This window comes from Amycolatopsis pithecellobii (assembly GCF_009707865.1).
Taxonomy (GTDB): domain Bacteria; phylum Actinomycetota; class Actinomycetes; order Mycobacteriales; family Pseudonocardiaceae; genus Amycolatopsis_E; species Amycolatopsis_E pithecellobii.
Map to the genome: position 1 here is coordinate 57,520 of NZ_WMBA01000003.1, position 55,804 is coordinate 113,323.

General features: G+C 68.6%; 59 protein-coding genes (2 of these 59 running past the window's edge). 42 read left to right on the forward strand and 17 right to left on the reverse strand.

Annotated elements, in window-relative coordinates; genetic code table 11:
* From GKO32_RS02905 to GKO32_RS02930, 6 genes are all read left to right on the forward strand, one after another.
* A protein-coding gene (locus tag GKO32_RS02905) for a maleate cis-trans isomerase family protein (protein ID WP_154755190.1) crosses the window boundary here: on the forward strand, positions 1-47 show its end. 730 nt of this gene lie to the left of the window's left edge; only the last 47 of its 777 coding nucleotides appear in the window; its start codon lies off the left edge, out of view; the stop codon is at positions 45-47.
* Positions 44-682, forward strand: a complete 639-nt coding sequence (locus tag GKO32_RS02910) for a VOC family protein (RefSeq protein ID WP_154755191.1) — start codon at positions 44-46, stop codon at positions 680-682. Before GKO32_RS02905 ends, GKO32_RS02910 begins: the two co-directional genes overlap by 4 nt.
* Entirely contained in the window at positions 682-927 is a 246-nt protein-coding gene (locus GKO32_RS02915; protein WP_154755192.1) for a hypothetical protein, read from the forward strand. The genes GKO32_RS02910 and GKO32_RS02915 overlap by 1 nt, the downstream gene beginning before the upstream one ends.
* Positions 927-2,111, forward strand: a complete 1,185-nt coding sequence (locus GKO32_RS02920) for an alpha/beta fold hydrolase (protein WP_154755193.1) — start codon at positions 927-929, stop codon at positions 2,109-2,111. Before GKO32_RS02915 ends, GKO32_RS02920 begins: the two co-directional genes overlap by 1 nt.
* A gap of 88 nt (positions 2,112-2,199) precedes the next feature.
* On the forward strand, positions 2,200-2,805 hold the full coding sequence (locus tag GKO32_RS38675; RefSeq protein ID WP_246243095.1) for an SRPBCC family protein: 606 nt from the start codon (positions 2,200-2,202) through the stop codon (positions 2,803-2,805).
* Between the two features lie 48 nt (positions 2,806-2,853).
* Positions 2,854-3,006, forward strand: a complete 153-nt coding sequence (locus GKO32_RS02930) for a hypothetical protein (RefSeq protein WP_208024250.1) — start codon at positions 2,854-2,856, stop codon at positions 3,004-3,006.
* A gap of 155 nt (positions 3,007-3,161) precedes the next feature.
* Here the strand turns inward: GKO32_RS02930 and GKO32_RS02935 are convergent, their stop codons facing one another.
* Entirely contained in the window at positions 3,162-6,041 is a 2,880-nt protein-coding gene (locus GKO32_RS02935) for an FAD-binding and (Fe-S)-binding domain-containing protein (RefSeq protein WP_166459344.1), read from the reverse strand.
* Positions 6,042-6,108: 67 nt separating this feature from the next.
* Here GKO32_RS02935 and GKO32_RS02940 point away from each other — a divergent pair, with 67 nt between their 5' ends.
* Both GKO32_RS02940 and GKO32_RS02945 read left to right on the forward strand, forming a co-directional pair.
* Positions 6,109-7,896 carry a thiamine pyrophosphate-dependent enzyme gene (locus tag GKO32_RS02940; RefSeq protein ID WP_154755195.1) on the forward strand — a complete coding sequence of 596 codons (1,788 nt, stop codon included), beginning with the start codon at positions 6,109-6,111 and terminating at the stop codon, positions 7,894-7,896.
* Between the two features lie 9 nt (positions 7,897-7,905).
* Positions 7,906-8,766 carry a Rieske (2Fe-2S) protein gene (locus GKO32_RS02945; RefSeq protein WP_154755196.1) on the forward strand — a complete coding sequence of 287 codons (861 nt, stop codon included), beginning with the start codon at positions 7,906-7,908 and terminating at the stop codon, positions 8,764-8,766.
* Positions 8,767-8,775: 9 nt separating this feature from the next.
* On the opposite strand, the gene GKO32_RS02950 is transcribed toward GKO32_RS02945, so the two are convergent.
* Positions 8,776-9,357, reverse strand: coding sequence for a TetR/AcrR family transcriptional regulator (locus GKO32_RS02950; protein WP_154755197.1), 582 nt, complete (start codon positions 9,355-9,357; stop codon positions 8,776-8,778).
* A gap of 90 nt (positions 9,358-9,447) precedes the next feature.
* On the opposite strand from GKO32_RS02950, the gene GKO32_RS02955 reads away from it, so the two are divergent.
* Positions 9,448-10,407, forward strand: coding sequence for a ketopantoate reductase family protein (locus GKO32_RS02955; RefSeq protein WP_312867453.1), 960 nt, complete (start codon positions 9,448-9,450; stop codon positions 10,405-10,407).
* A 17-nt stretch (positions 10,408-10,424) separates the two neighbouring features.
* On the opposite strand, the gene GKO32_RS02960 is transcribed toward GKO32_RS02955, so the two are convergent.
* Positions 10,425-11,012 carry a TetR/AcrR family transcriptional regulator gene (locus tag GKO32_RS02960; protein WP_312867454.1) on the reverse strand — a complete coding sequence of 196 codons (588 nt, stop codon included), beginning with the start codon at positions 11,010-11,012 and terminating at the stop codon, positions 10,425-10,427.
* 51 nt (positions 11,013-11,063) lie between these two features.
* Between GKO32_RS02960 and GKO32_RS02965 the strand changes: the two genes are divergently transcribed.
* From GKO32_RS02965 to GKO32_RS02980, 4 genes are read left to right on the forward strand one after another with little or no spacing between them, the layout of a single operon-like run.
* On the forward strand, positions 11,064-11,573 hold the full coding sequence (locus tag GKO32_RS02965) for a nuclear transport factor 2 family protein (protein ID WP_154755199.1): 510 nt from the start codon (positions 11,064-11,066) through the stop codon (positions 11,571-11,573).
* 18 nt (positions 11,574-11,591) lie between these two features.
* Positions 11,592-12,527: an SDR family NAD(P)-dependent oxidoreductase gene (locus GKO32_RS02970; protein WP_154755200.1), complete on the forward strand. Its 936-nt coding sequence runs from the start codon at positions 11,592-11,594 to the stop codon at positions 12,525-12,527.
* Positions 12,528-12,562: 35 nt separating this feature from the next.
* Positions 12,563-13,003, forward strand: a complete 441-nt coding sequence (locus tag GKO32_RS02975; RefSeq protein ID WP_154755201.1) for a MarR family winged helix-turn-helix transcriptional regulator — start codon at positions 12,563-12,565, stop codon at positions 13,001-13,003.
* 25 nt (positions 13,004-13,028) lie between these two features.
* Positions 13,029-13,724 carry an SDR family NAD(P)-dependent oxidoreductase gene (locus GKO32_RS02980; RefSeq protein ID WP_154755202.1) on the forward strand — a complete coding sequence of 232 codons (696 nt, stop codon included), beginning with the start codon at positions 13,029-13,031 and terminating at the stop codon, positions 13,722-13,724.
* Positions 13,725-13,743: 19 nt separating this feature from the next.
* Here the strand turns inward: GKO32_RS02980 and GKO32_RS02985 are convergent, their stop codons facing one another.
* A complete protein-coding gene (locus GKO32_RS02985; RefSeq protein ID WP_154755203.1) occupies positions 13,744-14,439 on the reverse strand; it encodes a dienelactone hydrolase family protein in 696 nt (231 codons plus the stop codon).
* Between the two features lie 12 nt (positions 14,440-14,451).
* On the reverse strand, positions 14,452-15,702 hold the full coding sequence (locus tag GKO32_RS02990) for a M24 family metallopeptidase (protein ID WP_154755204.1): 1,251 nt from the start codon (positions 15,700-15,702) through the stop codon (positions 14,452-14,454).
* A gap of 226 nt (positions 15,703-15,928) precedes the next feature.
* Between GKO32_RS02990 and GKO32_RS02995 the strand changes: the two genes are divergently transcribed.
* From GKO32_RS02995 to GKO32_RS03005, 3 genes are all read left to right on the forward strand, one after another.
* On the forward strand, positions 15,929-17,293 hold the full coding sequence (locus GKO32_RS02995) for an MFS transporter (protein WP_312867455.1): 1,365 nt from the start codon (positions 15,929-15,931) through the stop codon (positions 17,291-17,293).
* A gap of 25 nt (positions 17,294-17,318) precedes the next feature.
* A complete protein-coding gene (locus GKO32_RS03000) occupies positions 17,319-17,777 on the forward strand; it encodes a nitroreductase/quinone reductase family protein (protein ID WP_154755206.1) in 459 nt (152 codons plus the stop codon).
* Between the two features lie 69 nt (positions 17,778-17,846).
* Complete coding sequence (locus GKO32_RS03005; protein WP_154755207.1) at positions 17,847-18,773, forward strand: MarR family winged helix-turn-helix transcriptional regulator; 927 nt, start codon at positions 17,847-17,849, stop codon at positions 18,771-18,773.
* A gap of 2 nt (positions 18,774-18,775) precedes the next feature.
* Here the strand turns inward: GKO32_RS03005 and GKO32_RS03010 are convergent, their stop codons facing one another.
* From GKO32_RS03010 to GKO32_RS03030, 5 genes are read right to left on the reverse strand one after another with little or no spacing between them, the layout of a single operon-like run.
* Positions 18,776-20,116 (reverse strand): CapA family protein, encoded by a 1,341-nt coding sequence (locus GKO32_RS03010; protein ID WP_154755208.1) that lies wholly within the window; start codon positions 20,114-20,116, stop codon positions 18,776-18,778.
* 13 nt (positions 20,117-20,129) lie between these two features.
* Positions 20,130-20,765, reverse strand: coding sequence for a nuclear transport factor 2 family protein (locus GKO32_RS03015; protein WP_166459345.1), 636 nt, complete (start codon positions 20,763-20,765; stop codon positions 20,130-20,132).
* Between the two features lie 4 nt (positions 20,766-20,769).
* Positions 20,770-21,675 (reverse strand): fumarylacetoacetate hydrolase family protein, encoded by a 906-nt coding sequence (locus tag GKO32_RS03020; protein WP_154755210.1) that lies wholly within the window; start codon positions 21,673-21,675, stop codon positions 20,770-20,772.
* A 16-nt stretch (positions 21,676-21,691) separates the two neighbouring features.
* Positions 21,692-22,921 carry an FAD-dependent monooxygenase gene (locus GKO32_RS03025; protein ID WP_154755211.1) on the reverse strand — a complete coding sequence of 410 codons (1,230 nt, stop codon included), beginning with the start codon at positions 22,919-22,921 and terminating at the stop codon, positions 21,692-21,694.
* Positions 22,918-23,973: a cupin domain-containing protein gene (locus GKO32_RS03030; RefSeq protein WP_154755212.1), complete on the reverse strand. Its 1,056-nt coding sequence runs from the start codon at positions 23,971-23,973 to the stop codon at positions 22,918-22,920. Before GKO32_RS03030 ends, GKO32_RS03025 begins: the two co-directional genes overlap by 4 nt.
* A gap of 166 nt (positions 23,974-24,139) precedes the next feature.
* On the opposite strand from GKO32_RS03030, the gene GKO32_RS03035 reads away from it, so the two are divergent.
* On the forward strand, positions 24,140-24,862 hold the full coding sequence (locus tag GKO32_RS03035) for an alpha/beta hydrolase (protein ID WP_154755213.1): 723 nt from the start codon (positions 24,140-24,142) through the stop codon (positions 24,860-24,862).
* A 22-nt stretch (positions 24,863-24,884) separates the two neighbouring features.
* Here GKO32_RS03035 and GKO32_RS03040 read toward each other — a convergent pair whose 3' ends face one another.
* Entirely contained in the window at positions 24,885-25,901 is a 1,017-nt protein-coding gene (locus GKO32_RS03040; RefSeq protein ID WP_154755214.1) for an amidohydrolase family protein, read from the reverse strand.
* Positions 25,891-26,703 (reverse strand): alpha/beta fold hydrolase, encoded by an 813-nt coding sequence (locus GKO32_RS03045; RefSeq protein WP_154755215.1) that lies wholly within the window; start codon positions 26,701-26,703, stop codon positions 25,891-25,893. Before GKO32_RS03045 ends, GKO32_RS03040 begins: the two co-directional genes overlap by 11 nt.
* A gap of 97 nt (positions 26,704-26,800) precedes the next feature.
* Between GKO32_RS03045 and GKO32_RS03050 the strand changes: the two genes are divergently transcribed.
* Together GKO32_RS03050 and GKO32_RS03055 are read left to right on the forward strand one after the other, a co-directional pair.
* Entirely contained in the window at positions 26,801-28,099 is a 1,299-nt protein-coding gene (locus tag GKO32_RS03050) for an acyl-CoA dehydrogenase family protein (protein WP_246243097.1), read from the forward strand.
* An 18-nt stretch (positions 28,100-28,117) separates the two neighbouring features.
* On the forward strand, positions 28,118-29,260 hold the full coding sequence (locus GKO32_RS03055) for a flavin reductase (protein ID WP_154755216.1): 1,143 nt from the start codon (positions 28,118-28,120) through the stop codon (positions 29,258-29,260).
* Positions 29,261-29,267: 7 nt separating this feature from the next.
* Here the strand turns inward: GKO32_RS03055 and GKO32_RS40035 are convergent, their stop codons facing one another.
* From GKO32_RS40035 to GKO32_RS03080, 5 genes are all read right to left on the reverse strand, one after another.
* Positions 29,268-29,795 (reverse strand): MarR family winged helix-turn-helix transcriptional regulator, encoded by a 528-nt coding sequence (locus tag GKO32_RS40035; protein WP_154755217.1) that lies wholly within the window; start codon positions 29,793-29,795, stop codon positions 29,268-29,270.
* 134 nt (positions 29,796-29,929) lie between these two features.
* On the reverse strand, positions 29,930-31,039 hold the full coding sequence (locus GKO32_RS03065) for a flotillin family protein (RefSeq protein WP_154755218.1): 1,110 nt from the start codon (positions 31,037-31,039) through the stop codon (positions 29,930-29,932).
* Between the two features lie 11 nt (positions 31,040-31,050).
* Positions 31,051-31,278: an NfeD family protein gene (locus tag GKO32_RS03070; RefSeq protein WP_166459346.1), complete on the reverse strand. Its 228-nt coding sequence runs from the start codon at positions 31,276-31,278 to the stop codon at positions 31,051-31,053.
* Positions 31,279-31,288: 10 nt separating this feature from the next.
* On the reverse strand, positions 31,289-31,738 hold the full coding sequence (locus GKO32_RS03075; RefSeq protein WP_154755219.1) for a copper-binding protein: 450 nt from the start codon (positions 31,736-31,738) through the stop codon (positions 31,289-31,291).
* Between the two features lie 51 nt (positions 31,739-31,789).
* A complete protein-coding gene (locus GKO32_RS03080; RefSeq protein ID WP_154755220.1) occupies positions 31,790-32,095 on the reverse strand; it encodes a hypothetical protein in 306 nt (101 codons plus the stop codon).
* Positions 32,096-32,196: 101 nt separating this feature from the next.
* Here GKO32_RS03080 and GKO32_RS03085 point away from each other — a divergent pair, with 101 nt between their 5' ends.
* The 23 genes from GKO32_RS03085 to GKO32_RS03195 form a co-directional block, all read left to right on the forward strand.
* A complete protein-coding gene (locus GKO32_RS03085) occupies positions 32,197-32,661 on the forward strand; it encodes a MarR family winged helix-turn-helix transcriptional regulator (RefSeq protein WP_154755221.1) in 465 nt (154 codons plus the stop codon).
* The gene (locus GKO32_RS03090; protein ID WP_312867456.1) at positions 32,658-34,280 is read left to right on the forward strand and encodes a chloride channel protein; all 1,623 of its coding nucleotides are present in this window, start codon (positions 32,658-32,660) and stop codon (positions 34,278-34,280) included. Before GKO32_RS03085 ends, GKO32_RS03090 begins: the two co-directional genes overlap by 4 nt.
* Positions 34,281-34,499: 219 nt before the next feature.
* A complete protein-coding gene (locus tag GKO32_RS03095; protein ID WP_154755222.1) occupies positions 34,500-35,414 on the forward strand; it encodes an ABC transporter ATP-binding protein in 915 nt (304 codons plus the stop codon).
* Complete coding sequence (locus GKO32_RS03100; RefSeq protein ID WP_154755223.1) at positions 35,411-36,229, forward strand: ABC transporter permease subunit; 819 nt, start codon at positions 35,411-35,413, stop codon at positions 36,227-36,229. Before GKO32_RS03095 ends, GKO32_RS03100 begins: the two co-directional genes overlap by 4 nt.
* Positions 36,230-36,248: 19 nt before the next feature.
* Entirely contained in the window at positions 36,249-37,445 is a 1,197-nt protein-coding gene (locus GKO32_RS03105; RefSeq protein WP_154755224.1) for a sensor histidine kinase, read from the forward strand.
* On the forward strand, positions 37,442-38,113 hold the full coding sequence (locus GKO32_RS03110) for a response regulator (protein ID WP_312867457.1): 672 nt from the start codon (positions 37,442-37,444) through the stop codon (positions 38,111-38,113). Before GKO32_RS03105 ends, GKO32_RS03110 begins: the two co-directional genes overlap by 4 nt.
* Positions 38,114-38,323: 210 nt before the next feature.
* Positions 38,324-39,121, forward strand: coding sequence for an HpcH/HpaI aldolase family protein (locus GKO32_RS03115; protein WP_154755226.1), 798 nt, complete (start codon positions 38,324-38,326; stop codon positions 39,119-39,121).
* Positions 39,118-39,843 carry a CoA transferase subunit A gene (locus GKO32_RS03120; protein ID WP_154755227.1) on the forward strand — a complete coding sequence of 242 codons (726 nt, stop codon included), beginning with the start codon at positions 39,118-39,120 and terminating at the stop codon, positions 39,841-39,843. Before GKO32_RS03115 ends, GKO32_RS03120 begins: the two co-directional genes overlap by 4 nt.
* Positions 39,840-40,511, forward strand: coding sequence for a 3-oxoacid CoA-transferase subunit B (locus GKO32_RS03125; RefSeq protein WP_154755228.1), 672 nt, complete (start codon positions 39,840-39,842; stop codon positions 40,509-40,511). The genes GKO32_RS03120 and GKO32_RS03125 overlap by 4 nt, the downstream gene beginning before the upstream one ends.
* On the forward strand, positions 40,508-41,671 hold the full coding sequence (locus GKO32_RS03130; RefSeq protein WP_154755229.1) for a thiolase domain-containing protein: 1,164 nt from the start codon (positions 40,508-40,510) through the stop codon (positions 41,669-41,671). Before GKO32_RS03125 ends, GKO32_RS03130 begins: the two co-directional genes overlap by 4 nt.
* Before the next feature lie 144 nt (positions 41,672-41,815).
* Positions 41,816-42,217, forward strand: a complete 402-nt coding sequence (locus tag GKO32_RS03135; protein WP_166459348.1) for a Zn-ribbon domain-containing OB-fold protein — start codon at positions 41,816-41,818, stop codon at positions 42,215-42,217.
* Positions 42,214-43,137, forward strand: a complete 924-nt coding sequence (locus GKO32_RS03140; RefSeq protein ID WP_154755231.1) for a cupin domain-containing protein — start codon at positions 42,214-42,216, stop codon at positions 43,135-43,137. The genes GKO32_RS03135 and GKO32_RS03140 overlap by 4 nt, the downstream gene beginning before the upstream one ends.
* A gap of 37 nt (positions 43,138-43,174) precedes the next feature.
* A complete protein-coding gene (locus GKO32_RS03145; RefSeq protein ID WP_166459349.1) occupies positions 43,175-44,530 on the forward strand; it encodes an MFS transporter in 1,356 nt (451 codons plus the stop codon).
* Between the two features lie 21 nt (positions 44,531-44,551).
* Positions 44,552-45,763 carry an MFS transporter gene (locus GKO32_RS03150; protein ID WP_154755233.1) on the forward strand — a complete coding sequence of 404 codons (1,212 nt, stop codon included), beginning with the start codon at positions 44,552-44,554 and terminating at the stop codon, positions 45,761-45,763.
* Positions 45,729-46,727: a cyclase family protein gene (locus tag GKO32_RS03155; RefSeq protein ID WP_154755234.1), complete on the forward strand. Its 999-nt coding sequence runs from the start codon at positions 45,729-45,731 to the stop codon at positions 46,725-46,727. Before GKO32_RS03150 ends, GKO32_RS03155 begins: the two co-directional genes overlap by 35 nt.
* 32 nt (positions 46,728-46,759) lie before the next feature.
* Entirely contained in the window at positions 46,760-47,707 is a 948-nt protein-coding gene (locus GKO32_RS03160; protein WP_154755235.1) for a DUF6282 family protein, read from the forward strand.
* Between the two features lie 95 nt (positions 47,708-47,802).
* Entirely contained in the window at positions 47,803-48,585 is a 783-nt protein-coding gene (locus tag GKO32_RS03165; RefSeq protein WP_166459350.1) for a helix-turn-helix domain-containing protein, read from the forward strand.
* Between the two features lie 99 nt (positions 48,586-48,684).
* Complete coding sequence (locus GKO32_RS03170) at positions 48,685-49,104, forward strand: MarR family winged helix-turn-helix transcriptional regulator (protein ID WP_154755237.1); 420 nt, start codon at positions 48,685-48,687, stop codon at positions 49,102-49,104.
* A gap of 59 nt (positions 49,105-49,163) precedes the next feature.
* Positions 49,164-50,561 carry an MFS transporter gene (locus GKO32_RS03175; RefSeq protein ID WP_312867458.1) on the forward strand — a complete coding sequence of 466 codons (1,398 nt, stop codon included), beginning with the start codon at positions 49,164-49,166 and terminating at the stop codon, positions 50,559-50,561.
* A 597-nt stretch (positions 50,562-51,158) separates the two neighbouring features.
* On the forward strand, positions 51,159-53,150 hold the full coding sequence (locus GKO32_RS03180) for an oxidoreductase (RefSeq protein ID WP_154755238.1): 1,992 nt from the start codon (positions 51,159-51,161) through the stop codon (positions 53,148-53,150).
* 42 nt (positions 53,151-53,192) lie between these two features.
* Positions 53,193-54,128, forward strand: coding sequence for an MBL fold metallo-hydrolase (locus GKO32_RS03185; protein WP_154755239.1), 936 nt, complete (start codon positions 53,193-53,195; stop codon positions 54,126-54,128).
* Positions 54,129-54,161: 33 nt separating this feature from the next.
* A complete protein-coding gene (locus tag GKO32_RS40040; protein WP_154755240.1) occupies positions 54,162-55,574 on the forward strand; it encodes a phenylacetate--CoA ligase family protein in 1,413 nt (470 codons plus the stop codon).
* Positions 55,571-55,804: the start of an SDR family NAD(P)-dependent oxidoreductase gene (locus GKO32_RS03195; protein ID WP_154755241.1), read on the forward strand. It continues 537 nt past the right edge of the window; 234 of the gene's 771 nt are visible here — the first part of the coding sequence; its start codon is at positions 55,571-55,573; the stop codon falls past the right edge of the window. Before GKO32_RS40040 ends, GKO32_RS03195 begins: the two co-directional genes overlap by 4 nt.

The window sequence follows — 55,804 nt, forward strand, 5'->3', positions numbered from 1 at the left end:
CCGGGGACCGTCACTACACCAGCGCCGAGTTGGAGTCCGCACGATGAAGCACCTCGTCCAGGGCGTCGACCACGCCGCATTCCCGACGTTCGATCCTGCCGGGACAGTCAAGTTCTACCGGGACGTCCTGGGTTTCCCGGTTGTCCATTCGATCTGCGCCGCCGGCTGGGGACCGGAGAAGCACCCGGACTTCATCCACTTCTTCTTCGACATCGGTAACAGCGACCGCATCGCGTTCTTCTACTACTTTGGTCTGGACCAGCCTGGCCCGGACCGGCGGGGAGACGCCTACGCTCGCTTTGACGACAGCGTGCCCGGGTTCTTCATCGGTTCGAGGCACCTCGCCCTGCACGTGGGTTCTGAGGACGATCTCAACGAATACCAGCGCCGGCTCGACGCGAGCGAATGGCCGACCGAGATGCGCGTTCAGCACGAGACGATCGAGTCGATCTACACGCACGATCCGAACGGGTACATCCTGGAGATCACCCGTGCACTGCGTCCCGTCACGGTCGAGGAGGACATCGACGCCGCACTGACGATCGACGCTCTGGTCGATATCGCCGCCGGTCCGGCTCCGTCCTTGGATGCGCTCCTCACGCGCAAGGCCGAGCTCATCGTCGAGCGTGGCGACCGTTGGGACGAGCTGCTCGTCCCCGCCCCGGAGGAAGGCAGCCGCTGATGCCGTCGCTCTTCGTGCTCGCCACTCCCGAAAACCGTCCCGTGGTCGAGGTCGCCGAACGGGACGCCGACGTCTCGGTCCATCGCTCCGGGCCGTATTTCGTGCTGGCCTCTGCCGAAGGATTCTCCATCGACAGGCGGGCGACCGGCTGCCGGCACGCGGTGTGGTACAGCTGCGTGGCCGGCCTGTCCGGGTTCCGCATCGAAGGCTGGGACAAGGACTCACTACGGCTGGCGGTGCGGTGATGACTTCGTTCCAGACCGAGGCTCTGCGACTCAGGACGGCAGACGGAGCCTTCGTCGCGGGACTGCTGCGAACGCCCGAGGGCGGGGCCGGGACGGTGGTCAGCATCGTGCATCCGCGTGAGGACCCGAGCCACCATCCCTTCGCGTTCGAACTCCTCGAGCGCGGGTTCGCGGTGTGGGTCCAGGGGACGAGATCCGTCAACAACGATCTGCGGCTCCTGCACGAGCAGGCGCTGCTCGATGTGGCGGCTGGGCAAGCGATGTTGCGCGATCGGGGATTCGAAGCACACGTGACGTTAGGGCACTCTGGTGGCGCGACGCTTTACGCGTACTACCAGGAACAGGCCCGCCTGGCACCCGAAGATCGTCACACTGCGGCCCCTGACGGAACCAAGGTCGATCTCGGTTCAGCCGACATGCCGATCCCGGACGGCGCGGTTTTCGTGGCGCCCCACCCGGGTCAGGGTGTGTTGCTTCAGCGACTGATCGACCCGTCCGTCACCGACGAGTCGGATCCGTGGTCGACGGACCCGGGCCTCGACCCGTACGCCCTGGGCAACGGCTTCCGGCCGGCGCCAGAGCCGTCGTGCTATTCGCCGGACTTCGTCGAACGGTATCGCGCGGCGCAGATCGAGCGCGTGCGGCGTATCGATGCCGTCGCCGCGACGGCCGTGGCCACCGCGCGCGAGCACGGCGAGCGGTACCGGGCAACAAAGGACGATTATCACCGGCGCCACTGGCTGGCCGCCAACATCATGGTCGTGCACCGCACAGACGCCGACCTGCGTTCCGTTGACCTGTCGATGGATCCGAACGACCGGCCGTACGGTTCCTTGTTCGGCAGCCGGCCGGATCTCGGGAACTTCGGGTTCCCCGGCTTCTGCCGGGTCACGACGGCGCAAGCCTGGATGTCGACGTGGTCGGCGACGACCTCGCGGGCGAACTTCGTCCAGAATGCCGTCGGCGTCCACTCCCCGGCATTGCTCGTCGAACTCACCGGCGACCAGGGTTGCTTCCCCGCCGACGCACGGGAGATGTACAAAGCCCTCGGCGCGGACGACAAGAAACACGTCCGCGTCGCCGGCACGCATTTCGGCGGTTCGATCTCGAAAGGTGCACCGACGGGTACCAAGCTCGCCGCCCAGCAGTTCAGCCGCTGGCTCGAAGAACGCTTTGCTCTCTGAACGGTCCGGCCACAACGCGAGGGCGGCGCGATGCGCCGTCCTCGCGTTGTGCCATGTGCTAGGGGACGGCACCGTGGACAGCCCTACTGTGATCGACCATGACCTCGACGGCGTGTTCGTGCGAGAAGTGTCGCCGGCGGCCCGGCGGCGAACCGGACATCCACTCGTGTTCATCCACGGCGGATTCCATGGCTGGTGGGCGTGGGAAAGCTGGCAGTCGTACTTCGCCGGCGCAACGCCGTCGGGCAGCCGATCACCGAAAAAGATCTCGGCAATCTGCGCGGCATTCGGAATTGAGTGTGTACTCGTTGGTGGATCGACGTACTTTACTCGTGTGATTGAGATCGGTTCGCGGGCGCGCACGCTGCCGGCACCCCCGTTTGCCGTCTGGGACTCACTCGTGGAGCCTCGTCGGCCAGGAGCCCGTCCGTGGCTCCACTTGCTGGCCGACGAAGTCGATCCCGGAGTCCTGGCCGCCGAGAAGCCCAGCCAGGTGGTGTGGTCATCGTTGTGGCCAAGCCGGCCCAATGATCAGGTACGTTTCGCGCTGACGGCCTCGCGCGACGGCGGGACCTTACTGAGGTTTACCTTGCTCGCCGCCGACGAAGCCCCCGACCAGAGCAAGACCGGACACCTGCGGCGACGGCTCAACCAACTGCTGTTCGCTGATCTTCGTTTTTCCTATGGCCAGTGAGCGGCGACTTCCTCGGACCTTCTCCGACATTGACGGCTCGCTCGCCGCGTGCTGAGCTTTGTCATGCTGGGCCTGGTCGCGATCGGCGGCACCGTGGTGGTGCTCACGTCCGATCCCAGGCGGCAGGCCATCACATTGTCGGTGTACGGCGTGTTGCTCAGCGTCCTGTTCCTCATTCTGCCGCGCCCGACGTCGCGCTGATGGTCCTGCTCACCGTCCGCAGTGTACAGTCCACAAAGGACAAAAGGCGGTGAACACGACCAGCACGCCTATCACGCCGACGCGCTCGCGCAACCAGCCCAGCCCGCGCCGGTCGCGCCTGAGACGGCGTGGACTCCGGCCGGTGTTTTGCTGTGTCATGCGTCGGTGGCCGTGCCGGCGAGGACCTGCGCCAGGTGCAGGGCCTGGCGTCCGGTGCCGGCGGCGATCTGGGTGCGGCAGCTGAACCCGTCGGCGAGGATCAGGGTGTCCTCGTCGGTGGCGCGGACGTCGGGAAGCAGCACCCGTTCACCGGCGGCCATGGACACCCGGTAGCGATCGCCGGGTTCGTAGCCGAAGCTGCCGGCCATCCCGCAGCAACCGGAGTCAGGGCGCGCCAGGTCGAGCCCCATCGCCTCCATCAGCCGCAGATCGGCATCGGTACCGATGACGGCCTGCTGGTGGCAGTGCAACTGCAGCAGGGCCTTGCTGTGCACCACGGGCGGTGTGTACCCGTCGCTGGCAACCAGCACTTCCGCCAGTGAGTGGGCTTGCTGCGCCAGCCGCCGGGCGGCGGTGCTGTGCGGCAGGAGGTTGCGCAGCTCGTCGCGGAAGACGGCGAGGCAACTCGGTTCCAGCACGACGATGGGAGTACCGGCGGTGAGCGCGGGCTCCAGTTCATCGAGAATGCGCCGGAGCCAGCGTTTCGCGGTGCGAAGCATGCCGTAGTCGTAGAGCGGCCGGCCGCAGCACAGCACTTTGCCGGGAATTTCGACGGTGAAACCCGCGGCTTCGAGGACGCTGACGGCGGCGATTCCGACGCTGGGGGAGAAGTAATTGGTGAACGTGTCCGGCCACAACAGGACCGGCCGGCCGCGGGGCCGGCCCTGGTGTTCGGCGAAGGCGGCGCGGAAGGTGTGGGCGGCGAAGCGCGGCGCCTGCCGTTGCGGCGCGATCCCCGCGGCCCGGCGGGCGAGCCTGCCGAGCCCTGGCGCGGCGAGAGTCGCGTTCACCAGGTGCGGGGCTCGTGTGGCGAGGCGCGCCCAGACGGGGATGAGGCCGAGTGTGTAGGCGGATCGTGGGCGGAGCCGGCCCTGGTAGTAGTGGGCCAGGAACTCGGCCTTGTAGGTGGCTATGTCGACCCCGACAGGGCAGTCGCCCTTGCAGCCTTTGCAGGCCAGGCACAGGTCGAGGGCGTCCTTGACGTGCTCGTCGTGCCAGCCTTTGCCGTGGGCGTCGGGCGCGAGGTGGCCGCCCATCATCTCGAACAGCAGCCGGGCACGGCCGCGGGTGGAATGCTTCTCCTCGCGGGTGACCATGAAGCTGGGGCACATGGTGCCGCCGGAGGTGTGCCGGCAGATGCCGACGCCGAAGCATCGGTTGGCGGCGTCGGCGAAGCCCATTTCGTCGTCGGGGTAGGCGAAAAAGGTGCGGACCGGCCTCGGCTGGTAGGCGGGCCCGGTCGCGAGGTTCTCTTCTGGCGAGTAGGGGTGTACCACCTTGCCAGGGTTCATCCGGCCCGTCGGGTCCCAGATCCGTTTGAACTCGGCGAACGCGTCCACGAGTTCGGGCCCGAAGATCTTGATGAGCTGGTTCGCGCGCAGCTGCCCGTCGCCGTGCTCACCGGACAGCGAACCACCGTAGCGGGCGACGAGGTCGCCGGCTTCGTCGATGAACGTGCGGAAGTTGCCGACCCCGGCGGCGGTCGTCAGGTCCGGGTCGAGCCGGTTGTGCATGCAACCCTGGCCGAAGTGTCCGAAAAGGACGGTGTGGTAGCCGTGTTTCGTGACGAGGGCGCAATAGTCGCGGATATAGTCGCCGAGCCGTTCCGGCGGCACTCCGGCGTCCTCCCACAACGCCAGTCCCGCGTGCTCGCCCGGGATCCGGGTGTATTCGATGGTGGAGCGGCGGATTTCCCAGATCTCGCTCTGTCGTCTGGGGTCCTCCACGACAGCCGGGACTCCCGGTTCGGAGACCTTTGCGGCGGCGTGTCGCACCTGCTCGTCGACCTCGTGACCGGTGTCGCCGCCGTACTCGGCGAGCAGCCATGCCGCGCCTTGCGGGAGTTCGTCCATGCCGGGCAGGTGAATATTGTGTTTGTGCAGATTGTCGATGACCCCGGCATCGAAGCATTCCAGGCCGATGACGCCGGTGTCGGCGAGTTCGGGCACGTGGTCGGCCGCGGTCGCGGCGTCCGGGAATCCCGTGACCAGCAGCCGGCGGCGCGGCGGGTCGGGCAACAACCGCACGGTCGCCGCGAGCACGAGCACGCACGTCGATTCGCTGCCCACCAGGGCCCTGGCGACGTCGAAGCCCCGCTCGTCGAGCAACTCCTCCAGGTTGAACCCGGACACCCGGCGGGGGACCGTGGGGTAGCGGAGCCGGATCGCATCCTCGTGCCGCTCGGCCAGTTCCCGCAGACGACGGTAGATATCGGCCTGCCTCCCGCCCGCGGCAAGGATGCGCTGGTATTGCTCCCATGACGTCGGGCCGACGGTCATGCGAAGCCCGTCGTAGGTGATGATGTCCAGCGAGAGCACATTGTCGACGGTCTTACCCGCACGCTGGGAATGCGTGCCGCAGGAGTTGTTGCCGATCATGCCGCCGAGCGTGCAGCGTGCGTGGGTGGCCGGGTCGACGGAGAAGGTCAGCCCGTGCGCAGCCGCGGCGTCGCGCAGGTGGTCCAGGATCAGACCGGGCTGGACCCGTGCGGTGCGGGCCTGCGGGTCGATCTCCAGCACGCGGTTCATGTACTTGGAGAAGTCGAATGCCACCGCATCGTTGACGCTCTGCCCCGCCAGTCCCGTGCCGCCGCCCCTGGCCATGACCGGCGCGCCGTGCCGGTGGCATACGGCGAGCGCGGCGGCGACATCGTCGGCGTCGCGCGGAATCACCACCCCGATGGGGACCTGGCGATAGATCGAGGCATCGTTGGCGTACAGCGCACGGGAGCCCTCGTCGAAGCGCACCTCGCCGGCGACCGCCGCGGCCAGTTCCTGGGCTAGTGCGCCCCGGTTGAGCACACCTGCAGTGGGCATGTTTCCGGCTTCCCCGGGTAGCCGAACTGAAACACGTCGGCCGCCTCGGCGAGGAAACGGATATCTCATGGCAAAGACGACTTCTGATCTTATTGTGGAGCGGCTCCTCGACTGGGGAATTGACACCTGCTTCGGCCTCAACGGGGACGCGATCAACGGGTTTTTCGAAGCCCTGCGTACCCACGCCGACCGGATGCGGTTCGTGCACGTCCGGCACGAGGAGAACGCCGCGCTCGCCGCTGTCGGATACGCCAAGTTCACCGGGCGCCCTGCCGCGTGCGTCGCCACGGCCGGACCGGGGGCGGTGCACCTGCTCAACGGGCTCTACGACGCGGAGATGGACGGCGTCCCGGTCATCGCCATCACAGGCATGACCTACCACGACGTGATCGGCGCGCACCTGCTGCAGGACCTGAACTCCGATTACCTGTTCCGCGACGCCTGCGCGTTCAGCGAACGGGTCATGGGACCCGCGCACGCCGTGAACGCCACCGATCTCGCCGTCCGCAAGGCCCTGGCCGCACACGCGCCCGCACACCTCGCGATTCCCGTCGACACCCAGGCCCAGACCGAGGACACGCACTCACCGAAGAACCCGCCCGGTCACACGTCCACCGCGATGCCGGAGCGGGCTCCGGCACCCTCGCGCGGTGATCTCGAGCAGGCCGCCGAGACCCTCAACTCCTGCGGCAAAGTGGTGATCGTGGCCGGCGCCGGGGCGCGCGGGTGTGGGGACGAGCTGGAGCGCGTCGCCGATCTGCTGGCGGCTCCCATCGTCAAGGCCGGGCTGGGTAAGGACGTCGTCCCGGACGACAGCCCGTACACCACCGGTGGGATGGGCATCATCGGCACCCGGCCCTCGCATGAGGCGATGGAGCAGTGCGATGGGCTGCTGATCGTCGGCAGCGCAACGGCTTTCCACGAATTCTGGCCGAAACCGGATCAGGCGCGCGGCGTGCAGATCGACCGCAACCCGGCCCGCATCGGCCTGCGTTACCCCGTCGAGAGCGGGCTGGTCGGCGACGCGCGCACCGCCCTGATCGACCTGATGCCGTTATTGCGGCGCAAGAGTGACCGCGCTTTCCTCGAACATGCGCAAGCCGGCATGCGCCGGTGGTGGGACGTGCTGCGCGAGGAGGCCCGCGACCACAGCACACCCATGCGACCGCAGACGATCACGTGGGAGCTGTCGGAGTTGTTGCCCGACAACGCCATCGTCACCGGGGATGCCGGCACCGTCACCGCATGGGCCGGCCGGCTGCGACTGCGGCGCGGCATGAACTATTCGTTCTCCGGGACGCATTGCACGATGGGTTCGGCGGTGCCTTATGCGATCGGGGCGAAGATCGCCCATCCTGAGCGCCCGGTCATCGCGTTCAACGGCGACGGTGCGATGTCGATGGGCCTGGGCGAACTCGCCACCCTCGCGCAATACGCGCTGCCCGTCACCGTGATCGTGCTGCACAACAACTCCCTGGCCCTCGAGGTGTGGGAGCAGAACGCGCTGCTGGGAAACCCGCAATACGGCTGCGACCTGCACTCGATCGACTTCGCCAAGGTCGCCGAGGGGTGCGGCCTGCGTGCGTTCCGGATCGAAAAAACCGAGGAAGCGCACCAGATGCTCGCCGAGGCGATCGACCACAATGGACCGTCGCTTGTGGAGTGTGTCGTCGACCCCTATGCGGCCCCCTACACCGACACCATCAAGGATTCCCACGCGGACAAGATCTTGGCCGCGTACGAGAAGGGCGAACCGGAAGCGCCCAGGATGGCACGGAGCCTCCTCGAACCCGCCCGGCTTCCGATGGCGCCCGCCGTGCAACACGCCGAACACGAACTACGCCGCTACACGTGAGGGGGCGCGATGAGGCAGATCGAGGTGGCCGACCGGATCGCGGCGGCGAGGTGGCTGGATGGCGTAGCGAGCGCGGTGCGGGGCGTAACGAGGAAACTGATCCGGCCGGGGCGGGTCAAGGATGCCCTGCACGGCGTCTGGCTCGGCCATCCCGTCCATCCCGCGCTGGCCCAGGTCGCGGTCGGCTGTTTCACGGGCGCGGCGGTACTGGACCTGACGGGCGACCAGGATGGGGCTGTGCGGCTGATCCGGTTCGGGCTGCTCGGCAGCCTGCCCACCGCGGCGGCGGGACTCGCCGACAACGCCGAGGGACTTGCCGACCAACAGCGAATCGGCGTGGTGCACGGCACCGTGAATGTGGCGGCCCTCGGTTCCTACCTTCTCTCGTTGCGGCTGCGGGCATCGGGACGGCGTGGAGGTGTCGCGACGGGGCTCGCGGCGTATGCATTGGTTGCCGCAGGTGCGGCCCTCGGCGGTGACCTGGCGTTCCGGTGGGCGATGGGGCCCAACCACGCCGCGGGGCTCCCGCAGGCCGGTCCGCGGGACTGGACCGATCTGGGCGCGGTCGGTGATTTCACCGAGGGCACCCCGGCCCGCGTGACGGCGGGGCAGGTTCCCGCCCTGGTTCTGGTGGCGGACGGGGAAATCTTCGTTGTCTACGACCGGTGCGGTCACCTGGCCGGCCCGTTGCATCAAGGCAACGTGGTCCGCGAGGACGGACAGTGGTGCGTGGCGTGTCCGTGGCACGGGAGCACCTTCCGGGTGTCCGACGGTGCCATCGTGCGTGGCCCGGCCACGGTTCCGCAACCGGTGCTCGACAGCCGGGTCGAGAATGGCCGGCTGCAGGCCCGCGTTCGTCCGGCTCCGTAACGACACGCCCTAACCGCTTCCGGCATGCGGCCGGCGCAGCCCGTCCAGTACGAGGGTGATGACACCGTCGGCCTCGGCCCGCCAGTTGGGACGGTCATGGGCAGCGCCGATGCCGTGCAGCGCCATCATGACGGCACCGGCGTCCACGTCGTCGCGGATCGCGCCGTCCTGCACGGCCGCGGCCACCAAGTCGGTGACAGCCTGCTCCAGCGCCCGGCTGCCCTCGGCGAGGGCACCCGAGCGATCGGCCCATAGGGTGGCCAGCGTCCGGGCGAGGCCCTCATGGGCAGCGATGTGGTCGACCATGCCGCGTAGGAAGGTCGCCAACGCCTCCGCCGCGGGCAGCGTGGCTTGGAGTTGGCGGGCGCGGTCGCACAGTGCGGCGACTTCCCCGTGGTAGACCGCCTCGGCCAGCGCCTCCCGGGTGGGGAAATGGCGGTACAGCGTGCCGGTGCCCACCCCGGCCAGGCGGGCGAAATCATCGAAGCGCAGGTCGAAGAAGCCGCCGGCGTCGAAGACCTCCCGGGCCGTGGCGAGCAGGGCCTCGCGCTTGCGTTGGGCGTCGGCCCGCAGCGGCTTGCCGGCGGTCATGCACTGCCTCCTGTTGACAAATGGAGATGACCTCCATATTTTGAAAAGTGGAGATGACCTCCAAATCGATCGTACCCCACGAGGTGCAGCGTGAAGATCCTGATGTTCGGCCGAGGCGTGATCGCCACCATCTACGGCTGGGCCCTGGAACGGGCCGGGCATGAGATCGAGTTCTACGTCCGGCCGGGACGCGCCGCGGCGTACGGGAAAGCGATAGACCTGGATCTCCTCGATGCGCGGCGCCGGGTGTGGGGCCGGCGCGTCGTCGAGAAGTGGCCGGTGCGCTGTCGCGAAGCGCTGGAGCCGGACCACGACTTCGACCTGATCGTGCTGAGCGTGCCGCACCACCGGCTCGCGGAGGCGGCGGCCTTCCTGGCACCGCGCGTCGGCAAGGCCACCGTGCTGGTCTTCGGCAACATCTGGTCCGAGCCGCTCGCCGCGATCGGCGCACTCCCGCCCGATCAGGTCGCCTGGGGCTTTCCCCAGGCCGGTGGCGGTTTCGGCGAGGACGGCGTGCTCCGTGGGGTGCTGCTGCCGTCGGTCGTCTTCGGCACCCTCGGCCGGCCACCGACCGAGGGGGAGCGGGCCGTGCGCCAGGCGTTTCGCGAGGCCGGGCTGCGGATCAAAGAGCAGCCTGACTTCCGCGGCTGGCTGTGGGTCCATTTCGTGTCGGATGCCGGCCTGTTCTCGCAGGGCCTGCGGCTGGGTTCGCTGTCCAGGCTGGCCGGGGCGCGGGGCGACCTGCGCGAGGCGCTGCTGGCCGGCCGTGAGCTGCTGCCGCTCCTCGAGGCGCGCGGCATTGACCTGCGACGTCACCGGGGCGGTGTGCTGCTGTTCCGGGCGCCCGCCTGGCTGATGGCCCCCGCGCTCGCCTGGCTGACCGCTCATGTCGCACCCCTGCGCGTGAGTATCGAGGCGCACAACGACCCAGACGCCCAGGAGCCTCGTGAGATCTGCCGGGACACTCTGGCGGAAGCACGACGGCTGGGCGTCGGGGTGCCACGACTCGAGGCGGCGGAACCGAGCTTCGCCCGCGCGCGGAAGGACTGAGCCTGGCCACCGGCGTTTCAGCCGCGTCTACCTCGTCGGTGTCGGGGCCGGATCGCGTCGATCAGCATGCGGACGAGTTCTTCCACAGTGGTCTGCCACGTGTCCTTCGCCAGGTGGCCGCTCAGTTCCATCCCGGCGATGCCGTGTGCGCTGGACATCAGCAAGGCGGCGTACCGCGGGGTGTCAGGCTCGCCGACCACGCCCGCGACCAGGGAGAGGAACTCGTTCTGGAGGCGGCCCGCGGCTTCGGCGGCGGCTGGGGTACCGGCCGGTGTGCTGAACATCAGCGCGTACAGGTGCGGCTGCCGCCGGGCGAGTCCGATCAGCGCCAGAATCGCTTGCTCGAGGCGCGTGTCCGCGGTGGTATCGGGGTCTGCCCGGAGCTGCTCGACCTCGTCGGCCAGCGAGTTCCACGCGTCGATCGCGAGCTGGGTCAGCAGATGCTCTTTGTTCTCGAAGTGCCCGTAGGGCGCACCGCGGGAGACGCCGGCCCGGGCGCCCACCGCGCGGAGGGTCACCGCATCGGGGCCTCCCTCGTCGAGCAGCTCGGAGGCGGCGCGGACGAGAGTGCGCCGGGTGGCTGCGGCCGTCTCGGTTCGTGTCACGCCGGCCAGTTTACTTGACAGTGTCATCTGAGTGGGGGGACAGTAGTTCATATGACACAGTCACATGAACTACTCGCCGACGATGTCCGCCTACGCCGCCTGCTGGATCGAGCCGAGATCGGCGACGTCCAGCTCCGCTACGCCAGGGGCACCGACTCCCACGACTGGGAGCTGTTCCGCAGCTGTTTCACCGACGAGGTCGAGATCGACTTCAGCGATGGCTTCGGTCAGCCCGTCGTTCGCCTGGGCGTCGACGACTGGGTGAAGGGCACCGCACCGAGGATGGAGTCCTTCACAGCGACACAGCACATGATCACGAACCTCCTCATCACCTTCGACGGCGACGACCGGGCCACCTGCGTCGCGTATGTCCGGGCCAGTCACCACCTGCCGAACAGCACCGGTGACAGCGACCAAACCGTGTACGGCTACTACACCAACCGCTTCGAACGGACCGCGAGCGGCTGGCGGATCGCGGGGGTCAAGCTGACCCCGCTCTGGATGACCGGGAACTTCGGCATTTTCCGGACGGCCCTGACTTCCGAGTCCGATCAGGCCTGAATCAGGAACAGGAAACCCATGGCACACAACAACCTTCCCGACCTCACGGGCCGCACCATCGTCGTCACCGGGACGACCTCGGGCCTCGGCCTCGCCCTGTCCGGCGTGCTGGCCGCGGCCGGCGCGCGGCTCCTGATGACCGTCCGGGACGCCGGACGCGGAGCCGCGGCCGTCGAGCAGGTGCGGGCCGGGATCGACGGCTCAGGCTCGGCCGAAACCGTTCTGCTCGACCTGGCCGATCTCGCTTCGGTGCGTGCCGCCGCGGCGGATATCCGGGAACGCACCGGCGACCGGGTCGACGTGCTCGTCAACAACGCCGCTGTGTCGCTGGGACCGCACGAACACACACGTGACGGGTTCGAATTGCAGATCGGCACCAACCACCTCGGTCCCGCCGCGCTGACCTGGCTGCTGATGCCCGCGCTGAGGGCGGCCGGTGACCCTGAGCGGCCGTCCCGGGTGGTGACCACTTCGAGCCTCGGACACCGCTCGGGCGGACTCGATCTCACCGACCTGCAGTGGGAGCGCCGGCGGTACTCGCCGACACGCGCTTACGGGGCTTCGAAACTCGCGAACCTGCTGTTCGCCGCGGAGCTCGACCGGCGGTTGCGGCTGGCCGGTGACCCGGTGCTGTCGGTCGCCGCCCACCCTGGGCTGACGGCATCGGAGCTGCTGAACAACTCCCTCGCCCGCCGGAGTACCTGGAAGTCACGGCTGCTCGTGCTGCCCGACCGGTATCTCTCCCAGCCGGTCGCCACCGGTATCGGGCCTCAGCTCCTCGCGGCCACGGGACCGGTCCGCGGTGGCGACTATCTGGGCCCCACCGGACCGTTCGAGATCCGCGGTCCGGCCGGTCCCGCGCGCCGCTCGGCCACCGCACAGGACCCGGTGCTCGCGCGGGAGCTGTGGCAGATCACCGCCACGGCCACCGGAGTCGCGGCGGACCCTGCGTAATGCGGCAGATGGTATCGTGACGATATGATATCCTGATGATGCAAAACGACGTGGAATCCGATCTCGGCTGGGCACTGCGCAGGATCTCGACGGCGTTCCGCACCTCCGCCGACGACGCGGTCGGGGTAATTCCCGGTCACGGACGGGGCTATCTCGTGCTGCTCGCGATCGACGGTGGCGCGGAGCCGTCGCAGGCGGAGATCGCCCACCTGCTGAGGCTGACTCGCACCATGACCACCTACCTGCTGGACGACCTCGAACAGCACGGGCTGGTCCAACGGCGGGCGAGCACCCAGGACCGGCGGGTACGGCACGTGTTGCCCACCAGGAAGGGGCGGGCTCTCCTCCGGACCACTCGCGCAGCGTTGCGCGAGACGGAGGAGCGCCTGTTTTCTCCCCTCACCGGCGAGGAATCGGAGACCTTGCGAGCGTTGCTCGCCCGCGTCGCGGCGCACACCTCCTCCGGAGGTGACTGACCGCTGAGAACGAAAGGGATGACCATTGCCTACCGCCCTGGTGACCGGTGCCAATCGCGGACTCGGCTTCGAAACGGCGCGGCAGCTCGCCGCCGCCGGGTTCGACGTCTATGTCGCCGCTCGTGACGCAAGTAAAGCCGCCAGTGCGGCGGAAAAGCTGGGAGCGTGGCCGCTCACCCTCGACGTCACCGACGACGACTCCGTGGCAGCGGCGGCAGCGCTCGTCGGGCGGGAACAGGGCCGCCTTGACGTGCTCGTCAACAACGCCGCCATCAGGCCGGAGCTGAAGCCCGTGGCCGAGGTGACCGCCGCCGAAGCGCGGAGGGTCTTCGACACCAACGTCACCGGCGTGATCCGGGTGATGCACGCTTTCCTGCCCCTGCTGGAAAAGTCCGGGCACGGCGTCGTCGTCAACGTCGGCAGTGGCACCGGTTCTTTCGGCCGCGTCCACGACCCGGCGCGGAAAGAGTCCAAGCTCGTCGAACTTCCTTACATCACCTCGAAAGCGGCGCTGTCGATGCTCACCGTGCAGTACGCCAAGGCACATCCGGCGCTCAGGATCAACATCGTCGACCCCGGGCCCACCGCGACCGGCATGAATTCGCTCCCCGGTGTGCAGCCCGTCGAGGCCGGTGCCGCGCCGATCGTGCGGGCCGCGCGGTTCACCCCGGCGGATCCCACCGGCAGCTTCCTCGACGCGGCCGGTGTCTCTCCGTGGTGAGATAAGGCAGGCCGCGCCTTTATCCCGTTGTCGGCAAGTGCTTGTCGAGGAACGCGAACGTGCGTTCCCACGCGAGGGCGGCCGCGTCGGAGTCGTACCTGGCGGGGCGCGCATCGCAGGCGAAAGCATGTCCCGAGCCGGGGTAGACGTGCTGTTCCGCGGGGACAGGGAGGCGAGCAAGCGCGGCGTCGATCGCGGCGACCTGGTCCGCCGGGATCGTCGGATCTTCCGACCCGACGTGCACCAGGATCGGCGCGTCGAGCCGGCCCGCCCGGTCGAGGACGGCGTGCGGGCCGGCCGCGATGCCCGGACCGTAGAACACCACCGTGCCCGCCAGACTGTCGATCGCCGTGGCGGCGGTGAACGCGGCCCGCCCGCCGAAGCAGAATCCGACGACGGCGACCCGTTCGGCGGGGATCCCGTCCCGCTCGGCGAGGTCCGCTACGACGGCCCGCACGTCGGTGACGATCGCGTCGACGCCGATGGCGCCGATCAGCGGCATCGCCTCGGCGTGCTGCTCGTAGCCGAGCACGCCGATTCCGTTGCGGTGAAAGAGATCGGGGGCGCACGCGAGGTAGCCGCGTGCGGCGATGCGCCGGGTGACGTCCCGGATGTGGTCGTTCACCCCGAACGCCTCCTGCAGGACGATCACGGCGGCATCCGCGCCGGCACCCGCCCGGTAGACGTTCATGGGCCCGTCGGCCGTCTCGATCATTGGTGCCTTCCTTCAGTTCCCGTCAATGACGATCAGTTCCCGCTTTCGCGTGCCGAGCCGGCGCGCGCCCGTGTCCGTGACGACGATCGTGTCGCCCCACGTGACGTCGTACTGCCGCGCGAATTCCACCGGCGCTTCCGGTACTTGCAGGAAAGGTTTCAGCACGAACGTCGTGTTGGCGACGATCGGTTCGCCGGGCACGTGGGACTTGTCCAGGCCCGGTACGAAAAGCGGGCCGTCGTTGCCCAGCCCGCGTCCGTGCAGCAACGGGAACATCGTCCCGTCGCCGCTCCCCGCGGCGGCTTCCACGGCGGCGAGGACGTCGCCCCACAGCACACCGGGTCGCAGCACGGCCAGCGCCGCGTCGAAGGCGGCCGCGTTGCGGTCGAAGATCTCCCGGGCCCTGGCGCACGGCGGGCCGATCACCATGGGTTGCGCGACCTGCGCCTGGTAGCCGCGAATCTCGGGCATCAGTTCGGTGGAGACGTACGTGCCGCGTTCCAGCAGTCCCGGCGGTGTCGTGACATACCGGTGCCGTGCCTCGCCCCAGGATCCCGGTGCCCACGCCACTTGCAGTGCGTCCGCGCCGGCCCGCACCTGTGCCAGCAGCATCTGGCCGAAGACCTCTGCCTGCGGCACGCCGACGCCCGCTGTCGCCGACATCGCCGCCACCGACGCTTCGCCCAGCCGGACACTGGCGGCCAGCCGGGCGACCTCCTCGTCGCCCTTGACGTACCGGGCGCGACCGAGCAGGCCGGTGCCGTTCACGATGTGCTCGGGGCCGACGGCTTCGGCGATGGTGCGGACGGTGGTGTAGACGGCGTAACCGTCGGGTTGCCGCACGGACGACAGCCCGTCGCCGCCAAGGCCGGCGATCGCCGTGCGCCGGCCGACCAGGCCGCGGTTGCGCAGCACATCTGCTGTCGTCCTGCCGTACTCGACAGCGCTGGAGCCGCGCTCGGTCGCGCTCATGCTGTCTTCGATCCAGAGCCGTTGCCGGGCGGCGAAATTGCTCGACTCACCGCCGAGGATGAGGATCGGGTCGCCGTCACGCGGGAAGATCGTCACCCCGGCCGTGTCCGCGATGTAGAGCGAGTCGGACGTGATCGACTCCGGCAGGACGATGAGCAGTTCCACGCCGTCGGCGTCCATCAGCTCCCGCAGTCGCGCCCACCGTCGATCGCGTTCTTCCCGTGAGAACATCGGCTCGTTGATCGGCGCCGGAATCCCGAGGATGCCCTGCACTCCGCGTATTCCTTGCATACGGTTTGGTCTCCTTGACGAACGCGACGCTTCGCTGATGCTGAACTAGTTTGTATACGGATGTGATTGACCATAGCTTTCGCTGGAAAGCCGGTCAACTCACTATTGCTTGCCATGTTCAGGTCGGGTAGCGTGACACGGCAACTAGTCCGTATACCAACGAGTTAGTCCGGAAAGGCTCGTCATGGGCACTGCAGCGCCAACGGCTGTCGCGCAGAAACGCAACGTGCGAACAGCGGCCGCCTCGGGATTCTTCGGTACCACTCTCGAGTACTACGACTTTCTGATCTACGGGACCGCCGCCGCACTGTTCTTCGGCAAGATCTTCTTCCCCGATCCTGCGCTGGGCACGTTGCTGGCGCTGGGTACCTTCGGCGTCGCCTACGTCGCCCGCCCGTTCGGGGCCGTGGTGTGGGGCCACCTCGGGGACAAGTTCGGCCGCAAGAAGATCCTGCTCGCGATCCTGCTCACCATGGGCGTCGCCACGTTCCTGGTGGGCTGCATTCCGAGCTATACGGCCATCGGCGCGGCCTCCCCGGTGATCCTGGTGGTGCTCCGCATCATCCAGGGGCTGTCCGCGGGCGGTGAGCAGACCGGGTCGGCGCTGATCGCCTTCGAGCACGCGCCGGATCGCAAGCGTGCCTTTTACACCAGCTGGACGCAAAGTGGATCGCAGTTCGGGAATTTCGTGGCCAGTGTGGTGTTCCTGCCGCTGACCGCGCTGCTGCCGAAGGACGCGATGCTCGCCTGGGGATGGCGGATTCCGTTCTGGCTGAGCGCATTGATCATCGCGATGACGTTCGTGCTGCGGCGCAAGCTCGTCGAGCCGGAGTCCGGCAAGCAGCCGCAGGCGGCGGCGAGGGCCACGGTCCCGCTCGTCGAGGTGTTCCGCGACCATTGGCGCGCGGTGCTTCGCGTGGTGGTGGGCGGGTTGTGCATCTCGCCGGCCGGTCTGGTCTACGTCTTCGGCTTGTCCTATGGCACCAACGTGATCGGGCTGAGCAGGTCGCCGATGCTGATCCTGGTCGCGGGCTCCGCGCTCGGCATGGGCATCACGATCCCGTTCTTCGCGATCCTGTCCGACCGGATCGGCCGCAAACCCGTGTTCGTCATCGGGCTGGCCGGCTGCATGGCACTGATCCCGGTATGGCTGGGTGCGGTCCACGCGGGCAACTGGACGGTGATCTTCCTGGCCGGGTTCGCCCTCATGGACATTTTCCTGGCGATGCCGACAGCCATTCTTCTCGCCGCTTTCCTGGAACTGTTCCCCTCGCATATCCGGTTCTCCGGGATGGCGATCGGTTTCATGCTGGGCATCGTGCTCACCGGTCTGCTCCCCGCCATCGCCCAGTCCTTCGTCCAAGACGACCCCGGCAACTGGGGACAGGTCGCCTGGTTGTTCGCAGGCCTGCTTTTCGCCGCCGGGGTGGCGGTGCTGGCCGGCCCGGAAACCTACCGCGTACCGACCCGCGAACTGGGAGGTGGCTTGGCCGAGCCCTTCCCGACCGCACCTCAGGGGAACGTGACGCAAGCCGGCCACAAGTACGTGACCAAGCCGGACCGTACTTCCACAACGGGACCAACCCCATAAATCCGGGGAGGCGGAGGAGCGTTTCATGACCAAGCAGCTTCGGGATGTGAAGGACCACAAGGACCTGGTGCACGTGCCCAATCTGAACGAGCAGGTCATCGACGACTTCCGGGCGAACCAGGGGCGGGTCGGCGGGCCGTATGAGGGTGCCCGGATCATGCTCGTGCACCATGTGGGCGCGAAGACCGGCGCCCGGCGCGTGACTCCGATGTCGTACTTCCCCCAGGAGGACGGGAGCATGGTCGTGGTCGCCTCCAACCGGGGGGCGAGCACGAATCCCGCCTGGTACGTCAACCTGATGGCCCGCCCGCGGACCGATGTCGAGGTCGGTGCCGAGACGTTTTCCGTTGTGGTCGAGGAGATCACCGGGACAGAGCGGGATGCGGTGTGGGCGGACGTCGTGGCGGTCATCCCCGCCGTGCTCGACTATCAGAAGAAGACGAACCGGACGATCCCACTGCTGCGGCTCACCAGGGTGGACTGACGTCGTCGCCACTCGTGGGTATACGGAGCATATGCTCGGGGTGCACGCACGTGGAGAGGAGCGCTGCCAGTGACGGCCCGAGGTGTTGACCGGCCACCGGATGACGTGATCAAGCCGCTGGCGTCGACTCCCGGCTATCTCATCCGGCGTGCCCAGACCGTGCACAACGCGTTATGGGGCGAGCTGGTGCCGGGGGAGCTGACCGGGCCTCAGTATGCGGTGCTGTCGGTGCTTGCGGCGTTCCCCCACGCCGATCAGCAGCAGGTCGCCACGTTGGCGTCACTGGACAAGTCATCGGCGGCGGATGTGGTGGCCCGGTTGGTCCGCAAGGCCTGGATCGACCGGGACCGCAACCCCGAGGACGGCCGCCGCTATCTGCTGTCGCTGACCTCGGCGGCGGCCATCGCACTGTCGTCGATCACCCCCAAGGTCATTGCCGTGCAGGAGGCCCTGCTCGCCCCGATATCGGCGGCACGGCGCGCTACTTTCGCGAACCGGCTGGCCACCGTCGCCCGATTCTCGGACAGTGAGCTGTGGTTGGGACAGCAGAGCGCTTACCCGGCTCTCGAGCTGACGGCGCCCGGTCACCTGATTCGCCGCGCCCAGCAGGTGCACACCGCCTACTGGGCCGAGGTCATGGACGGGCAGCTGACCGGCCCGCAGTACGCGGTCCTGCACGCGATCAACCGGTGGCCGGGGATCAACCAGCGCAGGCTGGGGGAGCTGGCGGCGCTGGACAAGTCCACGACGACGGACATCGTGAACAGGCTCGCCGGAAAAGGGTGGATCCACCGCGAGCAGGATCCGGACGACGGGCGCGGCCGGATCCTCAACCTGACCCGTGACGCGATGACCTGGCTCGTCGACATCCACCCGAAGGTCGGCCTGGTCCAGCAGCGCCTGCTCGAAGCACTGCGCCCCGACGACCGCGCGAGCTTCGTCCGTGACCTCGCGCGGATGGCGTTCCAGGGCAAACCCCCGGACGCCGCGACCTAAACTCAGGGAAGCCGGATCACGCCGGTCTCGCCTTCGATCGTGATCTTCGTGCCGAACGGTTCGGACAGCCGCTGCAGCCGGTGCAGGATCTTGAGCGCGTCCTCGGGCGACGGCGTTTCCGGGAAACCGCGGTCGGCCAGCCTGCGTTGCTGCCCGAGATCCACCGGATGGAGCCGGAGCTCCGTCAGGTTGTTGTCCCGGAAGCGGGATTCGGCGATCACACTCTGATAGACCGTGCTGTCACCCGCGTAGTACGACCACCACTGCTCCCAGTATTCGGCGGCTGTCTGCCGCTTGGCGTCGAAGCCCTCGGGAGCCGCGTCAGGCAACAGGTCCACCTGTTCGAAACCGCCGAACAGGTCGCCGAGCGAATAGAAAATCGGGCGGCCGCGGTAGATTTCGATGCCCAGCAACACATGCGGACCGTGGCCGACGACGGCATCCGCACCGTTGTCGATGGCTGCCCTCGCCATGGTGCGCAGGAACTCGGGCGGTTCCTGACTCGGCCAGGCACTCCCGTCGCCGCTGAGTACCGGATCCGCGGAGCTGGGTTCCTCGTGGTTGTGCACCGAAACCACGACGAAGTTCGCCCGCTGCTTGGCTTCGCGGATGCTGCGCAGGATATCGATCTCGTCGTCGGGGTTGATCCGGAAGACGGTGCCGGGTTCGTCGCCGACGCGGAACCAGTTCCCCCGGAACCGTAACTCGTCGCCGTCCGGCGCCGCACCGAACCGGTATCCGCCCGCACTGTGCTGCGCTTCGATCTCCCGCAGTACCTGGAACTGCTCGCGGCTGACGATGTCGATCGGGGTGGTGTGCAGCGCGCTCACCCCGGGCACGGGCGGGGCGATCCCGAACGGATCCATCGCGGCGTCGCTCTCGCGGAACGTCGCGGTGAACGCGACCAGCGCGACCCGTCCCTTCGGCGTCGCGAAGAAGGCCGGTGCCCGCGCGGCCGAGCGCGTCTCACCGAAGCCCGCGGATCGGATGCCCGCCGCGTCGAGCAGGCGAATCGTTTCGCGCGCCCCTTTCGGCCCCCAGTCGCCCGTGTGGTTGTTCGCGAAGCCGACCATGTCGAAACCCCAGTCCTTCAGGAACCGGGGGAGTTCGACCGGGACGGACACCAGTGGCCAGCCGGCGCCGCCGCCGACCGGTTCATGCCCGGGTGCGCGCAGATCGATGGCCGGACCCTCGAAATTGGCCATCGTCACGTCGGCGGACCGGAGCACACGCACGAGATCCCGGTTGCGGCCATGGACCGACACCGCGCCCGGCGCGAGGAGGTCGCCCGCGGCCGCCAAGGTGAAATCGTCATCGACGTTGGTCGCGATGGACGGTGTCATGGTGAGACCTCTTTCAGGAGAAGAACCAGTGCCGCTGCTCGGAGAACAGCGCCTCGATCAGGTCAGGCCGGTCGGCGCCGGGCAGGTCCGGTGCGACGGGATGACCCATGTCGCGCAGCAGCACCGCCAGGTGCCGGTAGCTGGGGCGCTGGTCGTGCACCGACCCGGGAAGGGCCAGTGGTGCGCCGGGCTCGACGGCCGAGATGTTGTCCCGGAAATAGATCATGTCCATCCCCGCGATCAGCCAGCGATCAGCGAGCCGTTCGGCGCGCCAGCACAGCCGCCCACGGCTGACGACGTCCACGGGCACGTCCTCCAGCGTTCCCCGGATGTGGACCGCGCAACCCGTGTCGGCCAGCGCGCGATTCTCACGCACCACAACGGAAATCGCGCCGATCTCGTGGAACGACGGGCTTCCGCCACGGGCGCTGCGGGCGCGGGCACTTTCGACGAAATCGGCGCCACTGCCTTGGAACCACGACACGGAGACCCGCGCATCGGGCGCGAACGCCGAGGCCATCAGCTCCCACTGCCCGAGGTCCTTGGCGGTCCGTTCGGCAAGCAGAACCGTGCGTACCGCGCCAGCCTCCGCCTCCAGACCCGTCTGGTCCGGGAGCCGTGGGTCGAGCAAGACCGCTGTCGTGCACATGGTTTCAGCCGCGCTCGGCGACCGGGGTGAGCTCGGCCGGGGGCTTCGGCCCGTGGCCGGCACCGAGCGTCGGGCAGGCCACCGCGCCCGCATTCGACACCGTGACGGCGAGCCGGTCCAGCCCGGTCACCTCGACCTCGATCCGGTCCCCGTCGTAAACCTCCCCGACGCCTTCGGGGGTTCCGGTGGTGACGATGTCGCCGGGATTCAGCGTCATCACCGACGACACATAGGCGATGAGTTTGGGAAGGCTCCAGATCAGATCCTTGAGGTCCGCGCGCTGGCGTAGCGCGCCGTTGACCCACAGGTGCAGTTCCAGCTCGTCGATCGGCGGCACATCGGCCGGGCTGACCAGCGTGGGCCCGGTCGGCGTGAAGGTATCGAAGGACTTGCGGACGGAACGATCCTCACCGCCGCGCATCGTCATGTCGAGCAGGCAGGTATAGCCGAATACGTGGTCGAGCGCGTCCACTTCGGACACATGGCGTGCGGTTTTCCCGATCACCGCGGCGAATTCGCCTTCCTGATCGAACCGGCGATCGTGGTAGGGCAGGGTGACCACCGCGCCAGGGCCGGCCACCGAGGACGGTGCCTTGAGGAACACGCCGAGCGAGTCGATATGGCTGGCCTGCTGCATTTCGCTCTGGTGGTTGCGGTAGTTGACCGGCGCCGCGACGACCTTCGTCGGATCAGGTACCGGTGCGGTGACGGTGATGCCGCCCGAGTCGAGGACCGGAGCGCGGCCCAGGATCTCCCCGATGTCCAGCCCGGCCGCGATGAGCCGTCGCATCGGCGACCCCTCGCCGGGTGGCAGCAGGTCGGTGACGTCATGGACTTTTCCGGGTGCGTCCGGGTCGAGGACACCGGCCCGGATCGCGCCGGTGGTGTCACGGAAGCTCAGATAACGCATGCGATCTCCTGAGAGTTCAAACGGTGGCAGCGGTGGCGGTGAGTCCCGGCGCCGCGGTTCCGGGTTCCGCCGGGGCGTAGAGCCAGTCGACGTCGCCGTAGTCGTCCGCCGCCCGGACGGCGAACAGCCGGTTGCGCACCGCGAGCAGTAACGGGTCGGCGGTGTGCCACAGCTCTCCCCATGGGCGCGCGCTGGTCTGGCACCGGGCGGTACGGGGGAGCCGGGCGGCCTCGAATTCCCGGTACGCGCCATCGATGTCGGTGTCGTTGCGTTCGAGCCGGTACCCGATCTCCACGGCGTCCTCGAGCGCCTGACAGGCGCCCTGCCCCAGATACTGCAACATCGGGTGCGCCGCGTCCCCGGTCAGCACCAGCCGCCCGGTGATCCACGTGCCGGCCGGGCTCCGGTCGTACATCGCCCAGAACCGATCCCGTCTGATCCGCGCGACCGCGTCCCGCACGGGCCGGCACGAGCCGGCGAACGCGGCGTCGAGCTCGTCGGGACCGCCCCACTCGCCCTGCCCGGTCTGTCCTAAGTGGAATTTTTCGCTGCGGAAGACCGCGACCTGGTTGTACAGTTCGCCGCGGCGCACCGGGTACTGGATGAGATGCACGCCAGGACCGACCCACAACACGACGTCGTCCGGCGCGATGGCATGCGAGACCTCTTCGATGGGCATCGTCCCGCGGTATGCGGCGTATCCGCTGCACCTCGCCGCGTCCTCGATGACGTGGCGCCGCAGGGTGGAATGCAGCCCGTCGGCCGCGATCAGGGCAGGCGTCTCATAGCGCGATCCGTCCGCGCAGACGACGGTGGCGCCGTCCGGCCGCACCTGAGCGTCGACGACGGTTCGCCTGTTTTCCAGCGTGATGAGGTCATGAGCGCGGCAGTGCGCGAGCAGGACGTCGAGCAGGTCACTCCGGTGCAGGACGAGGTAGGGATAACCGTAGCGGCGACGGAATTTCTCACCCAGTTCCAGTGTGGTGAGCGGCGTTCCGGCCTGCGCGTCCATCATCACCGCCCTTGCCGGCTGCACCGCCAGCGGCAGGATGTCGTCCAGGACTCCCAGCGCGTCCAGCGCCCGGCTCGCGTTGGGGCCGAACTGAAGTCCCGCGCCGATCTCGGCGAATTCCCCGGCCCGTTCGAGGAGATGCACGCTACGCCCGGCCCGCGCGATCGACAGCGCCGTGGCCAGCCCGCCGATTCCGCCGCCGACGATCAGGGTCGAGACTTTCGTCGTGCTCATGCGTCCGCTCCCAGGAGTTCCCGGTACAGTCCGAGAGCTTCCAGAACGGGTGCGTCGCTCGTGCTGAACAGGTCGATTTCGCGGTCCGCCTCGATCGACCACGGGGTCCAGGACGGGATCGCGACGATGTCGCCCGGTTCCACGTCGTAGGTCTGGTCGCCGACCCGCAGCCGGCCGTTCCCGTGCAGCACCGTGGCGACGCGGCCGCCCGTCTGCCGGGCCGTTCCGGTCCGGGCGCCGGTCCGCACGCGCTCGATCTCACACCGCATTGTCGGCATGACATCGCCACCACGGACGGGATCGGTGTAGCGGATGCGCGCGTGAGCGGTGCCGGTCGCCTGAAGCTGCGCGGTGAGCGCCCGATCGGTGTCCGCCCAGCGGTAGGCCAGCAGGGGAGAGCGATGCGGCGGCAGGGGCGGGCCCCCGACGGGAGCGAGGCCGGGGCCCGCGCCGTACCAGCGTTCCGACGCCGAGCGATCGGCCACCGAGGTGTCGGCCGCTTCCGATGGTCCTTCTTCGAAGAACACGGCATCGAGGGCGGCGACGACCGGCAGGTCCAGTACATCCATCCAGATCATCGGCTGATCGGTCGGGTTGTGGTGCTCGTGGAAGGTCCAGCTCGGGGTGAGGATGAGGTCGCCGGTTCCCATGTGCAGGGGGTCGCCGTCGACGAGGGTGAACACCCCGCTCCCTTCGATGATGAAGCGCAGCGCGGCCGGGGTGTGGCGGTGGGCCGGTGCGACCTCGTGGCCGTTCAAAAACTGGACGGCGGCCCAGAGCGTGGAGACCGCATAAGGGGCTCCGCCGAGTCCCGGGTTGCAGCAGGCCAGCACACGCCGGTCCCCGCCGCGATCCACCGGGACGAGATCACCGGCGCGGGCACCCAGCTCGCGAAGTTCCTTACCCGGCCAGCGATGGGGGACACCCCGGACCGCCGGTTCGGGAGTCAGCAGGCCCTTCAGCTCCCAGAGCGGTTGCAGGCCTCCCTCGGAGAGCTGCTGGTACAGGACATCGAGTTCCGGGTCCTTCGCCTCGAAGCGCGTCGTCGCCATCTCCACTCCGATCGGGCGGCTTAATAGTAAGTATACGGACTATCTGTGTCGGCACGTTACCGCACGCGCGCGCTACGAGCAACCGATGGTTGACGAGGTGCTTGCCGGACATTATCGTCCATCAAATCCGTATACGAACTAGTTTACCCTCAAGGGCGAGGTACCCATGTCGACGTATCTGTTGGTACACGGTGCCTGGCACACCGGACAGTGCTGGGAACGGGTGGTCCCGTTCCTGGCCTCGGCCGGACATCGGGTGGCAACCCCGACGCTGACCGGCTACGGCGACAAGGCGCACCTGCTCAGTCCCGAGGTGGGGATCGGCACGCACGTCGATGACGTCGTCCGGCTGATCGCCGAGGAGGACCTCACCGAGGTGATCCTCGTCGGGCACAGTTATGCCGGGCTGGTCATTTCCTCGGTCGCCAACCGGATTCCGGACCGGATCGCGCATCTGGTCTACCTCGACGCCATGGTCCCGGAAGACGGGGAAAGCGCGGCCGACATCCTGCCCGTCACGCAGGTGCTCATCGACCAGGCGCTGAACTCCGAGAGCGGCTGGCGGATTCCGCCGCTTCCCGAGATGCCGCCGCCGTTCGGGCTGTTCGGGGTGACCGACCCGGCCGACGTCGCGTGGCTGCGCGCGACGCTGTCGGATCAGCCGGTGCGCTGTGTCCAGGATCGGGTCCGGCTGGACAACCCGGCGATGAACAAGATCCCGCGCACGCACATCCACTGCACCCTCGTGCCGGACGGCTTCGACCGGCGGCCCGTCCCCGCGACGCAACCCAACGGTTCGCCGGCACAGGTGCAGGAACTGCCGACCGGGCACGACTGCATGGTCACCATGCCACGCGAACTCGCCGGACTGCTGCTCAAGCTCGGCTGAGCAGCAAGTCCGGCGGCCCACGTCAGAGCCCGAGCAGCCGCTCGGCGCTGAGGTGAGCGAGTTTTTCCTTGTCCTGCAGGCCAAGCGGCGCGGTGTCCACAAAGGACTGTGCGCCGCCGTCACCGCCGAACTGCCCCTTCATTCCGCGGTACGGGTCGTCGTCGCCGAACATCACGCGGTCCGGCCCGAGGACGTCCACCGCCATCGTGAGCATCCGGTGGCTCAGCACACCCCCGGCGGTGACGTTGAGATTGCCCGTGAGGTAGTCGATCACCCGCCGCTCCAGGTGCACGTTCTCCACACTGAGCAGATCGGCCCGGTCGGCGAACGGAACGAGCATCTCTCCCCACCGGCCGAGGATGAGCTGGAGGTCCGGATGCCGGTCGAAGGTGCCGGCCAGGATCAGCCGCAGGGTGGCCAGACCGGCGTCGGCATGCCAGCCCCAGCCGCCGGTGGCCAGGTTGAGGTTCGTCCAGTCGTCGAAGCCGCCGTAGATCGCCTCGCGCACCACGCGGAGCGGCTGGCCGGGGTGGATGTACAACGGGACGCCGAGCGCGGCGGCCGCCTCGAACACCGGACGGAACGAGTCGTGATCGAGATATCGCTCGCCGGTCAACGGCACCAGCTGCGCGCCGAGGAGCCCGAGTTCGGTGACGCCGCGTTCCAGTTCCCGGGCGGCGGCTTCGGGATCCGGGGTGGGCAGCGTGGCCAGCGCGGCGAACCGATCCGGATGCGCGCGGACGGCGTCGGCCAGGAAGTCGTTCGCGTCGCGGGCCAACGGCACCGCTTCGGCGGCGGCGAGTGGCTGCGTCCCCGGCGTCGTGATCGAGAGGACCTGCATGCCGACCCCCGCGGCGTCCATGCGCGCGAGCCGTTCCTCGCCGACCTCACGCAGGCGGTGATCGGTCTGTTCGCGGCTGCTGAGCATGTTCACGGTGTCGTCACCGCCGAACCGCAAAAGGGCATCCCGCAGATCCGCCGTCCACACGTGTTCCTCGACGCCGATCACCCGCCGGGCGCCGGTCACCTCATCGCTCATGATCGTCCTTTTCGGTTGCGAGACATTCCCGGACTGCTTGCGCCAGAGCCGCGGGTGCGGACAAATAGGCGAAGTGACCTTGTCCGGGCAGGATGGCCTTCCGGAGTCCCGGCAGGACACCGCGGAGGGCGCCCTCGCGATCGGCCGGCAGCACCGGACTTTGGTCGCCCACCAGTAACCAAGTCGGTCCCGCGATGTCGTCGAGGTCTCCCGGCCGCCAGGTGAGGGAATCGAGCAGTCTCAATTCATCGGGGAAGGCGTCGACGGTCTGCTGCATCCGTTCCCACAATGGCGAGTGGGCGAAAGCGGCGATCGCGCTCGGGGGAAGTTCGATGACCTTTTCGAGGATGGCGCGCACGGCGGCTTCCTTTTCGCCACCGGCGAGGAGCCGCCTGATCTCGGGGATGTGTCCCGCGCTGACCGGAGCATCGATCGAGTGCCGTGGTTCGTAGACGATGACCGGGCCGCCGAACCGTTCACGGGCCGCGCAGCTCAAGGCGCATCCTCCACCGAAGCTGTGACCGAGGAGGGCCGAACCCGGTCCGGCGATGCTCAGTATCGCGGCAAGGTCGTCCACTTCGGCGTCAACGGCGAAATCGGGGGAGACGTAAGGACTGGATCCCCGGCCCCGGCGGTCGTAGAGGTAGACACTGTGCGTTGCGGCCATCTCCGTGGCGAACGGCAGCCAGTCCTGCGCGGCGGCGAAAGACCCGTGGCACACCACGAGTGCGGGCCCGCTGCCCAGTCGGCGATAGGCGATAAGGGTGCCGTCGGGTGCACGCACTGTGCCAGTGCCATTCATCGTCGAACTCCTTTGTTTTCCGCTGCCGGGCTTGGACACTCAGCATATAGTCAGGTAGCCTGACTATCAAATCGAGGCCACCCCAGGGAGTACGGAAATGAGCATTGCCGTCAGTGATGTGTACCAATCGATGACCGTCGGTGCGGGTACCCAACCGCCCGCGGAGTTCGACCCGTTCACCTTCGGCGTCCCGGCTTATCCGGCCACGCGGGAAGGGGAGGAGAAGCGAAACCAGTTGGTGGCAACGGCCGCGTCCTTCAAGGAACTCCTCGCGCAGAACGCGGCGGAGGCGGACCGGACGCGCCGCGTGCCCCAGCACGTCATCGACGCGCTGGCTGACGCGGGCCTGTTCAAGATCACCGTTCCCCGGCGCTATGGCGGGCACCAGGCCGATGTCCGGACCATCATCGACGTCGCCTCGACCCTGGCGGAAAGCTGTGGGTCGACGGCCTGGGTGGTCACGCTCATCAACACGGTGGCGATCGCGGTGGGCATGCTGGGAGAACAAGGCCAGAACGAGGTTTTCGGCGCCGATCCCGAAGCGCGCGTCGCCGGGGTGTTCTCGCCGCGCGGAGAGTCGCGGCGCACCGAAGGCGGATTCCGTGTCAGCGGGCAATGGTTCTACGGATCGGGTTCGCTGCACGCGGATTGGGTGATGGTGGGGTTCCCCCTCGTCGACGAGAAGGGCGACACTGTCGACTTCGGACTGGGCCTGATCCCTCACGCGGACTACGAGGTGAAGGACACCTGGTTCGTCGTGGGGATGCGGGGATCGGGCAGCAACGCGATCGTCGTCGATGACGTGTTCATCCCCGACCACCGGATACTTCCGGTCAGTGGAGCCATCAACGGGCGGTTCCCGACCGAGTTCAAGGACGAGACGCTGTACCGGTCCGCCTTCCACCCGGCCTTCACCTTGGTGCTCACCGGAGCCCAGCTCGGCATGGGTCGTGCGGCGCTGAAGCACGTCGTCGAACTCGCCGACAAGCGCACGATCGCCAACACCATCTATACGCGGCAACGGGAATCGGTCGGGTTCCAGCTACAGATCGCCGACGCCGCGGCGCTGATCGACACGGCGCATCTGCACGTGTACCGGGCCGCCACCGACATCGACGAGGCGGCGAGGCTGGGCGAGTACCCGAGCTATCCGATGCGGGCACGTATCCGTTCGGACGCCGCGAGGGCGGCGACGTGCATCAAGGACGCGCTCGATCTGCTCATCACCGCGCACGGCGCGGGGAGCTTCGCGGAGTCGAGCCCGATCCAGCGGATGTGGCGGGACTCGAACATCGCGCTCCGGCACGGCACCCTGGTTCCCCCGGCGACACGGGAGATCTACGGCAAGGCGCTGCTGGGATTCCCCGTCGAAGAGAACATCACCAAACTCCTCTGAATCCCTTGTGAGGCAAGCATGTCCGAGCTCGCTCCCGCCGTGATCGACAGCGGCCGTTTTCGCCGCGTGCTGGGTCAGTATCCGACCGGGGTCTGCGTCGTCACGACCATGGGGCCCGATGGGCACCCGGTCGGGATGACGGTCGGTTCGTTCACCTCGGTCTCGCTCGATCCGCCGCTCGTGGCCTTCCTGCCGACGAAGGATTCCCGGGTGTTCGCGGCGATCACCAAGGCCGGACGGTTCGCGGTCAACGTGCTGGCCGGCGACCAGGTCGCCGTGTGCCGCCAGTTCGCCTCCCGCGAGCGTGACAAGTTCCGGTCGGTGCGCTGGCGCGCGTCCGCGCTGGGCTCGCCCGTGCTGGCGGATGTGGTGGCCTGGATCGACTGCCGGCTCGACACGGTGTTCGAGGTTGGTGACCACGTGATGGTGGTGGGAGCGGTGGAAGGTCTCGACGTGGAGCGGGCGGCCGCGCCGCTGATGTTCTTCCAGGGCGGCTACGGCAGGTTTTCGGCGTTGTCGATCGTCACCGAGGACGACCTGGGCGCCCATCTGCGGCTGGCCGAACTGGCGCGGCCGAAGCTCGAATGGCTGTCCGGTCACTTCGGCGTCCAGGCCGCCGCCAGTGCACTGGTCGGCGAGCAGGTCATCCAGCTCGCGTGGGTCGGTGCCGGTGACGCCGATCTGGTCGGTGTGCGGCTTCCGTTCGTGGCGCCGTTCGGCCTGGCGTTCGCTGCCTGGGAGCCGGAACCGGTGCGGGACAAGTGGTTCGGCCCGCACGGTGCGACCGTGCGACAGGTACTGCTCGACGAGTTGGAGCGGGCCCGAAATCAGGGCTGGACCGCGATTCCCGATCACGGGAAGCTGCGGGACATCGAGTCGAGCATCGCCCGGATCGCCACCGCCGGCCGGCTCCCTGAGGCGATCCGGGAGCTCGACGACCAGATCACCGGGTTCGCTCAGGAATATGCCGTGCTTTCCGGTGATCGTCCACGCGGGCTGTCGGTGCCGGTCTTCGACCACACCGGCCGGGTCGCGCTCGCCCTGACCGCGCAACGTCTTCCGGCCATGGATCGCGAGCTGCTCGACCGGTGCCGGGCGGCGCTGGTCGCCGCCGGCCGGGAGCTGACCGATGCGATCCACGGGGCGCCCCCGGCCGGCTGATCGGCGCCTACGGTGCAGCCGTGCTGGGGGTGTCTCCGCCGGCGCTGCGGACGATCGTGCGCAGGATCCGCGTCAGGCCGTCGAGATCGTCGGCACCGACGATTTCGACGAGGTCCCGTTCGGTCTGCTGCAGGATGTCCGGGAACCGGGTCATGAAGGCCTTGCCGCGCTTGGTGAAGCGCAGGATCTTCGCCCGCCTGTCCCGTGGGTCGGGGACTCGTGCGAGGTAGCCCATCTCCTCCAGTTCCAGGACCAGGGCGCCGGCAGTCTGTTTGGTGATGTGCGTCAGCTCGGCGATCTCCGTCATGCGTGCGACGCCGACATTGATGCTGCGCATGACGGGGAGGTGCGTCATGCGGATGTCGTCGAAGCCGTGCTCGGCCGCCCGGCTCAGCAGATGGCGCTCGGAGACGCGGAAGCTCAACAGGAGCAGCCTGATGACGTTGTCATCGAGGTCGTACGGCACCGGCTCGCCGGCCGATCGAGCGCCGGTCCGCCCGCGTTCGTCGGCAGGGCTTTCGGTCGACTTCGTCACGGCGCTCCTGGGTCGGCATGCTTGCCGGGCTTCAGCCCGGGGTTTTTCGCACCGTCATCGTAGGCACCGGGCGTTCGCGGCGAACTACCATGTGAGTCCCGCGACCGTACTCGATGCCGTCGCCGGCCTGTCCATCAGGATTCGAGCTTCTCGGTGCTCGCCGGCGGGCTGTTGAGCCCTTTCTTCACCGAATCCAGAATCGTCAGGCCCTGGCTGACGAGCCCAGAGGCGAGCTCGCCGAGGCCGTCGGCGCCGTTGAGGATGTTGACGTTCGCGCCGGACAGTCCGGCGGCGGCCTCCCTGACAATCTGGGGCAGCTGGTCGATGAGCATCCGGTCGAGTGCGACCCGGTTGTACGACGCAGCCGCTTCGGCCTGGATACGCATCTTCTCCGCCTCGGCCTTCGCGAGAATGCGCACCCGATCGGCCTCGGCGTCGGCGGGTTTGACGACCTCGGCGACGAGTTGCTGCTGGCGCAGTGCGGCCTCGCGCTGGGCCAGTTCGGTCTGCATGGCGATCACCTCGCGCTGAGCCTGCGCCTGCGCCAGCGGTCCGGCCTGCGCCGCCTCGGCCTGCGCCCGGTCCACTTCGGCCTTGTACTGCGCCTGCACGACCGCGGTCTGCCTGGCGTATTCGGCCTGGCGGCGCTGCGACTCCTGCTCGGCCTGGGCCGCGGCCTGGTTCGCCTGCGCCTGCGCGATCTGGGCCTGCCGCTGGATCGCGGCGTTGTGCGGCGCGGCCATCGCCGCGATGTAACCGAGCTTCATGTCGTCGATGGACTGGATCTGCAGCGAGTCCACGGTCAGCCCGATCTTGGCCATCTCGCTCTTCGAGCCGTCGAGCACCTCGGTGGCCAGTTTCTGGCGTTCCGTCACGATTTCCTCGACGGTCATCGATCCGACGATCGAGCGCAGATGCCCGGCGAAGATGCGGCCGGTCAGGACGGACATCTGGTCCTGATCGGACAGGAACCGCTGCGCGGCGTTGACGATGCTCTCCTCGTCGTTGCCGACCTTGAACGCGATGACTGCACGGACGTTGAGCGCGATGCCCTGCCGCGTGACGCACGCTTCGGCGACTTCGGCCTCGCACATCGCGAGTGTGAGGAACCGGACCTTCCGGAACAGCGGAAGCACGAAAGTCCCGTGGCCGGTCACGACGCGGAACGGGCTGTCCCCGTTGCTGTCGCGGCTGCCGGAGATCAGCATCGCCTGGTCGGGCGCGGGAACGTGATAGCCGAACATCGTTGGTCTCCTCATCTCGGGTCGGGAAGGTCCGACCAGGGCACCACATCGACGGCTCGCGCCCCGCGCGATCCGACGATCAGTACGGAAGTGCCGGGTCGTAGCGGTTGTTCGGACCAAGCCAGGAAGATCTCCGTGCCACCGCGGACCTTCACCCGCACCTCGCCAGGACCGTCCTGGCCGCGAGTGGGGTGGATGAGCTCGCCGACCCGTCCCACCAGCGAAGAGTCCCCCGGCATGGTGGCGAACCTAGTATCCGCCGCCTGGCGCGGACGGCGCTGTCGGCTGCCCGCCCGTGGTCATGACGGTCAGGTCCATTCCGAGGTCCTTGTGCCCGTCGACGGGACACCACATCTCGTAGCTGCCCGGGCCCAGGGTCACCGTCACGGCGGACGACTGGCCGGGTGCGATCGTGCCGGGCGTGCGCTGGTCGGCGACGCCAGGCCCGTTGATCTCCAGTGCGTGCGGCGTCGAGCCCGCGTTGACCGCGGTGAACGTATAAGTGCCGGGTGCGAACGTGGCCTGTGACAAGGTGATGCGGTAGTCCGTCAGCGTCGCCTTGACCGCGGTTCCCGCGGCGGGTGGCGGCGTGGCCGGACTCGACGGGGCACTGGACCCGCAGCCAGTGGCGACGACAGCGACGGCGCCGAGCGCGAGGACGGAAGCCGCAAAGCTGTGCGGGTGAAGTCGGATGCTCATAGTCAGCCTCCTTGGACTCGGGCATGACCAGCTACGACCGAACGTACTCGCCTACTCGCGAATGAGTTTGAGTGCCAAGCCGGGGCTGACGAATGACGCGAGAAAGAGCGGCAAAAACCTCTTGCCGGTACATCGGAAGGCGACGCGTTCGCCCTCGGCGGCGTCGAAGGTCTCGATCCGGCTGGAGTTCCGGCCGTTGCGGACTTGGAGGGTGTGACGTCCCGGTTCGACGGGCCGCTCGAATGTCTTGTTCATGTCGACCGACCCGACACGGTCCCCGTCGAGCACGATTTCGTACGGTCCGCGGCGGACCTCCACCCCGATTGCCTTGTGTGTCAGCGTCAGTGTTGCGGCCATCGTCGATCTCCTCTTGTCTCTGTGGACTCTCCTCGTCGAGCGCCGGTGATCTCAACCACTGACTCTTGACCAATATTGTTGCTCACGGCAAGCATTGCCTAATGCAAAAGGTTGACTCGGATGTGGCCGCGCTGGAGGCGCTGACCCGGGTGCTCGTCGGGGTCGCCTGGAGCAGCGCGCATGCCGCGCCGGCCGGCGTGACCTTCCCGCAGATCCGGCTGCTGCTGGTACTGGATGCACTGGGCCAGGTGTCCTCCTCGAAACTGGCCGCCGCGCTGGGCGTGAACGCCTCCTCGGTGACCCGGCTGGCCGACAAGCTCGCAGCACGCGGCTATCTGGTGCGCGGCGCGGACCCGCACAACCGCAGCGTGGTCACGGTCGAGGTCACCGGATCCGGCCGCCGGGTGGTCGCGCAGGTCCTCGACCGCCGCCACGCCGAGCTGGGCGCGCTCCTGGACCGGCTGTCCACGACTCAGCGTCGCCGTGCCGCCGGGGCCGCCCGGGAGCTGGTCACCGCCGCGGCGGGGGCGGCCATGGTGGGCGCGGCCGGGCCGGGTCCGCTGTGAGCGGGGCGTTGACCGACGGCAGGCCGGCGCATCTCGGGGATTTTCAGCTGCGACCCCGGTTCTTGCTGATCACGGCGATCGCACTGCCGATCGGGGCGGTCGCCGCGCTGACCGCGTCCGCACTGTTGAAACTCATTGGGCTGATCACGAATCTCGTTTTCTACCAACGGTTCGGCACCGATCTGGTCGCACTGGGCGCGGGGCATCATCCGTGGTGGCTGGTGCTGACCGCGCCGGTCTGCGGGGGCCTGGTGATCGGGGTCATGGCCCGTTTCGGGTCGGAGAAGATCCGCGGTCACGGCATGCCCGAGGCGATCGAGGCCATCCTCACCGGGGGCAGCCGGGTCGCACCGCGGGTCGCGGTACTCAAACCGGCTTCCGCGGCGATCAGTATCGGCACCGGCGGCCCGTTCGGCGCGGAGGGGCCCATCATCATGACGGGCGGCGCGGTCGGGTCGATTGTGGCTCAGCTGCTCAAGCTCTCCGCGGATGAGCGCAAGACGCTGCTCGTCGCCGGGTCGGCCGGGGGGATGGCCGCGACCTTCAACGCGCCGCTCGCCTCGATTCTGCTGGCGGTCGAACTGCTGCTGTTCGAGTGGCGGCCACGCAGTTTCGTGCCCGTGGCGGCATCGGTCGCGGTGGCCACGGTGTGCCGGGGATTCCTGCTCGGCACCGGGCCGGTCTTCGGCGTACCCGCCCCGGGCACGCCAGGGCCGGCCGCCGACGGCCTGGCCCTCATTCCGGGCGTGACCGGCGGACTGCTGGCCATCGCGGCGACCGTCCTGGTCTACCTGGCCGAGGACGGGTTCGCCAAGCTTCCGGTGCACTGGATGTGGTGGCCGGCGATCGGCGGACTGCTGATCGGGCTCGGTGGGCTCGTCGAGCCGCGGGCGCTGGGAGTCGGATACGACGTGATCGACCAGCTGCTCACGGGGCAGGCCACCACGAGCCTGATCGTCGGGATCCTCGCGGTCAAGACCGTGATCTGGTCGCTGTCGCTGGGCTCGGGGACCTCAGGCGGGGTGCTGGCGCCGGTCTTCATGATCGGCGCGGCGCTGGGTGCCGCAGAGGGCGATCTGCTGCCGCATATCGCGCCGGGGTTCTGGGCGACGTGCGGGCTGGCCGCGGTGGTCGGCGGGGTGATGCGCTCCCCGCTCACCGGCATCGTGTTCACCCTCGAACTCACCCACGCCTGGGGCGATCTGCTGCCGCTGGTGGTTGCTTCGGTGTCCGCATACGGGCTGTCGGCGCTGCTGCTCAAGCGCTCGGTACTCACCGAGAAGATCGCCCGGCGCCGCCTGCACCTCACCCGGGAATACACCACCGACCCGCTGGAAACGTTCTTCGCGCACGAAGTGATGACGCACGGCGCGCCCGCGGAGCAGGGCGAGGTTGTCGTATACGCCGACGACACGCTGCGCGAAGTGGCCAACAGACTGGCCGAGGGGCATGCCGTCCGCGCCGCGGTGGTGGCCAGAGCCGAACCGGACCGCGTACTCGGGGTCATCAGCGTCGCGCAACTCCTGCACGCCCGGCGGCGCGACCTGCACGAGGAACATCATCGGGAACGCGTGCTGGTACTCAACGCGCGGAAACCAGCCGCGACGGCGGAAGTTTGACCGGGTGCTCGGTCACGCCCACCCCGACACCGCAGCGAGTCGTACCGCCGTTGCCGAGTGTGGCGGTCATCCCGGCTGAACCCCCGCGATGTGCGACTTTCGGCGTAGCGTGTCGGCCGCAGGGTGGATGCCGCCGCGGCGAGGATCAGCCGCAGGACCGTCGTGCGTGGCCGGTCGCCGGGCCTAGGTTCGCCTGACACAGGCGAAAAGGGGTTCGGCATGATCGAAGCGCAGGCGCTGACCAAGAGATACGGCGAGAAACTGGCCGTCGATGACCTCACCTTCACGGTGAAACCCGGTGCGGTGACCGGGTTTCTGGGGCCGAACGGAGCCGGTAAGTCGACCACGATCCGGATGATCATGGGGTTGGACGCGCCGACATCGGGCGAAGTGACGGTGAACGGCCGCCGCTACGCCGAGCACGCCGCGCCGCTGCGGGAGGTCGGCGCGTTACTGGAGGCGCGCGCCGTGCATACCGGGCGTTCCGCGTACAACCATCTGCTGGCGCTGGCCGTCAGCAACGGTATCCCGCGGCGGCGGGTGGACGAGGTGATCGGCCTGGTCGGACTGGATACCGCCGCGCGGAAGCGGGCGGGCGGCTTCTCACTGGGCATGGGGCAACGGCTCGGGATCGCGGCGGCCCTGCTGGGCGACCCGGCCACGCTCGTGCTGGACGAACCGGTCAACGGCCTTGACCCGCAAGGCATCCTGTGGATCCGCAACCTCCTGCGCGGGCTGGCCGAGGAGGGGCGCACCGTGTTCGTCTCCTCGCACCTGATGAGCGAGATGGCGCTCACCGCGGAACATCTGATCGTCGTCGGCCGTGGGCGGCTCATCGCGGACACCTCGGTGAGCGAGTTCATCGAATCGGCGTCCCGCAACACCGTGCGGGTGCGCAGCCCGCGCGCCGCCCAGCTGCGGTCCTTGCTGACCGGGCCCGACGTGGTGGTCACGAGCACGGAGGACGATCTCCTGGACGTGTCCGGGATCAGCGCGACCGAAATCGGCCTGGTGGCCTGCCGGGAGCAGATTCCGCTGGAGGAACTGACCCCGGTACGAGCCTCACTGGAGGAGGCGTTCATGGAACTCACCGGGGACGCCGTCGAATACGGCACCGAGAGGCAGGCGTCATGACCACCGCCGCCGCACCCGTCCCCGCCATGCCGGGGGTGCGGGTCACCCAGGCCCGCGTGCTCGCGTCGGAGTGGGTGAAGTTCCGGTCGCTGCGCTCGTCGTATGTGGCACTGGCCGCCACCGTGGTGGCGCTGATCGGGTTCGGGATCTTGATCTCCGCCGTGACCGCCAACCGCTGGTCCCAGATGCGCGTGGCCGAGCAGGCCCGCTTCGACCCGACCGTCACCAGCCTGCGCGGTTTGTATCTGGCCCAGCTGATCGTCGGGGTCCTCGGCGTGCTGGTGGTCAGCGGCGAATACAGCACCGGGATGATCCGGGCGAGCCTGTCCGCGGCGCCCCGCCGCCTGCCGGTGTTGTGGGCGAAACTGGCCGTATTCGCCGTGGTGAGCTTCGTGGTGACCACGATCGGATCGTTCGCCGCGTTCTTCGCCGGCCAGGCGATGCTGTCCTCCCAGCACATCCAGACCACGCTCGGCGCGCCGGGCGTGCTGCGTGCGGTGCTGGGCACCGCGCTGTATCTGACCGTGATCGGCATGCTGGGGGTGGCGCTCGGCTGGATCCTCCGGCACACCGCCGGCGCCATCGCGACCCTGTTCGGCCTGGTGCTGATCCTGCCCGCGCTGGTATCGGCGCTGCCCGACAGCTGGTCCAGCCACATCGACCCCTACCTGCCGAGTACCGCGGGCCAGGCGCTGACGGCGGTCCGTGGTGATCCGGCGGACCTGGCTCCGTGGACGGGGTTCGCGGTGTTCTGCATCTACCTCGTGGTCGCCGTCGTCGCCGCGGCCGTGTTGCTGCGGCGCCGGGACGCCTGAGAAGCGGGATGATGGCCGCATGACGGAGAGCACGACGGTCACGCGCCGGCCGGGCCTGGCCCGGCTGCGCGCGTGGCCACACCGGCATCCGGTCGCCGCCGACGCGGTGCTCACGGCCGTGGCAGCGCTGTTCGTGCTGACCCGGGGCGATCGGTTCGAGCATCTCCCGGGCGAGCGCCCGTGGTGGGTGCTGCTCGCCGTACTGCTGGTGGTGCCGCTGGTGTGGCGGCGGCGCGCTCCGCTGCTCGTGTTCGGGTGGATGGCCGCGGTCGCCGCCGTGCAATGGTTCTTCGCCAGGGCGCTGGTCGCCGACGCGGCCCTGCTCATCGCCCTCTACAGCGTGGCCGTCCATTGTGGACGCAAGGTGGCCCTGTGGGCGCTCGGGGTGATCGAGTTCGGCATCGCCATCGCGATACTGAAATGGGCTCCACCGGCCGGCATGCTCGACGCGTTCGTGTTCTTGTCGGGACTGGCCACGGCGGCGTTCGTGCTCGGCCGCAACGTGCGCACCCGCCGCGCCTATCTGGCCTCCCTGGAAGACCGGGCGCGCCGTGCCGAGCACGAACGCGACCAGCAGGCTCAGCTCGCCGCTGCGGCCGAGCGCGCCCGGATCGCCCGGGAGATGCACGACATCGTGGCCCACAACCTGTCGGTGATGATCGCGCTCGCCGACGGCGCTGCCTTCGCCGCCCGTGGTAATCCCGACGAGGCCGAGACCGCCGCGCGCCAGGTTTCCGATACCGGACGCCAGGCGCTGGGGGAGATGCACCGGCTGCTCGGCGTCTTGCGCGGCGGGCAGGAGACCCCACGTGCGCCACAGCCGGGGATCGAGCAACTCGACGAGCTGGTCGCGCAGGTACGCGCCGCCGGCTTGCCCGTATCGCTGACCGTGGCCGGCCCGGCGTTCCCGCTCTCGCCGACCGCACAGCTGGCGGTGTACCGGCTGGTGCAGGAAGCACTGACCAACGTGCTCAAGCACGCGGACTCTCCGGAGCAGGCCTGGGTCCGGCTGCGATATCGGGACCCGGTGGTCGAGGTCGAGGTCGGCGACGACGGGCACGGCCGCCCGATGGCCTCGGCCGTCGACGGGCATGGCCTCAGCGGGATGGCCGAACGTGCCGCGATGTTCGACGGGCAGATCGAGGCCGGTCCGCGCCCCGGCGGCGGCTGGCGGGTGCACGCCGAACTCGTCTCCAGGCGGGTGGCTCCGGCGTGACCACGAGCGTGCTCATCGTCGACGACGAACCGTTGCTGCGCCTGGGATTCCGGTTGGTACTGGAGTCCCAGCCGGACCTCACCGTGGTCGGCGAGGCCGCCGACGGCGCCGGCGCGGTCGCACGGACCGCGGCTCTGGACCCCGATGTCGTGCTGATGGACGTCCGGATGCCCGGTGTCGACGGGATCGACGCCACGCAGGCCATCGTGCGTGACCACCCGCGCTCCAAGGTGCTCATCCTGACCACGTTCGACCTCGACGAATACGCCTTCGCCGGGCTCAAGGCCGGGGCCAGCGGGTTCCTGCTCAAAAACGTGCCACCCGAGGACCTGCTCTCCGCGATCCGCGCGGTCGCCGCCGGGGACGCCGTCGTCGCGCCCAGCGTGACCCGCCGGCTGCTCGACGCGATGGCCGGCCAGCTGCCCGACCCGGGTGGACGCGCGGACCCCGTCCAGGACGCGCACCTGTCCCGGTTGACCGAACGGGAGATCGAGGTGCTGACCCAGGTGGCCGCGGGCCTGTCCAATGCCGAGATCGCGGCCGTGCTGGGTGTCTCGGAGGCCACCGTAAAGACTCACGTCGGACGGTTGCTCGGCAAACTCGACCTGCGGGACCGGGTGCAGGCGGTCGTCTTCGCCTACCGGATCGGGCTCGTCAAGCCAGGCTGACCAAGTCTCACCCGCGAACCGGCGACCGCGCGGTCTTCCTGAGTCCATTGTGGACACCGGAGGCCGCGCGGTCGTCGTGCTGGGTGCCCATCACAATCTCCGGCTCCTTTGCCGCTGTCTCTTGCCTCCGGCGCCGATCCGTGCGATCCTCCATATCGCGAACAGGCTGTTCGTATAACGAACTTCACCGGGTACAGCTCATCGACGGAGATGGTGATCATGTTTCAGCGGTTGCTGAAGTCCTCCGGCCCACCCGTGGTCGGTACCTTCGTCAAGATCCCCTCGTTGGAGATCGCCGAGATCATTGCCTTGGCGGGCTTCGACTTCGTGGTGATCGACACCGAGCACGCACTGCTGTCGGTTCGCGACGTGTACTCGCTGGTCGTGGTGTACAGCCGGATGAACGTCGCGCCGCTGGTCCGGGTCACCGACCACGGCTACGGCGACGCCCAGCGTTACCTCGACGCGGGAGCGGCGGGGGTTCTGGTGCCCCATGTCGCCAACGTGGCGCAGGCCCAGCCTGCCATGAAGCAGCTGCTGTTCCCGCCCGCGGGCACGCGCGGGATGGGGCTGGCGGCGCGGGCCGGGGAATGGGGCCACCTCGACGGCGGGCGGGCGGAGTACCTGCGCGCCGGCCAGGAAGATGTCGCGCGCGTCGCGATGATCGAGGACAAGGAAGCGGTCGAGGGCATCGACGGGATCCTCGCCACGCCGGGCCTCGACGCCATCTTCGTCGGGCCCGGCGATCTCTCGCTCAGCATGGGCGAACCCGGCGGCTCTCCCGCCGTGCGCGAGGCCGTGACCAGCGCGATCAAGGCCGCGGTCAGTGCCGGTGTTCCCGTCGGCACGGTGGTCGCGGGCGCGGACCAGATCCGGGCGCGGGCCGAGCAGGGCTGCCGGTTCATCCTGGTCGGCAACGACACCGGAATGATCGCCGGTGCGGCCCGTCGCACGCTCGCCGAGACACGGGACGCGATCGCGGCGGCCAAGCCGGTGAGCGTCGCATGATCGACAAGATCCGGCCAAAGGCCGCCGACGCGCTCGACTCCGTCCACAATGGAGCGTCCATCGCGATCGGCGGGTTCGGCCAGTCCGGGGTGCCCCTCGACCTCATCGACGCGTTGTGCGACCGCGACGTACGCGGCCTGCACATCATCGCCAACAACGGTGGCCGCGGCCTGCCGGGCGAGCGCGGGATCGGCCGGCTGCTCGCGGAGAACAGGGTGAGCCGGTTCTCCTGCTCCTTCCCGGTCAACCCGGCCTTTTTCGAACGGTACTTCTCGGGCGAGGTCGAGATCGAACTGGTGCCGCAGGGCACCCTCGCGGAGCGGTTGCGCGCGGGCGGGTCCGGTATCGGCGGTTTCTACACCCCGACCGCGGCGGGCACGGTGCTCGCTGACGGCGGCTTCGTGGTCCGCTACGGCAAGAACGGCGAACCGGAGAAAACCCTTGCCCAGAAGGAAAGACGCGTGATCGACGGTCGTACCTACGTGCTCGAGTCACCACTGCGGCCGGACTTCGCTCTGGTGAAGGCCCATCGAGCGGACCGGTACGGCAACCTGCGCTTCCGGCTCGGCGCCCGCAACTTCAACCCGCTCGCGGCGATGGCCGCGAAGACCACCATCGCGCAGGCCGACCAGATCGCCGCCGCACTGGATCCCGACGACATCCACCTCCCGGGCCCGTTCGTGGACCGTGTGGTGGCAACGGAACTGGAGCCGGCCCGATGACCACCATCACCGCGCCCACGGGCCTGAGCCGGGCGGAACTCGCGCGACGCGTCGCCGGCGATCTGGTCGACGGCTGGTGCGTCAACGTCGGAATCGGGGCGCCACTGCAACTTCCGGCGCAGGCCACTCCCGGGAAAGAGATCCTCTACCACTGCGAGCACGGCCTGCTCGGGGTCGGCCCCGCCCCGGACGGGGAGCCGGACCCGGACGTCACCGACGCCGGCAAGAACCCGGTCACGCTGCTCGACGGTGCGGCGTCGTTCGACTCGTCGACGTCCTTCGCCATCGCCAGGGGCGGCCGGCTGGACCTGTGCGTGCTGGGCGGTCTCCAGGTCAGCGAGCGTGGTGACCTGGCGAACTGGCTGGTGCCCGGCGGCAATCCCGGCGTCGGCGGCGCGATGGATCTGGCGGCCGGGGCCCGCCGCGTCTGGGTGATGATGGATCACCTGGACAAGCGCGGAAATCCCAAGCTGCGCAAGGAATGCACGTTCCCGCTCACCGGAGCCGGCGTGGTCGACCGGGTCTACACCAACCTGGCGGTCTTCGAGTTCGTCGACGGCGTTCTCACGCTACGCGAGTGTGCGCCCGGGATCACCCCAGAGCAACTCGGCCCGCTGACCGAGGCAACTTTCCAGATCGACCTGTGGAACCAAGGAGAATCTGAATGACCAGACAGGTCGCCGCGCGGATCGCCGGCGCCTTCGAACATCCCCGGCGCAAGATTCCCGACCGCACCGTGCCGCAGGTGCTCGCCGAGGTCGCCTACGGTGCGCTCGCCGACGCGGGGCTCAGTCTGTCCGATGTGGACGGATTCTTCTGCTCCGAGGTACCCGGGCTCGGCTCGATCGCGATGGCCGACTATCTCGGCCTCACCGGTCTGTCCTATGTGGACGTGACCGAGGGCGGTGGCGCCTCCTACCTGATGCACGTGGGGCACGCCACGGCCGCGGTGGCGTCCGGCAAATGCAAGGTGGCCCTCGTCGCGATGGCGGGATTACCGCTCTCCGGGGTGGTGAACCGCGGCGGCGGCGGTGCGCCCGCTCCCGAACATCCCTACGAATCGGGCTACGGCGTCACCGTGCCCGCCGGGTATGCGCTCGCGGCACAGCGGCACATGTACGAGTTCGGCACGACCTCCGAACAGCTCGCGGAGGTCAAGGTTGCAGCCGCGCACCACGCGCAGTTCAACCCGAACGCGAAGTTGCGTCAGCCCGTCACGATCGAAGAGGTGGTCAACTCGCCGCTGATCTCCGATCCGCTGCACCGGCTCGACTGCTGTATCACCACGGACGGCGGTGGCGCGCTGGTCATCGTGTCCGAGGACGTCGCCAGGACACTGCCAAGGCGCACGGTGAAAATCCTGGGACACGGGGAAACCGTGAAGCACAGCGAGACGGGCCGGATCGATCTGTCGTACACGGGCGCCGCCATTTCCGGCCCGCGCGCGTTCGCCGAGGCGGGGCTGACCCCACGCGATGTGGATTACGTCTCGATCTATGACTCCTTCACGATCACGGTGCTGATGAGCTTGGAGGACCTCGGTTTCTGCGAGAAGGGCAAGGGCGGCGCCTTCGTCTCCGATGGCGCCCTGCGCGGTCCGGACGGCATGCTGCCGTTCAACACCGACGGCGGTGGGCTGTGCAACAACCACCCGGACTTCCGGGGTGGAATGGTCCGGACCATTGAGGCGGTCCGCCAGCTGCGTGGCGAGGCGGCGCCGGAGGTTCAGGTCCCCGGCTGCCGGATCGGCCTGGTCCAGGGACACGGCGGCAGCATCGGGTTCCGCACCGCCGCGGCCACGTTGCTACTCGGGGCGGAGGACGCATGAGCAACGATCGCGCAGCTCTGCTCATGCGGTCCGACCGGGTGCGGGTGTCCCGCAGGACACAGGAGGATGCATGAGCAACGATCGCGCAGCCCTGCTCATGCGGTCCGACCGGGTGCGGGTGTCCCGCAGGACACAGGAGGACGCATGAGCAACGATCTTGTCCTCACCCGCTTCCAGGACGGGCTCGCCGAGCGCAAGCTGGAACTGCCCCGCTGCACCGACTGCGGCACGCTCATCTGGTACCCCCGTGCGCGCTGCCCGCATTGCATGTCCGAAAACCTTGCCTGGGAACAACTTTCCGGCACCGGAACCGTCTATTCGTACACGGTCAACCGCCGTGGGCAGGGCGAGTACGCCGGGAAGGACCCGTTCGTCATCGCCTATATCGAGCTGGCCGAAGGTCCCCGCGTGCTGTCCCATGTGGACATCGACGACCCGGGTGCGCTGCGCGTCGGCACCACGGTCCGGTTCAGCGGCGGTGTGGCGGAGGGCGAAAAGGTGCGTCTGACATTCGAACCCGAGGAGAACGGAAAGGAAAAACGATGACGTACGCCAAGGACGACCCGCGCTCGGCGCTGTCCGCGAGCGCCACCAAGGCCAAGGACACCGGCAGCGCGATCGCCGCGCCCGAGTTCCTCGACTTCTCCATCACCGCGCCCGACGTGCTCACCGAAGCGGGCAGCAGGCAGTGGATCGTCCGGGGACAGAACTTCGTGCTCATCCACACCGAGCCCGAGCCCGGCGACACCATCTGGTCGGCCGAGCTGGGCAGCGAACAGGTCGTGCTGCTGATCGACGAGAACAGCGGCCTGCGCGGTTCATCCGCTGATTCCGCGGAGAAGCACGAGGTCACCGGTCCGGCCCTGGTGGTCATCCCGCCCGGGGCCAGCGAGATCGTCAGCACCGGCAGCGGCCCGATCACGCAGCTGCTCCAGTCCGACGAGACGGAGTGGGCGAAGCGAGCGTCCAATGCGGACTCCTACGCCGAGCCTCATCCGCGGGTGGCGCCGTTGGAACTGTGGCCGGAACCCGTCGACGGTTACCGGTGGCGCACCTACCGGATGGCCGACGTGCCCGATGAGCCGAAGCGGTTCGGTCGCATCTTCCGCACCCGAGCGTTCATGGTCAACTTCCTCAAACCCGGTGCAGGGCCACGGAATCCGCACAAGCTGTCGCCGCACCACCACGACGATTTCGAACAGTGCAGCCTGATCGTGGCCGGCACCTACGTCCACCACATCCAGACACCGTGGGGCACCGACGCGAGCGTGTGGCGCCCGGAGGATCACGCCAGGGTCGGCAGCCCTTCGGCCACGATCATCCCACCGCCCACGGTCCACACCTCGCAGGCCATCGGGTCCGGCAGGAACCACCTGATCGACATTTTCTCCGGTCCACGCCACGACTTCTCCGCCCAGCCCGGCTGGGTGCTGAACGCCGATGAATACCCGGCTCCCCAAGACTGACCGCCCGGTCGAGACCTTCAGTGCCGAAGGGAATGTCATGTCCTCCAACACAAAGATACCGGCGACGACCGCCGAATCCGAGCTGCGTCTTCGCCGGCGCCGGGCAGTCACCAGTGCCTGGGCGGGTTTCGCCATCGACTCCTATTCCATCTACGTAGCGTCGACCTCGCTGCTGCCGGCGATGATCTACTTCCAGGCCCACCTGTCGCCGAGCCAGCTGTCGGTGTTCGTCGGGATGACGTTCGCCGCGACCCTGATCGGCAGGCCGATCGGCGCGCTGCTGTTCGGGCATTTCGCCGACCGGATCGGCCGGCGCCGGGTCGGCTCGATCACGATCTACGGGTTCGGCACGATCTCGCTGCTCATCGGTGTGCTTCCCGGTGCCGAACAGGTGGGCGCCGGGCTGGCCACCGCGCTGCTGATCGGGTTGCGGCTGATCGAGGGCGTGTTCCTCGGCGGCGAGTACACCGCGGCGACGCCGATGGCGCTGGAGTACGCGCCGAAGGGGCGGCGTGGTTTCACCGGTGCGCTCATCCAGTGCTCGGCCAGCGGCGGCCCGTTCGTGGTGGCCGTGCTGACCTCGCTGGTCCTGCTGTTCGCGCCGAACGCCGGGCTGCATTCGCCTTATGTGCAGTGGGGCTGGCGGATCCCGTTCATCGTCGGCGCGGTGCTGGCCTGGCTGGTCGCCTGGTTCCTGCGGCGGCGCGTCGAGGACTCCGACGTCTGGAAGGAGACGGCGCGAACCAAGTCCCCGTTGCGGGACATGCTTCGCGGTCAGTCCGGCCGGGCCTTCATCCAGTCCTACCTCATCATGACCGGGGTTTTCTTCGCGGTGAACATGCTCGGCAGCGTCATGCCGCAGTTGTTGTTGTCCAACAAGGGATACACCGCGTCCGACCTCGCGCACACCCAGCTGATCAACGCCTGGCCCGGCATGGCGACCTACCTGTTCTACGGCTGGCTGAGTGACCGCATCGGCCGCAAACGCGCGCTCTACATCGCGGCGGCGACCACCCTCGTGCTGTCCCCGGTCACGCTGTCACTGATGGGCGGCGGGCACGTGCACGGGTGGCTTCAGCTGACCATTCTCGCGTCGCTCACCAATGTGTTCATCGTCGGTGTCCTGGGCGTGCTGCCCGCGTACATCAACGAGCGCTTCGCCACCGCCGTCCGGTCCTCGGGCTGGGGCGTGGCCTACAGCACCGCCGTCATCATCCCGGCGTTCTTCTCCTACTACCAGCTATGGCTGGCCCACGTCGTCCCCTTCGTCTACACCGCGGGCGTTCTGTCGGCCTTCGGCGGCCTCCTCGTGCTGGTGGCCGTCAAAGCCGGGCCGGAGACCCGTGGCGTCGACCTGAACACGGTCGGCGAGAAGGGCGCGGCGCGGGCATGAGATCTCCCATGAAGGCCAGGTATGCGTCCCGACCGGAAAGCCACCCCAGTGGCCGTCGCGATTTTCCTTCTGCAGACAGCGGGAAGCGGGGTGGCGGTCTACGGCATTCCGATTTATATCGCGGCGTTTCTGCGCTCCGGCGCGGTCAGCGCGGGGGAGCTGTCGGTGGCGAGCACCGGGTTCTTCGTGGTGGGAGCGCTGGCCGGGCCCGCGTTCAGCCGGTTCGGCCGGCACCGGCCGAACCTGGTGATGCTGGGCGCGGTCCTGGCCGGAACGGCGGCCATCGCGGCGATGGCCGTCCAACCCAGCGGCCCGGTCGTCATCGGGGCGTTCGCGACGCTGGGTGCGAGCTTCAGCGGCGGCCTCGTCGTGGTGGGAACCATTGTGCTGGTGCGGGTTTTCGCCGGGAGGCCGACCGCCGGGATGGCGCTGGCGACCTCCGGCTCGTCGGCGGGCGGCATCCTGGTCTCCCCGGTGCTGGCGCTGCTGCTGACCACCCAGGCGGCCGTCGCCTCGTCGTTCTTGGTGATCGCGGCGGGTTTCCTGGTGATCACCGGTGCCGCACTCGCGCTCAGCGGGTGGGCTTCGGCCCGGCCGGTGCCGGTGGCGACGCCCGCGGATCCGGTGGCGCCGGGCCGGCTGTCCGAGCACTGGGCGCTGGTGCTCGCGTTCAGTCTGGTCAGCGCCTCACAGCTGGGTGCGACGTCGTACATCGTGGCGACCGGGATCGCGCGGGACTTCACCGGTGCGCGCCTGGCGGTGTCCGTCGCGACGGGGACGGCGGTCGCGTCGCGATGGTTCGGCAGTGCCGGTATCCGGCGGCTCGGCCTGCGCCGGTGGACGATGATCAGCTTCAGCGCGCAGGCCGTCGGGGTCGCGCTGGTCGGGGTGGCGCCGGCGAGCTGGCTGCTGTTCCTCGGCTCGGTGCTGATCGGGCAGAGCCTCGGCATGACGATCCTGATCCGCTCGCAGGTGATCGTGGAGCTGTTCGGAATCGACGCGTTCGCCGGGAAATTCGCCCAGTTCCAGACCTGGACCAGCCTCGGCTCGGCGGCCGGGCCGCTGGTGCTCGGGCAGGTGTACTCGCTTTCGGGCAACTACCCGCTCGCCTACCTGACCTTGTTCGTGCTCAACGCCGTCGCCGTCCCGTTCCTGCTGCCGTGGATCCGGGACGGCAGGCCACCGGCTTGGAGGGTCGATGAGTTCCAGCACTCTGATGGTTCCCCGGTATGAACAACTGCGGCAGCGGACCGACGCGCCGCCGGGGTCCTCGTGGTACCTGTTCGGGCCGGATGATCAGCTCGGCACGCTGAACTTCCTCACGGAGCAGAGCGCGCTCGACGGCGCGGCGCTGGTCAAGCGCGGGCGGGTGATCAACCTCGACTATCCGCTGAACACGTTCGTGCCCAGCCTGGCAGGGACCCGGCCGCCGACGGTGCACCACATCTTCTCCAACAACCCCAACCACCGGGATGACTGGCTGGACTCGTTCTACCTCCAGTCGACGTCCCAAGTGGACGGTCTGCGGCATATCCGCCATCCGCGGCACGGCTTCTACGGCGGCGTGCCCGATGCCGACATCGAGGTGGGCACGCCCGCGCTGGGCATCCAGTTGCTCGCCGAGAAAGGGTTGGTGGGACGGGGAATTCTGCTCGACGCCGTCCGCTACTTCGACAGCATCGGCGAGCCGCTGGCACCTGATGCGCCGCGCGGCATCACGCCGTCCGAACTGGACGCCATGACCGTCCATTTCGGAGTCGAGGTGCGTCCCGGTGATATCCTGTTGCTGCACACCGGTTTCGCCGAGCATTGGCTCGCCGCCACGCCGGAGCGGCGGGCGGCCCGTTCCGGCAGCCCGGGCCTGCACCAGTCCGAGGAGATGCTCGCCTGGCTGTGGGACCATCGGATTTCCCTTGTCGCGGCGGACAACGGCGGTTTGGAGTCGTTCCCGGTCGACCCCGGCTCCGGCTGGGTGGACCCGGACGAGCCCCCGCCGCCGCGCGGTCCCTCGCACAACGGCATGATGCACCGCCCGCTGATCGCCCTGCTGGGCATGATCATCGGCGAGCTGTGGAAGCTCGACGAACTGGCCGCGGACTGCGCCGCCGACGGGGTCTACGAGTTCCTGCTGACCGCCAAACCACTCAACGTGACGGGAGGAGTCGGCTCACCGCCGAACGCACTCGCCGTCAAATAGCCCGAACCGCACGAGAATCGAGGACGACACCGATGACCCAGACCATGAGTGAACTGTGGGACGCCACGCTGGACGCCGACCGCTTGCGGGCCGACCCGGAGGTCGACGAGCTGCTGACCGGCGCCGTCGACCTGCACACCCACCCCGGTCCCAGCCCGTTCCCGCGCCGGATGTCCATTATGGACGCCGCAGCCGACGCCGCGACCGTCGGATTCCAGGCCCTGGTGGCGAAATCCCACCATCACAGCATGGTCAGCGACATCCTGGCGCTGGAAAAGGCCGGGCTGGCCGACATCCCGGTCAAGGTCTACGGCGGGGTGGCGCTCAACCGCACCGTCGGCGGGCTCAACCCGTACGCCGTGGAGCTTGCCCTGCGGATGGGTGGGCGGATCGTGTGGTTCCCGACCATCGCGTCGCGCGCACACCTGGAGTTCCACGCGCACAACCACAACAGCGGGTTCCCGGTCGCGGGCGTGCCGCTGCGGGACAACGAGCCGATCACGGTGCTCGACGAGTCCGGCAAGCTCAACGCCGCCAGCCGCGACATCCTCGACGTGATCGCGAGCGAGAACGCGATCCTCAACTGCGGGCACCTGCCGGCGGAGGAGATCGACGTGCTGATCCCGGGTGCGCTCGAAGCGGGCGTGACGCGGATCGTGGTCAGCCACCCGAGCTTCATCCTGGGCGCCGGGCCGGAGCGGATCGGAAACTGGTGCGGCAAGGGGGTTTTCGTGGAGCACTGCCTGGCGATGGTGGTCGGCAGGCAGCCCGCGGAGCGGCCGTTCGAGCGGATCGCGGACTTCTACCGGGCGGCGGGCCCTGGCCAGACGATCATGTCGTCCGACCTGGGCCAGAAGAACAACCCGCTGCCGGTCACCGCGTACCGGCGCATGGTCCGGGCGCTGCTGGACGAGGGGATCGCGCCCGCCGACATCAAGTCCATGACCGGTGGAAACGCCGCCCAGCTGCTGGCCGGCTGAGCTGCGGCGCACCCGCTCGGTATAGTCCGACCGGTTACTGTGCTGATGGTTACTGACTTTTGGTCGGATCAGTAACTGGCGTGAGGAGCAGGCTGTTGACGAGCGGGGGCGGCACCGGGGACATCCAGGCCGTGCATCGGGTAGCGGAGATCCTGCGGTTGTTCACGCTCAACAAGCCCAAGGTCACGGTCGCCGAGGCCACTGCCCGGATCGGGCTGAACCGGACGACCCTGCACCGCTACTTCACCTCGATGGTGCTGGACGAGATCCTGGAGCGGGTGCCGGACGACGCCACCGCGTACAAGCCGGGGCGCCTGCTGCTGCAACTCGGTGCGGTTGCGCAGGGGCAGCGGCGGGTGCTGAACGTCGCGCCGAGGTATGTGGACGCGCTGTCGGTCGACACCGGATTGTCCGCGGTGCTGTCCTTGTGGGGCGCGTCGGGGCCGGTGGTGTCGCTGGTTTCGGAGGCCGGTACCCACCCGATCCTGATCACGGTCCGGATCGGGGCGATGCTCGGTCCCGACTCGGCGCAGACCCGGCTGTTCCTGGCGGTGTCCCAGGACCAGGACCGGGTGGAGCGCTACCTGAAGGGGCTGTCGGCCGAGGCGCGCGAGACCCTCGAGAGCCAGTTCGAATCGTGCCGGGCGCGGGGGCTCTCGCGCGTCGAGGTGCCGGCCATCAACGGTGTCGTCCTCGCCGCGGCGGTGTTCGACGAGCATGACGTCGCGGGCACGATCGCGCTGGTCGGCAGCACGGCGTCCCTGCCGGAGGACGCGGCGGGTACGGAGGCCGCGCTCCTGCGGGCCGCCGCCCTGATCACGGAAGAACTGGGCGGCGAGGACACCCGCCAGGCAGCGCTGACCGACCCGGCGGCGTGAGCGCCGGTATCTGATTCCCGGATGTTTTGTGACTGGTTCGCGGCCGAGGTACGAAGGCAAACTTTGTAGTTTGCCTTCGTATCTGCTACCGTGGAGTCCATGACCGACACCGCGGACCTGGCGCAATCGTTACGCGAGCTACTGGGGCGCGCCCATCGGGTGCTGCGTGAGCAGGGCGGCGGGCTGGGTTTGACCGCCAGCCAGATCGAAGCGCTGGGGTACGTCTTTCGCGACGGCCCGTTGACGATCACCGCGCTGGCGAAGCTTCAGCGCGTCCGCTCCCAGTCCATGGGCGCGACGGTCGGCGTCCTTCTCGAGCGAGGACTGGTGATGGTCACGCCGGATCCCGGCGACGGCCGCCAGAAAGTCGTCGCCGCCACGGACGAGGCCAGGGCCCTCATCGAGGAAGGCCGCAACGCCCGCGCCGACTGGCTCGCCCGGCAGCTCGAGACGCTCGCGCCCGCCGAGCGGAAAACCCTTGCCGCGGCGCACAAAATTCTCGATCGCCTGTTCCTTTAGGGAGCTTCCATGCCCATCATCGCCCTTGATCTCGTGACACCGCTCGCCGCGAGCGCCCGGTGACGGCGACAACCGGGACGGTCCCGGTACGCCCTTTCTCGTGGCGCTTCACCACGCCGCTGTACCTCGCCTCGGTCCTCAACCCGGTCAACAGCTCGCTGATCGCCACGGCCCTGGTCCCGATCGCGCACGGCATCGGAGTGTCGATCGGGCAGACCGCCGCCCTGGTGACGGCGCTCTACCTGGCCAGCGCGGTCGCGCAGCCCACGGCGGGAAAGGCGGGGGAGGTGTTCGGGCCACGCCGGGTCCTGATCGTCGGCATCGTGGCCGTGGCCGTGGGCGGGCTGGTCGGCGGGGTCGCCCCGAATCTGCTCACCCTGCTGCTCAGCCGCGTCCTGATCGGGCTGGGAACTTCGTGCGCCTATCCGACCGCGATGCTGCTGATCCGCCAACGTGCCCGCGAGGCAGGCATGGCGCAGCCGCCGGGTGGCGTGCTCGGCGGGCTCCAGATCACCGGTGTCGCGACGGCATCGCTGGGCCTGCCCCTGGGTGGTCTGCTGGTCGGCGGATTCGGGTGGCGGGCCGTCTTTCTGGTCAACATCCCGGTGGCGCTCATCGCGCTCGTCGCTGCGCTGGCGTGGGTCGAGGCGGACGGGCCGCCGGCGAAACGCGGCCTGCGTGAGGTCGCCTCGCGGCTCGACGTGGCGGGGATCGTGGGCTTCGCCGCCGCGATGCTGGCCCTGCTGGTGTTCCTGTTCGAACTCCCCACGGTCCACTGGTCGATCCTGGCCCTTTCGATCGTGCTGTGGCTCGCCGATATCGGCTGGGAGTTGCGGGCGGCCAGCCCCTTCCTCGATGTACGCCTGCTGGCCGCGCGTCCGGCACTGACCAACACCTATGTGCTCTTCGGGCTGGTCATGCTGTGCCAGTACGTCGTGCTCTACGGCGTCACCCAGTGGATCGAAGCGGTGCGCGGCTACAACGCGTCGGAATCCGGCCTGTTGCTCCTGCCCATGACCCTCGTCTCCGGGATCGCCATCGCGCTGATCTCACGCCGCAACATGGTGCGTGGCCCCGTCATCGCCGCCGCCGTGACCGCGCTGGCCGGTTCCGCCGGAGTGCTCCTGCTCAACTCCGGCGCGTGGATCGGGCTCGTCGCCATCCTCACGTTCCTGTTCGGCGCCTCCACCGGGCTCGCCGTCGCCGGCTACCAGACCGCCCTCTACACCCACGCCCCGCCCGAACAACTCGGCACCGCGTCCGGCCTGCTGCGGACCTTCGGCTACGTCGGCTCGATCGCCTCCTCGGCCATCACCGGCATGGTCTTCCACCATCAGGTCAGCGACGACGGCATCCACCTCATCGGCTGGATCATGATCGGCGTCAGCCTCGGCCTCACCCTCCTCACCCTCGCCGACCGGACCCTGCGGACCCGTCCAGGCACGCAGTCTCGCTAGGCGGCGAGGCCGTCCGCGAGCTGGTCGGCGACGCTGCGAAGTTCGCGGCCGAGGAGTTCGGCCGGCAAACGGGTCGACCGCCGCGAAGTGGCCTTCACGGGCGGCCTGGAACGTGGTGAGCGTCATCCGGTCCCTCGAAGGCCTGGTCACCGGCGAGGATCCGTTCGGTGGCGGCATGGTCGCGGGCCGGGGAAGGGGGTGTCGGCCCCGGCGCCCTGGTGGCTCGTGTAGAGGTGTTCGCCGCGCTCGATCGCCTTGCGCAGCGGCTGGTCGGTCATCGCGGACTGGTCCCTCCGCAGAATCCGGCGCATCTCCGCCGCGAGCCTGGGATCGCTGCGCCGGCCACTGCACCAGCGTCAGCAGGTGGTCCCGCAGGCCACCGGGACCAGGCTCGGGCGGCGCGTCGAGGATGGCCACGTCACGGTTCACATCGTCAAATCGGACCGCATATACGGGCGTCGGCGGAGAGCCCGCCAGTCCTTGACAGGGCCGCACCCCGCTCTTAAAGTTCGCCATGTTGCCGCTTGGTTGGTTTTCCAACTCATCGGTAAGCCAGGCGGTACCGCAGCCACCACTTCGATTCCGAGGAGCGCGACGATGCGCGAATACGAAGCTCTTTGGCAGCCGGCGCAGATCGGTCCCGTGTCGCTCAGAAATCGCGTTGTCGTGACCCCGCATGCGCTGGCCTACGGACGCGACAACCTGATGACTCAGCAAAGCGTCGACTACTACGAGGAGCGCGCCAAGGGCGGCGCCGGGCTGATCCTGACCGAGGCCCAGGTCGTGCATCCGTCGAGCCGGGGCATGATGTTGCGGACGCTGCAAAGCTGGCCCACCGAGGTCATCCCGGTGTACGAGCGGCTCGCGGATGCCCTCCACCGGCACGGGGCCCGCGTGTTCGTCGATCTCTCGCATTTCGGCGCCGAGGACAACAACACGATGCACCTCGACAATTGGCGTGCACTGTGGAGTGCGTCGGGACTTCCGTCGGCCACCTACGGCGAAATTCCCCGTCCGATGTCCAAAGAGGACATTGCCGAACTCGTCGCCGGGTTCGGCCGGAGCGCCAGGAACGCCGCGGTCGCCGGCATGGACGGGGCGGAAATCCATGCGGCTCATGGCTATCTGCTGTGCAGCTTCCTGTCGCCGCTCACCAACCTCCGCACCGACGAATATGGCGGCTCGACCGAAAACCGGTGCCGGATCGTCCTCGACTGCGCGCGTTCGGTGCGCGCCAACACGGACTCGTCCTCGTTCGCGGTCGGGGTTCGCCTGTCCCTCAACGAGTTCGTGACCGGCGGGATCGAGCCGGACGAGGGCGAGCGAATCCTCCGTACCCTCGACGCGTCCGGCCTGTTCGACTACTTCAGCATCAGCGGTGGCAGCGCCACCACGTTCCACCGGACGGTGTCCCCGATGAGCATCAGCGGCACTCCGCTGGTCGGCCTCGCGGCCCGTGTGAAGTCCATTGTGGACAAGCCCATCATCACCGCGAACGGCATCGCCGACCTCGCCACCGCGAACGGCATCGTCGAGCGTGGTGACGCCGACCTGGTGGCGATGACGCGTGCGCATATCGCCGACCCGCACCTCATCGCGAAGGCGCAGAGCGGCCGGGAGGACGAGATCCGGCACTGTGTGGCCGCCAACCAAGGCTGCTTTTCGCGGATGGCCAAGGGCTGGTCGCTGACCTGCACGCAGAATCCGGCCGCCGGGCGTGAGGCGGAGCTGGGGCTGGGCACTCTCGAGCAGGCGGCCGAGCCGCGGACGATCGTCGTCGTCGGGGGTGGGCCTGCCGGGATGCGGGCCGCGGAGACGGCGTCCGCCCGGGGGCACCGGGTCGTCCTGTTCGAGCGCGGCGACCAGCTCGGCGGTCAGATCCGGTACGCCGCACAGCTTCCGACGCGGGGCCGGTGGGCCGCAGTGGTGTCGGACATGGAGCGAACCCTCGCCAAGTTCAAAGTGGACGTTCGGCTCGGTACGGCCGCGACGGTCGAGACGGTCAGCGCGGAGAACCCATACCACGTCGTCATGGCGACCGGTTCGTCGTGGCGCACCGACGGATTCGTCGCAGCGCTCGGCAATACGGGCGGGATCCCAGGCCTCGAGCACACGGTGACGCTCGACCCGATCACCGCGATCGAGGAGCCCGACCGGACGGGGCAGCGGGTCCTCATCATCGACGACACCGGCGAATACCTCGCGCTGGGACTCGCGGAGAAGCTTGCGGCCGACGGGCGCGACGTGGAAGTCGTGACCACGCGCATGTTCCTGGGTGACAACACTTTGCTCAACCTCGACCTCGCGCATCTCTACCCGCGACTGCACGCGGCCGGTGTCGTGCTGAGCCCACAGCACGCGGTCGTCCAGGTCACCCCGGACGGCGCGGTGCTGGTCCGCATCTGGGACGGGCAGCAGCGCGTCGCCCGAGTCGACTCCATCGTGACCGTGGCGATGCGGGCCCCGGAGGAGTCGCTCGCCGGGGAACTCCGCGGTCGTTTCCCGCTCACGCAGATCGGCGACTGCTCGGCACCGCGCCGGGTCGACGAGGCGATCTACGAGGGCGAGCTGGCCGGACGGCGAGTCTGACTCGCCCGCGCACCCCCCACTTCACCGTCGAAGGAGTCGCACGTGTCCACGTGGAAAGTCGGAGATATCAAGATCAGCCAGATCCTGGAGATGCCGGTCGAGCCCGGCGAGCTCGACGGGTTGATCGAGGAGGCCACGCCCGAAGCGGTCCGTTCGATCGCATGGCTGTACCCGGACTACGCCAATGACGCCGGACAGACCCTGTGGAGTCTGCACGCTTACGTCGTGGAAACACCGAGTCACCGTGTCCTGGTCGATGCGGGCTGTGGAAATCACAAGACCATCCCGCTGCTGCCGAACTGGGGTGGTCTGGACAACCCGTTCCTCGAACGACTCGAAGAGGCCGGGTACCGCACGGAGGACATCGACTACGTGCTGGCCACACATCTGCATCTCGACCACGTCGGGTGGCACACGACCCTCGTCGACGGCACCTGGCGGCCGACGTTCCCCAACGCCCGCTACACCTTCGTCACCGACGAGTTCGAGTACCACAAGAGCCTTGCCGAAGGGGCGCCCGCCAGCTCCGATCTCGCCCACGCGGTCGTCTACGCCGGCGCCGATCCGGACATCCACTCGCAGACCCGGCTGGTGTTCGCCGAGTCGATCCAGCCCTGCATGGACGCCGGCCTTGTCGACCTCGTGCCCTCCGGTCATCAGGTCACGCCGGGGGTGCGATACACCGCCACGCCGGGCCACACCAAGGGACATCACAGCGTCCGGCTGGAGTCCGGCGACCAGAGCGCGCTCATCACGGGCGATTTCATCCACCATCCGATCCAGATCGCGCGTCCGGCATGGAGTTCCCGCGGCGATTCCGACCGCGAACTCTCCGCCAGGACCCGCACCGGCTTCCTCCGTTCGGTATCGGGCACGGACATGCTGATTCTCGGCACACACTTCAGCGGCCCGAGTGGCGGGCACGTCGTACCCGACGGAGACGGCTACCGCTTCCAGCCCGTCCACGCGACGGCCTGACCATCTCAACCCCCGCGCAGGGAGGACCTCGAAGTGACACAACGCGCCATCCCCTATTACTGGTCGAGCGTCGACTGGCCACGGTTCATGGCGGACTACCCTCCACCACCGACGTTCGCCGGCGCCATGGCAGCGCTTTCCGACGAGCAGCTGCATGAGTTGCAGGACAAGCGTTTCCGTGACCGCGTCCGCGAAGCGTGGGCCGTCCCCTTCTACCGTGACCGGTGGACCGCCGCCGGTCTCGAGCCCGGTGATATCCGGGAGCTCGACGACATCGCGAAGATCCCGGCCTTCACCAGTGACGACCTCAAGCGGAGCATCGAGGACGAGCCGCCGTTCGGCTCCCACCAGAACTTCGCGCTCGAGGCGATGGCCACGCCGCTCAAGATCCAGTCCAGCGGTGGGACGTCCGGACTGCCCCGGCCGACCCTGTTCGACCCGGTGGCCTGGGAGGCGCAGGCGATCCAGTTCGCGCGTGCCTTTCACGCACAGGGCGCCCAGGTCGGGGACGTCCTGCAGATCACCTTGACGAACAGCCTCGCGAACACGGCCTGGTGCTCGTCCACGGCGGCGATGAACTGGTGCGGCCTCGTCCCGCTCACGACGGGATCGGGCGTGGTGACCCCCTCGAAGCGACAGCTGGAACTCGCCCGCGAATGGGGTACCGCGGGCTGGGTCGCGTTCGGCGAGTACCTGAAGATCCTCGCGGAGACGGCGGTACGCGAGGGGATCGATCTTGCCCGCGACCTGCGGACGCGCTTCATCCACACCTATCTCGGGGTGGACGTGGAGGGACACCTCCGGAAGCTCCTGTCCGCCGCCTGGGGTTGCGAGATCTTCGACAACTACGGAACCCACGAGGTCGGTCTGATCGGGTTCGAGTGCGAAGCCCACGACAACCTCCACGTCAACGACGACACCGCCGTCCTCGAGATCACCGATCGCGAGTCCGGGGCGCCGGCCGGTACCGGCGAGCCCGGGAACCTGATCGTCACGAGCCTGCATCGCTCGGTCCCGCCGATCATCCGTTACGACCTCAAGGACCTGATGCGGGTGAGCGGGCGCCGGATGTGCGGCTGCGGCCTGCGCACGTCCAAACTGTCGGGCTTCCTCGGCCGCTCGGACGAGATGGTCAAGCTCAAGGCCACCAGCGTGTACCCGCGGTCGGCACAGGACGTCATCCAGGGCGATGCCCGGACCACGGGGGAATTCCTTTGCGTCGTCGAGACCGTGGGCGAAGGACTGGCGTCCCGGGAGCGGATGCGTGTGCGGATCGAGAAACGCGCGGGCGTCCAGGACCCGCGGCTCGAAGCCGACATGGCGAAGATGCTGCACACCGCGTTCGGGGTGTCGGTCGACGTGGAGATCGTCCCGCCGGATTCGCTCGCCCCGCTCACCGGGCTGGGTGGCGAGGGCAAGGTCAAGCGTCTGCTGGATCTTCGATGAGCGGCACCCCGGAGACGCTGTTCCGGCTCGACGGGCGCGCGGCCATCGTCACCGGTGCCTCGTCCGGACTGGGTGTCGCGTTCGCGCGGCAGCTGGCCGCCGCAGGCGCTCGTGTCGCTGTGGTGGCCCGGCGAACAGCGCTTCTCGAACGGACCGTCGCCGATATCGAGAAGGACGGCGGCACGGCGCTGGCGGTCACGGCGGACGTCCGGGACCCCGGTCAGTGCCGG

Bases quoted from the DNA above. Each gene is read 5' to 3' on its own strand.
- GKO32_RS03045 (WP_154755215.1), bottom strand. From the start codon at position 26,703: ATGAATGGCACTGGCACAGTGCGTGCACCCGACGGCACCCTTATCGCC.
- GKO32_RS03035 (WP_154755213.1), top strand. From the start codon at position 24,140: ATGTCGACGTATCTGTTGGTACACGGTGCCTGGCACACCGGACAGTGC.
- GKO32_RS03105 (WP_154755224.1), top strand. From the start codon at position 36,249: ATGACGGAGAGCACGACGGTCACGCGCCGGCCGGGCCTGGCCCGGCTG.
- GKO32_RS02935 (WP_166459344.1), bottom strand. From the start codon at position 6,041: ATGCCCACTGCAGGTGTGCTCAACCGGGGCGCACTAGCCCAGGAACTG.
- GKO32_RS03100 (WP_154755223.1), top strand. From the start codon at position 35,411: ATGACCACCGCCGCCGCACCCGTCCCCGCCATGCCGGGGGTGCGGGTC.
- GKO32_RS03075 (WP_154755219.1), bottom strand. From the start codon at position 31,738: ATGAGCATCCGACTTCACCCGCACAGCTTTGCGGCTTCCGTCCTCGCG.
- GKO32_RS02970 (WP_154755200.1), top strand. From the start codon at position 11,592: ATGGCACACAACAACCTTCCCGACCTCACGGGCCGCACCATCGTCGTC.
- GKO32_RS02910 (WP_154755191.1), top strand. From the start codon at position 44: ATGAAGCACCTCGTCCAGGGCGTCGACCACGCCGCATTCCCGACGTTC.
- GKO32_RS03040 (WP_154755214.1), bottom strand. From the start codon at position 25,901: ATGAGCGATGAGGTGACCGGCGCCCGGCGGGTGATCGGCGTCGAGGAA.
- GKO32_RS02965 (WP_154755199.1), top strand. From the start codon at position 11,064: ATGACACAGTCACATGAACTACTCGCCGACGATGTCCGCCTACGCCGC.
- GKO32_RS03180 (WP_154755238.1), top strand. From the start codon at position 51,159: ATGCGCGAATACGAAGCTCTTTGGCAGCCGGCGCAGATCGGTCCCGTG.
- GKO32_RS02990 (WP_154755204.1), bottom strand. From the start codon at position 15,702: ATGCAAGGAATACGCGGAGTGCAGGGCATCCTCGGGATTCCGGCGCCG.
- GKO32_RS03015 (WP_166459345.1), bottom strand. From the start codon at position 20,765: ATGTGCACGACAGCGGTCTTGCTCGACCCACGGCTCCCGGACCAGACG.
- GKO32_RS02985 (WP_154755203.1), bottom strand. From the start codon at position 14,439: ATGATCGAGACGGCCGACGGGCCCATGAACGTCTACCGGGCGGGTGCC.
- GKO32_RS02920 (WP_154755193.1), top strand. From the start codon at position 927: ATGACTTCGTTCCAGACCGAGGCTCTGCGACTCAGGACGGCAGACGGA.
- GKO32_RS03155 (WP_154755234.1), top strand. From the start codon at position 45,729: ATGAGTTCCAGCACTCTGATGGTTCCCCGGTATGAACAACTGCGGCAG.
- GKO32_RS03020 (WP_154755210.1), bottom strand. From the start codon at position 21,675: ATGCGTTATCTGAGCTTCCGTGACACCACCGGCGCGATCCGGGCCGGT.
- GKO32_RS03085 (WP_154755221.1), top strand. From the start codon at position 32,197: ATGCAAAAGGTTGACTCGGATGTGGCCGCGCTGGAGGCGCTGACCCGG.
- GKO32_RS03140 (WP_154755231.1), top strand. From the start codon at position 42,214: ATGACGTACGCCAAGGACGACCCGCGCTCGGCGCTGTCCGCGAGCGCC.
- GKO32_RS03120 (WP_154755227.1), top strand. From the start codon at position 39,118: ATGATCGACAAGATCCGGCCAAAGGCCGCCGACGCGCTCGACTCCGTC.
- GKO32_RS02975 (WP_154755201.1), top strand. From the start codon at position 12,563: ATGATGCAAAACGACGTGGAATCCGATCTCGGCTGGGCACTGCGCAGG.
- GKO32_RS02950 (WP_154755197.1), bottom strand. From the start codon at position 9,357: ATGACCGCCGGCAAGCCGCTGCGGGCCGACGCCCAACGCAAGCGCGAG.
- GKO32_RS03170 (WP_154755237.1), top strand. From the start codon at position 48,685: ATGACCGACACCGCGGACCTGGCGCAATCGTTACGCGAGCTACTGGGG.
- GKO32_RS03025 (WP_154755211.1), bottom strand. From the start codon at position 22,921: ATGAGCACGACGAAAGTCTCGACCCTGATCGTCGGCGGCGGAATCGGC.
- GKO32_RS03030 (WP_154755212.1), bottom strand. From the start codon at position 23,973: ATGGCGACGACGCGCTTCGAGGCGAAGGACCCGGAACTCGATGTCCTG.
- GKO32_RS03010 (WP_154755208.1), bottom strand. From the start codon at position 20,116: ATGACACCGTCCATCGCGACCAACGTCGATGACGATTTCACCTTGGCG.
- GKO32_RS03130 (WP_154755229.1), top strand. From the start codon at position 40,508: ATGACCAGACAGGTCGCCGCGCGGATCGCCGGCGCCTTCGAACATCCC.
- GKO32_RS03160 (WP_154755235.1), top strand. From the start codon at position 46,760: ATGACCCAGACCATGAGTGAACTGTGGGACGCCACGCTGGACGCCGAC.
- GKO32_RS03095 (WP_154755222.1), top strand. From the start codon at position 34,500: ATGATCGAAGCGCAGGCGCTGACCAAGAGATACGGCGAGAAACTGGCC.
- GKO32_RS02940 (WP_154755195.1), top strand. From the start codon at position 6,109: ATGGCAAAGACGACTTCTGATCTTATTGTGGAGCGGCTCCTCGACTGG.
- GKO32_RS03135 (WP_166459348.1), top strand. From the start codon at position 41,816: ATGAGCAACGATCTTGTCCTCACCCGCTTCCAGGACGGGCTCGCCGAG.
- GKO32_RS03070 (WP_166459346.1), bottom strand. From the start codon at position 31,278: ATGCCGGGGGACTCTTCGCTGGTGGGACGGGTCGGCGAGCTCATCCAC.
- GKO32_RS03150 (WP_154755233.1), top strand. From the start codon at position 44,552: ATGCGTCCCGACCGGAAAGCCACCCCAGTGGCCGTCGCGATTTTCCTT.
- GKO32_RS03065 (WP_154755218.1), bottom strand. From the start codon at position 31,039: ATGTTCGGCTATCACGTTCCCGCGCCCGACCAGGCGATGCTGATCTCC.
- GKO32_RS03145 (WP_166459349.1), top strand. From the start codon at position 43,175: ATGTCCTCCAACACAAAGATACCGGCGACGACCGCCGAATCCGAGCTG.
- GKO32_RS03000 (WP_154755206.1), top strand. From the start codon at position 17,319: ATGACCAAGCAGCTTCGGGATGTGAAGGACCACAAGGACCTGGTGCAC.
- GKO32_RS02915 (WP_154755192.1), top strand. From the start codon at position 682: ATGCCGTCGCTCTTCGTGCTCGCCACTCCCGAAAACCGTCCCGTGGTC.
- GKO32_RS03055 (WP_154755216.1), top strand. From the start codon at position 28,118: ATGTCCGAGCTCGCTCCCGCCGTGATCGACAGCGGCCGTTTTCGCCGC.
- GKO32_RS03125 (WP_154755228.1), top strand. From the start codon at position 39,840: ATGACCACCATCACCGCGCCCACGGGCCTGAGCCGGGCGGAACTCGCG.
- GKO32_RS02945 (WP_154755196.1), top strand. From the start codon at position 7,906: ATGAGGCAGATCGAGGTGGCCGACCGGATCGCGGCGGCGAGGTGGCTG.
- GKO32_RS03115 (WP_154755226.1), top strand. From the start codon at position 38,324: ATGGTGATCATGTTTCAGCGGTTGCTGAAGTCCTCCGGCCCACCCGTG.
- GKO32_RS03080 (WP_154755220.1), bottom strand. From the start codon at position 32,095: ATGGCCGCAACACTGACGCTGACACACAAGGCAATCGGGGTGGAGGTC.
- GKO32_RS03050 (WP_246243097.1), top strand. From the start codon at position 26,801: ATGAGCATTGCCGTCAGTGATGTGTACCAATCGATGACCGTCGGTGCG.